At 72.4% G+C, this 55,179-nt stretch carries 56 protein-coding genes and 2 riboswitches (2 of these 58 only partly in view); of the genes, 27 read left to right on the top strand and 29 right to left on the bottom strand.

Going from position 1 to position 55,179, the window contains the following annotated elements:
* Window positions 1-941: the final stretch of an AfsR/SARP family transcriptional regulator gene (locus OOJ91_RS30170; RefSeq protein ID WP_266250285.1), read on the top strand. The gene continues 2,539 nt to the left of window position 1, outside the view; 941 of the gene's 3,480 nt are visible here — the last part of the coding sequence; its start codon lies off the left edge, out of view; it ends in the stop codon at window positions 939-941.
* Between the two features lie 18 nt (window positions 942-959).
* Here OOJ91_RS30170 and OOJ91_RS30165 read toward each other — a convergent pair whose 3' ends face one another.
* Window positions 960-1,232, bottom strand: a complete 273-nt coding sequence (locus OOJ91_RS30165) for a hypothetical protein (protein WP_266250283.1) — start codon at window positions 1,230-1,232, stop codon at window positions 960-962.
* Window positions 1,229-1,441 (bottom strand): hypothetical protein, encoded by a 213-nt coding sequence (locus tag OOJ91_RS30160; protein WP_266250281.1) that lies wholly within the window; start codon window positions 1,439-1,441, stop codon window positions 1,229-1,231. The genes OOJ91_RS30165 and OOJ91_RS30160 overlap by 4 nt, the downstream gene beginning before the upstream one ends.
* A gap of 180 nt (window positions 1,442-1,621) precedes the next feature.
* Here OOJ91_RS30160 and OOJ91_RS30155 point away from each other — a divergent pair, with 180 nt between their 5' ends.
* The 5 genes from OOJ91_RS30155 (at window position 1,622) to OOJ91_RS30135 (ending at window position 6,238) form a co-directional block, all read left to right on the top strand.
* The gene (locus OOJ91_RS30155) at window positions 1,622-2,605 is read left to right on the top strand and encodes a helix-turn-helix domain-containing protein (RefSeq protein ID WP_266250279.1); all 984 of its coding nucleotides are present in this window, start codon (window positions 1,622-1,624) and stop codon (window positions 2,603-2,605) included.
* Window positions 2,602-2,796 carry a DUF397 domain-containing protein gene (locus OOJ91_RS30150; RefSeq protein ID WP_266250277.1) on the top strand — a complete coding sequence of 65 codons (195 nt, stop codon included), beginning with the start codon at window positions 2,602-2,604 and terminating at the stop codon, window positions 2,794-2,796. The genes OOJ91_RS30155 and OOJ91_RS30150 overlap by 4 nt, the downstream gene beginning before the upstream one ends.
* Before the next feature lie 426 nt (window positions 2,797-3,222).
* Window positions 3,223-4,797 carry a Na+/H+ antiporter gene (locus OOJ91_RS30145; RefSeq protein ID WP_266250275.1) on the top strand — a complete coding sequence of 525 codons (1,575 nt, stop codon included), beginning with the start codon at window positions 3,223-3,225 and terminating at the stop codon, window positions 4,795-4,797.
* Between the two features lie 145 nt (window positions 4,798-4,942).
* Window positions 4,943-5,938, top strand: a complete 996-nt coding sequence (locus OOJ91_RS30140; protein ID WP_266250273.1) for a hypothetical protein — start codon at window positions 4,943-4,945, stop codon at window positions 5,936-5,938.
* An 18-nt stretch (window positions 5,939-5,956) separates the two neighbouring features.
* Window positions 5,957-6,238, top strand: coding sequence for a hypothetical protein (locus OOJ91_RS30135; protein WP_266250270.1), 282 nt, complete (start codon window positions 5,957-5,959; stop codon window positions 6,236-6,238).
* 9 nt (window positions 6,239-6,247) lie between these two features.
* On the opposite strand, the gene OOJ91_RS30130 is transcribed toward OOJ91_RS30135, so the two are convergent.
* The 5 genes from OOJ91_RS30130 to OOJ91_RS30110 all read right to left on the bottom strand — a co-directional run bounded on the left by OOJ91_RS30130 (window position 6,248) and on the right by OOJ91_RS30110 (window position 11,103).
* On the bottom strand, window positions 6,248-6,994 hold the full coding sequence (locus OOJ91_RS30130; protein ID WP_266250268.1) for an amino acid ABC transporter ATP-binding protein: 747 nt from the start codon (window positions 6,992-6,994) through the stop codon (window positions 6,248-6,250).
* Window positions 6,991-7,776 (bottom strand): amino acid ABC transporter permease, encoded by a 786-nt coding sequence (locus OOJ91_RS30125; RefSeq protein ID WP_266250266.1) that lies wholly within the window; start codon window positions 7,774-7,776, stop codon window positions 6,991-6,993. Before OOJ91_RS30125 ends, OOJ91_RS30130 begins: the two co-directional genes overlap by 4 nt.
* Window positions 7,777-7,815: 39 nt before the next feature.
* Window positions 7,816-8,691, bottom strand: coding sequence for an ABC transporter substrate-binding protein (locus tag OOJ91_RS30120; protein WP_266250264.1), 876 nt, complete (start codon window positions 8,689-8,691; stop codon window positions 7,816-7,818).
* Window positions 8,692-8,792: 101 nt separating this feature from the next.
* Window positions 8,793-8,933: a hypothetical protein gene (locus OOJ91_RS30115; protein WP_266250262.1), complete on the bottom strand. Its 141-nt coding sequence runs from the start codon at window positions 8,931-8,933 to the stop codon at window positions 8,793-8,795.
* A 34-nt stretch (window positions 8,934-8,967) separates the two neighbouring features.
* Window positions 8,968-9,079, bottom strand: a riboswitch (SAM riboswitch).
* A gap of 83 nt (window positions 9,080-9,162) precedes the next feature.
* The gene (locus OOJ91_RS30110) at window positions 9,163-11,103 is read right to left on the bottom strand and encodes an amino acid transporter (protein WP_266250260.1); all 1,941 of its coding nucleotides are present in this window, start codon (window positions 11,101-11,103) and stop codon (window positions 9,163-9,165) included.
* 215 nt (window positions 11,104-11,318) lie between these two features.
* Between OOJ91_RS30110 and corA the strand changes: the two genes are divergently transcribed.
* Entirely contained in the window at window positions 11,319-12,446 is a 1,128-nt protein-coding gene (gene corA, locus OOJ91_RS30105) for a magnesium/cobalt transporter CorA (protein ID WP_266250257.1), read from the top strand.
* A gap of 16 nt (window positions 12,447-12,462) precedes the next feature.
* Here the strand turns inward: corA and OOJ91_RS30100 are convergent, their stop codons facing one another.
* The gene (locus OOJ91_RS30100; protein ID WP_266250256.1) at window positions 12,463-12,648 is read right to left on the bottom strand and encodes a hypothetical protein; all 186 of its coding nucleotides are present in this window, start codon (window positions 12,646-12,648) and stop codon (window positions 12,463-12,465) included.
* Between the two features lie 229 nt (window positions 12,649-12,877).
* Between OOJ91_RS30100 and OOJ91_RS30095 the strand changes: the two genes are divergently transcribed.
* Complete coding sequence (locus OOJ91_RS30095; protein WP_266250253.1) at window positions 12,878-14,101, top strand: MFS transporter; 1,224 nt, start codon at window positions 12,878-12,880, stop codon at window positions 14,099-14,101.
* Between the two features lie 229 nt (window positions 14,102-14,330).
* Here OOJ91_RS30095 and OOJ91_RS30090 read toward each other — a convergent pair whose 3' ends face one another.
* The gene (locus tag OOJ91_RS30090; RefSeq protein WP_266250251.1) at window positions 14,331-14,846 is read right to left on the bottom strand and encodes a 2'-5' RNA ligase family protein; all 516 of its coding nucleotides are present in this window, start codon (window positions 14,844-14,846) and stop codon (window positions 14,331-14,333) included.
* A gap of 79 nt (window positions 14,847-14,925) precedes the next feature.
* Between OOJ91_RS30090 and OOJ91_RS30085 the strand changes: the two genes are divergently transcribed.
* The 3 genes from OOJ91_RS30085 to OOJ91_RS30075 all read left to right on the top strand — a co-directional run bounded on the left by OOJ91_RS30085 (window position 14,926) and on the right by OOJ91_RS30075 (window position 17,973).
* Window positions 14,926-15,432, top strand: coding sequence for a mycothiol transferase (locus tag OOJ91_RS30085; RefSeq protein ID WP_266250249.1), 507 nt, complete (start codon window positions 14,926-14,928; stop codon window positions 15,430-15,432).
* 85 nt (window positions 15,433-15,517) lie between these two features.
* Window positions 15,518-15,907, top strand: coding sequence for an SCP2 sterol-binding domain-containing protein (locus tag OOJ91_RS30080; protein WP_266250247.1), 390 nt, complete (start codon window positions 15,518-15,520; stop codon window positions 15,905-15,907).
* Window positions 15,904-17,973: an amylo-alpha-1,6-glucosidase gene (locus OOJ91_RS30075; RefSeq protein WP_266250244.1), complete on the top strand. Its 2,070-nt coding sequence runs from the start codon at window positions 15,904-15,906 to the stop codon at window positions 17,971-17,973. Before OOJ91_RS30080 ends, OOJ91_RS30075 begins: the two co-directional genes overlap by 4 nt.
* A 1-nt stretch (window position 17,974) precedes the next feature.
* Here OOJ91_RS30075 and OOJ91_RS30070 read toward each other — a convergent pair whose 3' ends face one another.
* Complete coding sequence (locus OOJ91_RS30070; protein ID WP_266250241.1) at window positions 17,975-18,235, bottom strand: hypothetical protein; 261 nt, start codon at window positions 18,233-18,235, stop codon at window positions 17,975-17,977.
* A 102-nt stretch (window positions 18,236-18,337) separates the two neighbouring features.
* Window positions 18,338-18,841 carry a DinB family protein gene (locus tag OOJ91_RS30065; protein ID WP_266250239.1) on the bottom strand — a complete coding sequence of 168 codons (504 nt, stop codon included), beginning with the start codon at window positions 18,839-18,841 and terminating at the stop codon, window positions 18,338-18,340.
* Between the two features lie 131 nt (window positions 18,842-18,972).
* Between OOJ91_RS30065 and OOJ91_RS30060 the strand changes: the two genes are divergently transcribed.
* Window positions 18,973-19,929: a DUF72 domain-containing protein gene (locus OOJ91_RS30060; RefSeq protein WP_266250237.1), complete on the top strand. Its 957-nt coding sequence runs from the start codon at window positions 18,973-18,975 to the stop codon at window positions 19,927-19,929.
* Between the two features lie 56 nt (window positions 19,930-19,985).
* Here the strand turns inward: OOJ91_RS30060 and OOJ91_RS30055 are convergent, their stop codons facing one another.
* Both OOJ91_RS30055 and OOJ91_RS30050 read right to left on the bottom strand, forming a co-directional pair.
* A complete protein-coding gene (locus OOJ91_RS30055) occupies window positions 19,986-20,360 on the bottom strand; it encodes a hypothetical protein (RefSeq protein WP_266250235.1) in 375 nt (124 codons plus the stop codon).
* A 156-nt stretch (window positions 20,361-20,516) separates the two neighbouring features.
* The gene (locus OOJ91_RS30050) at window positions 20,517-21,143 is read right to left on the bottom strand and encodes a hypothetical protein (RefSeq protein ID WP_266250233.1); all 627 of its coding nucleotides are present in this window, start codon (window positions 21,141-21,143) and stop codon (window positions 20,517-20,519) included.
* A 195-nt stretch (window positions 21,144-21,338) separates the two neighbouring features.
* Here OOJ91_RS30050 and OOJ91_RS30045 point away from each other — a divergent pair, with 195 nt between their 5' ends.
* Window positions 21,339-21,509 (top strand): hypothetical protein, encoded by a 171-nt coding sequence (locus OOJ91_RS30045; RefSeq protein WP_007457769.1) that lies wholly within the window; start codon window positions 21,339-21,341, stop codon window positions 21,507-21,509.
* A gap of 31 nt (window positions 21,510-21,540) precedes the next feature.
* On the opposite strand, the gene OOJ91_RS30040 is transcribed toward OOJ91_RS30045, so the two are convergent.
* Window positions 21,541-22,404, bottom strand: a complete 864-nt coding sequence (locus tag OOJ91_RS30040; protein ID WP_266250231.1) for an alpha/beta hydrolase family protein — start codon at window positions 22,402-22,404, stop codon at window positions 21,541-21,543.
* Window positions 22,405-22,495: 91 nt separating this feature from the next.
* Window positions 22,496-23,752, bottom strand: a complete 1,257-nt coding sequence (locus tag OOJ91_RS30035; protein WP_266250229.1) for a hypothetical protein — start codon at window positions 23,750-23,752, stop codon at window positions 22,496-22,498.
* A 354-nt stretch (window positions 23,753-24,106) separates the two neighbouring features.
* On the opposite strand from OOJ91_RS30035, the gene OOJ91_RS30030 reads away from it, so the two are divergent.
* The 3 genes from OOJ91_RS30030 to OOJ91_RS30020 all read left to right on the top strand — a co-directional run bounded on the left by OOJ91_RS30030 (window position 24,107) and on the right by OOJ91_RS30020 (window position 29,197).
* Window positions 24,107-26,164, top strand: coding sequence for a DNA gyrase/topoisomerase IV subunit B (locus OOJ91_RS30030; RefSeq protein WP_266250227.1), 2,058 nt, complete (start codon window positions 24,107-24,109; stop codon window positions 26,162-26,164).
* A 32-nt stretch (window positions 26,165-26,196) separates the two neighbouring features.
* Window positions 26,197-28,680 carry a DNA gyrase/topoisomerase IV subunit A gene (locus tag OOJ91_RS30025; protein ID WP_266250226.1) on the top strand — a complete coding sequence of 828 codons (2,484 nt, stop codon included), beginning with the start codon at window positions 26,197-26,199 and terminating at the stop codon, window positions 28,678-28,680.
* A 355-nt stretch (window positions 28,681-29,035) separates the two neighbouring features.
* Complete coding sequence (locus tag OOJ91_RS30020; RefSeq protein WP_266250225.1) at window positions 29,036-29,197, top strand: TrmH family RNA methyltransferase; 162 nt, start codon at window positions 29,036-29,038, stop codon at window positions 29,195-29,197.
* Between the two features lie 240 nt (window positions 29,198-29,437).
* Here OOJ91_RS30020 and OOJ91_RS30015 read toward each other — a convergent pair whose 3' ends face one another.
* The 8 genes from OOJ91_RS30015 to pseB all read right to left on the bottom strand — a co-directional run bounded on the left by OOJ91_RS30015 (window position 29,438) and on the right by pseB (window position 37,494).
* Entirely contained in the window at window positions 29,438-30,073 is a 636-nt protein-coding gene (locus OOJ91_RS30015; protein ID WP_266250223.1) for an alpha-ketoglutarate-dependent dioxygenase AlkB, read from the bottom strand.
* A 34-nt stretch (window positions 30,074-30,107) separates the two neighbouring features.
* Window positions 30,108-30,767, bottom strand: coding sequence for an HAD family hydrolase (locus OOJ91_RS30010; protein ID WP_266250221.1), 660 nt, complete (start codon window positions 30,765-30,767; stop codon window positions 30,108-30,110).
* Window positions 30,768-30,820: 53 nt separating this feature from the next.
* Window positions 30,821-31,879: a PseG/SpsG family protein gene (locus tag OOJ91_RS30005; protein WP_266251489.1), complete on the bottom strand. Its 1,059-nt coding sequence runs from the start codon at window positions 31,877-31,879 to the stop codon at window positions 30,821-30,823.
* Window positions 31,876-32,598, bottom strand: coding sequence for a glycosyltransferase family protein (locus tag OOJ91_RS30000; RefSeq protein WP_266251487.1), 723 nt, complete (start codon window positions 32,596-32,598; stop codon window positions 31,876-31,878). Before OOJ91_RS30000 ends, OOJ91_RS30005 begins: the two co-directional genes overlap by 4 nt.
* Window positions 32,599-32,675: 77 nt before the next feature.
* Window positions 32,676-34,505, bottom strand: coding sequence for a class I SAM-dependent methyltransferase (locus OOJ91_RS29995; RefSeq protein WP_266250219.1), 1,830 nt, complete (start codon window positions 34,503-34,505; stop codon window positions 32,676-32,678).
* The gene (locus tag OOJ91_RS29990) at window positions 34,495-35,346 is read right to left on the bottom strand and encodes a hypothetical protein (RefSeq protein ID WP_266250217.1); all 852 of its coding nucleotides are present in this window, start codon (window positions 35,344-35,346) and stop codon (window positions 34,495-34,497) included. The genes OOJ91_RS29995 and OOJ91_RS29990 overlap by 11 nt, the downstream gene beginning before the upstream one ends.
* A gap of 10 nt (window positions 35,347-35,356) precedes the next feature.
* On the bottom strand, window positions 35,357-36,514 hold the full coding sequence (locus OOJ91_RS29985) for a DegT/DnrJ/EryC1/StrS family aminotransferase (RefSeq protein WP_266250216.1): 1,158 nt from the start codon (window positions 36,512-36,514) through the stop codon (window positions 35,357-35,359).
* A complete protein-coding gene (gene pseB, locus OOJ91_RS29980) occupies window positions 36,511-37,494 on the bottom strand; it encodes a UDP-N-acetylglucosamine 4,6-dehydratase (inverting) (RefSeq protein WP_007457791.1) in 984 nt (327 codons plus the stop codon). The genes OOJ91_RS29985 and pseB overlap by 4 nt, the downstream gene beginning before the upstream one ends.
* 366 nt (window positions 37,495-37,860) lie before the next feature.
* On the opposite strand from pseB, the gene OOJ91_RS29975 reads away from it, so the two are divergent.
* The gene (locus OOJ91_RS29975) at window positions 37,861-39,594 is read left to right on the top strand and encodes a hypothetical protein (protein WP_266250213.1); all 1,734 of its coding nucleotides are present in this window, start codon (window positions 37,861-37,863) and stop codon (window positions 39,592-39,594) included.
* Between the two features lie 110 nt (window positions 39,595-39,704).
* Here the strand turns inward: OOJ91_RS29975 and OOJ91_RS29970 are convergent, their stop codons facing one another.
* Entirely contained in the window at window positions 39,705-40,214 is a 510-nt protein-coding gene (locus OOJ91_RS29970) for a GNAT family N-acetyltransferase (protein WP_266250211.1), read from the bottom strand.
* 99 nt (window positions 40,215-40,313) lie between these two features.
* Here OOJ91_RS29970 and OOJ91_RS29965 point away from each other — a divergent pair, with 99 nt between their 5' ends.
* Genes OOJ91_RS29965 through OOJ91_RS29950 form a run of 4 tightly spaced genes read left to right on the top strand, consistent with a single transcriptional unit; the run spans window position 40,314 to window position 43,053 of the window.
* Complete coding sequence (locus OOJ91_RS29965; protein ID WP_266250209.1) at window positions 40,314-40,565, top strand: acyl carrier protein; 252 nt, start codon at window positions 40,314-40,316, stop codon at window positions 40,563-40,565.
* On the top strand, window positions 40,562-41,854 hold the full coding sequence (locus tag OOJ91_RS29960; RefSeq protein WP_266250207.1) for an AMP-binding protein: 1,293 nt from the start codon (window positions 40,562-40,564) through the stop codon (window positions 41,852-41,854). The genes OOJ91_RS29965 and OOJ91_RS29960 overlap by 4 nt, the downstream gene beginning before the upstream one ends.
* Window positions 41,847-42,602, top strand: coding sequence for an SDR family NAD(P)-dependent oxidoreductase (locus OOJ91_RS29955; RefSeq protein ID WP_266250205.1), 756 nt, complete (start codon window positions 41,847-41,849; stop codon window positions 42,600-42,602). Before OOJ91_RS29960 ends, OOJ91_RS29955 begins: the two co-directional genes overlap by 8 nt.
* Window positions 42,586-43,053 (top strand): hypothetical protein, encoded by a 468-nt coding sequence (locus OOJ91_RS29950; protein WP_266250203.1) that lies wholly within the window; start codon window positions 42,586-42,588, stop codon window positions 43,051-43,053. Before OOJ91_RS29955 ends, OOJ91_RS29950 begins: the two co-directional genes overlap by 17 nt.
* Before the next feature lie 51 nt (window positions 43,054-43,104).
* On the opposite strand, the gene pseI is transcribed toward OOJ91_RS29950, so the two are convergent.
* A complete protein-coding gene (gene pseI, locus OOJ91_RS29945; protein ID WP_266250201.1) occupies window positions 43,105-44,157 on the bottom strand; it encodes a pseudaminic acid synthase in 1,053 nt (350 codons plus the stop codon).
* A gap of 133 nt (window positions 44,158-44,290) precedes the next feature.
* Window positions 44,291-45,478 carry a glycosyltransferase family 2 protein gene (locus tag OOJ91_RS29940; protein WP_266250199.1) on the bottom strand — a complete coding sequence of 396 codons (1,188 nt, stop codon included), beginning with the start codon at window positions 45,476-45,478 and terminating at the stop codon, window positions 44,291-44,293.
* A 247-nt stretch (window positions 45,479-45,725) separates the two neighbouring features.
* Here OOJ91_RS29940 and OOJ91_RS29935 point away from each other — a divergent pair, with 247 nt between their 5' ends.
* The 6 genes from OOJ91_RS29935 to OOJ91_RS29910 all read left to right on the top strand — a co-directional run bounded on the left by OOJ91_RS29935 (window position 45,726) and on the right by OOJ91_RS29910 (window position 51,735).
* Window positions 45,726-47,024, top strand: coding sequence for an acyltransferase family protein (locus OOJ91_RS29935; protein ID WP_266250197.1), 1,299 nt, complete (start codon window positions 45,726-45,728; stop codon window positions 47,022-47,024).
* Window positions 47,025-47,116: 92 nt separating this feature from the next.
* Window positions 47,117-47,617 (top strand): hypothetical protein, encoded by a 501-nt coding sequence (locus tag OOJ91_RS29930; RefSeq protein ID WP_266250196.1) that lies wholly within the window; start codon window positions 47,117-47,119, stop codon window positions 47,615-47,617.
* A gap of 228 nt (window positions 47,618-47,845) precedes the next feature.
* Window positions 47,846-48,616, top strand: coding sequence for a hypothetical protein (locus tag OOJ91_RS29925; RefSeq protein ID WP_266250194.1), 771 nt, complete (start codon window positions 47,846-47,848; stop codon window positions 48,614-48,616).
* Window positions 48,617-48,901: 285 nt separating this feature from the next.
* Window positions 48,902-49,042: riboswitch (cyclic di-AMP (ydaO/yuaA leader) on the top strand.
* Window positions 49,043-49,274: 232 nt separating this feature from the next.
* Window positions 49,275-50,117: a C39 family peptidase gene (locus OOJ91_RS29920; protein ID WP_266250192.1), complete on the top strand. Its 843-nt coding sequence runs from the start codon at window positions 49,275-49,277 to the stop codon at window positions 50,115-50,117.
* 117 nt (window positions 50,118-50,234) lie between these two features.
* Window positions 50,235-50,981 carry an alpha/beta fold hydrolase gene (locus OOJ91_RS29915; RefSeq protein ID WP_266250190.1) on the top strand — a complete coding sequence of 249 codons (747 nt, stop codon included), beginning with the start codon at window positions 50,235-50,237 and terminating at the stop codon, window positions 50,979-50,981.
* A gap of 73 nt (window positions 50,982-51,054) precedes the next feature.
* The gene (locus OOJ91_RS29910; protein ID WP_266250189.1) at window positions 51,055-51,735 is read left to right on the top strand and encodes a hypothetical protein; all 681 of its coding nucleotides are present in this window, start codon (window positions 51,055-51,057) and stop codon (window positions 51,733-51,735) included.
* Here OOJ91_RS29910 and OOJ91_RS29905 read toward each other — a convergent pair.
* The 3 genes from OOJ91_RS29905 to OOJ91_RS29895 all read right to left on the bottom strand — a co-directional run.
* Window positions 51,732-53,417 (bottom strand): CDP-glycerol glycerophosphotransferase family protein, encoded by a 1,686-nt coding sequence (locus tag OOJ91_RS29905; protein WP_266250188.1) that lies wholly within the window; start codon window positions 53,415-53,417, stop codon window positions 51,732-51,734. The genes OOJ91_RS29910 and OOJ91_RS29905 overlap by 4 nt on opposite strands.
* 39 nt (window positions 53,418-53,456) lie before the next feature.
* Window positions 53,457-54,962 (bottom strand): bifunctional cytidylyltransferase/SDR family oxidoreductase, encoded by a 1,506-nt coding sequence (locus OOJ91_RS29900; protein ID WP_266250186.1) that lies wholly within the window; start codon window positions 54,960-54,962, stop codon window positions 53,457-53,459.
* Window positions 54,963-55,107: 145 nt separating this feature from the next.
* Window positions 55,108-55,179 carry the final stretch of an ABC transporter ATP-binding protein gene (locus OOJ91_RS29895; protein WP_266251486.1) on the bottom strand. 738 nt of this gene lie beyond the right edge of the window, so the window shows 72 of its 810 coding nt (coding positions 739-810); the start codon falls outside the window, past its right edge; the stop codon is at window positions 55,108-55,110.

The raw sequence follows: 55,179 nt of genomic DNA, 5'->3' as shown, positions 1-55,179 counted from the left end.
TGGAGCTGCGCGGCACCACAGGTGACCGAGGTCGCCGGGCCGCCGCCGAGGCCGAGCGGGTCGCCCGAACCGTCGCGGATCCCGGGTTGCTGGCCTTCGCGCTGAACGCGCGCTTCATGCACGCGTTCGACAGCGTCGGGCTTGCCGCCGAGAGGGCCCGGATCGGCGCGGAGCTTGTCGACCTGGCCACCGCGCGCCAGTTGGTGACCTTCGAGGTGCTGGGTCACCTCATCCTGGTGCAGTCGTGCTGCGCGCGGGCCGAACGTGCCGACGCGGACGCGCACGCCCGCGCCGCCGACCGCCTCGCGCAGCGCTACGAGCTGCCGCTGGTCGGCGTCTTCACCGGCTGGTACGCGGCGCTGCGCCGCGCGTTGGACGGCGACCGGGAGGCGGCGGCGGACGCGTACCGGGCTGCTGCCGACCGGCTGCCCGCCGACGCCATGCCGGGGCTGGCCCACGGCCTGCTGCCCCTCGCCCTGCTCGGCCTGCGCCTGGCCGAAGCGGTCGACGATCGTCCGGCCCACGACGACAGGCCGATTCCCGGGCCGGACGACGAGGACTGGGCGCGGCTGGACTGGGGCCCGCACGAGCCCTGGGTCCGCCCCATGCTGCTCGCCGTCGACGGCGACCGGCGCGCTGCCCGAGCGGCGCTCCACGCCGTGCCGGACGGGCCGCACGACCTGCTGCGGGAGGTGCGGCTGTGCCTCACCGCCCGCGCGGCGCTCGCCGTAAACGACCGGGACACCATGGAGTACGTCGCCGCCGCGCTCCGACCAGCCGCGGACGAGCTGGCCGCCGGCAGTGGAGTGCTCACCGTCGGTCCGGTGGCCGGGCACCTCGCCGACCTGGCCGCCGCCCTCGGCCGCGACGCCGAAGCGGCCGAGCATCGCCGTACCGCCCGGGTGGTCATCGCGCGCGGTCGCGCCGCCAACCAAACCTGAGAGTATTCATCTAGCCTTCTACGCTCGTACGCGCCGAGGGGCACGCTCCTTATGCCCCGGTTTGTTGACTACTGTTCGTGCCGGGGCGACGCGCAGCCCGGCTTTGATCACGTACAGCTCACGCTTGGCCGTGGCCGTCCCTCGCGCGTCGAGGACGTACCCCGCAACCCACACCCATCCGTTGTAGGGGTCGACCTCGCCGATGGACGCCACCCGCATGATCAGCGACCGGTCCCCCGTGAACTGCACCGAGCAGTCGAGGCCGATGAACACGACGTCTCCGACCCTCACGGCAACCAACCGATGAACCTGCGGCGGAGCGCATCCCGGGGTGCCCAGCTCATGTCCTGTCCGGCGGAGATCAGGCACAGGCTCATGTAGTACGCCAGCGGCACCCGCTCGTGTTCGGTCAGCAGTTCCGCGCGGCGTGTGACACAGGGCCACGGCCTGTCGCATCCCTCGCACAGCCAGAGCGGCAGGACCGGTCCGTGTGTTGTCATCAGCTCTCACCTGGCCAGTGACCCCGGTTGATCGGGACCTTGTGCCTGGCACGACAGGGCAGCTCGTTGCCGCACTTGCAGACGTTGCGCCACCTGACCCACGACCAGACGGGCTCATGCCTGCGAGCGAGGGTCATGGCTACTGCCGCGATGTACTCCCCGTAGGGCACATGCCGGGACATGTTCGCTCCCTCGCGTTTGCGTGACGTGGCTCACGGCGTCATTTTGCGCGCGCATTTTGAAGGGGTCAATACCTTGGGGTTGTCGATGGCGTACGGCGTGTGGCCGCACAAAAGTGAGGAAGCTGAGGGCATGATGACGACCATGGAGAGCCCGACGTTCCTGCGATTCCAGCTCGGCGCACAGCTCAAGCGAGCACGCGAAGAAGCAGGCGTGACCGTCGAACAAGCCGCCGCGTTGATCGAGGTTTCACCGAGCACCTTGCGCCGGATCGAGCAGGGCCGGGTCGGCTTGAAGGGGCCCGCACTCAACGCGCTGCTTGATCTTTACAGCGTCACCGATGCCGAGCTGCGGGAGACGTTGTTGTCCATGGCTCGCAGTGGCAAGCAGCGCGGCTGGTGGGCAAAGTACGGCGACCTGCCGAACTCCTACCGGCAGTACATCGGCCTGGAATCCGCAGCGTCGGAGATCCACAACTTCGAAACGCTTGTAGTGCCCGGCCTACTCCAGACCGCCGAATATGCCCAAGCGATCATCGGCGCCGACGCGTCGCAACCAACCCCGGATGGCGTGGCCCAGCGAGTAGCCGCACGAACGGAACGACAGAAGCTACTGACCGGCGGTCAACTGAAGCTCGTTGCGGTCATCGACGAGGCGGTACTCCACCGGCAGATCGGTGGACCGGAGGTCATGGCGGAGCAGCTCGTGACTCTGCTCGAAGCACAGAAGCGCTGGAACATCACCATCCAGGTCATCCCGTTCCGAGAGGGCGCCTACGCCTCGATGGTGTCCAGCTTCCACATCCTCGGCTTCGAGGAAGGACCCGGAGTGGTCTACATCGAGGGACTGACTGGCGACCTCTACGCTGAGGGCGAGGACGTCGACCGCTGCGCACGAGTGTTCAGCAACCTGCGGGCAGCCGCACTGTCACCCACGGCCTCGACCACATTGATCAAGAAGCTTCGTGACAAGGAGACGCCATGAAGGCGCTCGATAACCAGTGGCATACCAGCACCCGCAGCGGCGGCAACGGCGCGTGCGTCGAAGCTCGGTACACGGACCACACCGCCCAGGTTCGAGACTCCAAGGACCGGCAGGGGCCGGCGCTGGCGTTCAGCGCGGGTCAATGGGTCGACTTCGTCCAGGGAATCAAGTCCGGCCAGTTCAACGCGTGAGTAAGGGTGCCGGGTGCGGTCACTTGGAAGTAACCCACGTGAGTGGCGTGAATCTCCCGTTAGCTGGCTAAGGCCCACGGCCTAACCAGGACCGATACGGAGAAGCGGCCTGTGGCCAGGTCCGCTCGTGTCGCTTGGTCGGTCGACTCACATTGGTACGGCAGCCCTGGATCCAGCGGGTAATCGGGAATCTCGCTGCTCGGCCTCGACCGCACAGGCAGCTCGGGACTGCCCAGGTCACCTTCTCGGCAGCCTGCTTCGGCGTAAGTCCAGAGTCGATCATGAGCGGCAACCCCGGTTGGTCCCCATAGCCGCGCTCGGGCTACCCGGCGACTTGCCGGTTCCCGTGGAACCGATCGGCGAGGTGCGGTCAGATGGAACCACAGGCGTCCGTCGTCGGCCGGGGATCGAGGGAGGGGGTACGCCGTGGAGGTGCTCATCCTGATCGTGGTGCTGGGCGTCACCGTCCTGGTCGGCACCACCCTCGGCGGTCGGTACCGGGTGGCGCCGCCGGTGCTGCTCATCGGGCTCGGGGTGCTGCTCGGGCTGGTGCCACCGCTGTCCGAGGTGACCCTGGAGCCGGACCTGGTGCTGCTGATCTTCCTGCCCGCGATCCTCTACCGGGAGAGCCTCACCATCAGCTTGCGCGAGATCCGGGCCAACCTGCCGGTGATCGGGCTGCTCGCCGTGGTGCTCGTGGTGCTCACCATGGTCACGGTGTCCCTGACCGCGCAGGCGTTCGGCGTGAACCCGGCGGCAGCCTGGGTGCTCGGCGCGGTCCTCGCGCCGACCGACGCCGCGGCGGTCACCGGCCTGGCCAAGCGCCTGCCCCGGAAGCTGCTCACCACCCTGCACGCGGAGAGTCTGATCAACGACGGCAGCGCCCTGGTGATCTTCGCGGTGACCGTGGGTCTGCTCACCCACAGCGACAAGCCGGGGGTGCTGGGCATCGGTGAGGAGTTCGTCGGGGCCGGCGTCGGTGGGGTGGTCGCCGGTCTGCTGGTGGGCGCCGCCGTGGTCCTCATCCGCAAGCGGCTCGACGACCCGCTGCGGGAGGGGGCGCTGAGCGTGCTGACGCCGTTCGCCGCGTTCCTGCTCGCCGACGCGGTGCACGCCAGCGGTGTGCTGGCCGTCGTGGTCGCCGGCCTGATGCTGGCCTACGCCGGTCCCCGAGTGATCCGCGCCCGGTCCCGGGTGCTGGCGTACGCGTTCTGGGACCTGTCCACGTTCCTGATCAACGGCGGGCTGTTCGTGCTGCTCGGCACGCAGATCCCCCGAGCGGTGAAGGGCATCTCCAGCACCTCGCCGGGTCGGGCCCTGGCGATCGTGCTGGTGGTCACCCCGGTCGTCGTCGCCACCCGGCTGCTGTTCGTCTACCTGACGGCGGAGTCGGCGAAGCTGCTGCGCCGCCGGATGCTGGACCAGGACCCGTCGGCGTCCGACTGGCGGGTGGGGACCGTGGCCGGCTGGTCCGGTTTCCGGGGCGCCGTGTCGCTCGCCGCCGCGCTTGCCGTCCCGACGATGACTGCCGCCGGCACACCGGTGACCGAACGCGACCTGATCATCTTCGTCACCGCGCTGGTGATCGTCCTGATCATGCTGGTGCAGGGCACCACCCTGCCGCTCGTGGTGCGCTGGGCGGCGCTGACCGGCGACCCCGAACGCGTCGACGAGGCCCGGCAGGCACGCCTGCGTGCCACCCAGGCCGGCCTGGACGCGCTGCCCCGGGTCGCTGCCGAGGTCGGCGTCGAGGGGGAGTCGGTACGTCGGCTGCAGGCCGAGTACCAGCGGCACCTGGCGGACTTCAACGAGACCGGTGGGCGTACCGCCGAGGAACGCCGGCTGGACCGTCGACTGCGCCTCGGCGTCCTCGCACACAAGCGGCGGGAGCTGACCCGGCTGCGCGACAACCGGGAGATCGACGACCTGGTGCTCCAGGAGCTTCAGGCCGCCCTGGACAACGAGGAGATCCGGCTGCTGGGGCGGGGACCCAACGACTGAGCACCCGCCGAGACCGGCCGGTCCGGTCCTGACGGATTGGTGACACCGCCCCCCGTACGAGCGGGGCGTTCGGCCACGTCCTCGGCGGGTACGGTGAGAGGCGGTTCGGCTTCCGTCGATGTGTTCGGTCCGCGAGGGGGTGCCCGTGACGGCCGGAGCGAGCGAGGCCGACCCGCGGGCGGTCACCGAGCGCGAGTTCCTCGACGAGCTGGTGGCGGTCACCCGCGAGCGTGTCGCCACCGAGTTCCTCTACCTGATGGCGTCCGACGGCGCCGTCATCGGGGTCCAGTGGGAGCAGCCCGGCATGGACCACAGGCGCCGCTACCGGGTGCGCGACGCCTGCCCGCACTGCGTCGTCCTCGAGGGGGTGCTGGCGCTGGCGCCGATGCTGCCGCTGGACGTCATGCGTGCCGGTCGCGCCCGACCCCAGTACGAGACGGTGCTGCGCACCGGCCGGCTGCCTCACCTGGCGTTCGCCCGGCCGGCGGGTCCGCCCGGCGCGAGCTGGCTGGGGGACTGCCACGCGGTCGACGGTGACCCGCACTCCACCGCCGACTGTCCCCGCCACGCCGTGCCCCCACCCACAGGTGACCCGCTGGAGCTGCGCCTCGGGTCGCTGCCCCGGGCCGTCCGTGAGCTGTATCCGCACGACGGCGCCGCGACCGCCGACCTCCAACAGCGGCTGCGGGTCGCCCAGGACTGGCGGGCCGACGCGCAGGCGGTGGCGAGCGGCATCCGGGAGGCGGCGGCGACCTGGGCGTTCCTGCGCAACTCCTGCGTGCTGGGCGTGCCGGTGCCCGGCGTCAACGGTCTCGTGCTCACCCTGCCGCCGGGCCGGGCCCCGGACGACCGGCCCCTGGCCGAGCTGCACGCCGCGACGGCGCGCGCCGTGCCCACCGGCGGCCCGCTGCCCTACCAGGAGCGGGCCTGCCTGCTGCCGGAGCCGGCGTCGGGAACGCACCGCATGCCGACGTACGCCGGAGCTGTGGACCTGACCGCCGCGGCGCCGGTGCGCACGCTGCGTCTGCCGGCGCCCCGCCGGCCGCTGAGCACCACCGGCCGGGGCGTGCTGCTGCTCTACGAGGCCCGACACGCCATGGGCCGGCACGTGGCGAGCGCTCCCGTGCGTGACAGCGCGTAATGGGATTCCGAGGCGGCGTTGCAGGTCTTCGAGTTCACCCTGCTGGAGCGGGTCGCCGGGCGGCACTACCAGGAGGCGGTGGCCGCCTACCTCCAGGCGCTGCGCCGCGAGGGCGACCTGCTCGCCCGCCCGCACAGGGTGCTCGACCGGCGCCGACGCAAGGCGCTGTCAGTGGCGTTCGGCGGGCTGGACGACGAGGAGCTGCACCTGTGGGCATCTGTCGCGTACCGCAACGCCATCCTGGAGCTGCTCGGCGACCTGAAGGCGTTCGCCGGGCACCTGCGCCGCCAGGCGGGCTGAGCGCCCGGCTCAGAGCACCTGTGCGAGGAAGCGGCGGAGCCGGGGATGCTCGGCCCCCTCGAAGATCCTCTCCGGTGGGCCGGCCTCCAGCACCACACCCCGGTCCATGAAGGCGACGGTGTCGGCGACGTGCCGGGCGAAGCCCATCTCGTGGGTGACCACCACCATTGTCATTCCGGCGGTGGACAGGTCGGCCATCACCCCGAGCACCCCCTTGACCAGCTCCGGGTCGAGCGCCGAGGTGGCCTCGTCGAAGAGCATCACCTCGGGCCGCAGCGCCAGCGCCCGGGCGATCGCCACCCGCTGCTGCTGACCACCGGAGAGCTGCGTCGGCCGCGCGTCGGCCTTTCCGGCGAGCCCCACCAGCTCCAGTTGGGCGCGGGCGACCGCGACCGCCTCGTCCTCGCCGAGCTTGCGCAGCCGACGCAGCGCCAGGGTGATGTTGCGCAGCACGCTCAGGTGCGGGAACAGGTTGAACTGCTGGAAGACCATGCCCACCCGCTGGCGCAGCGCGTCCGGGTCGTCGCGCAGGACGCTGCGCCCGTCCAGCAGCACGTCGCCGCGGTCGGGCTCGATGAGCCGGTTGAGCGTACGCAGCAGAGTGGACTTGCCCGACCCGGACGGCCCGATCACACAGGCCGTCGCGCCGCGCCGCACGGTCAGGTCGACGCCGCGCAGCACGCGGTTCGGCCCGAAGGCCAGGTGGACGTCGCGCGCCTCGACGCTTACCGAGGTGGTGGTCGTGCTGGTGGTCATCGCCGGTCTCCCTCCGGTGCCCCGGCCAGCGCCGGGTCGGTGTCGTCCTCGTCCTCGTCGTCGGCCGGCGCGGTGGCCGGTCGGCCGTGCCGCAGCCGCCTGTCGATCGCGTTCACGACGTGCGTCAGGGGGACGGTCAGCGCCAGGTAGAACAGGCCCGCCAGCAGCAACGCGGACTCGTTGCCGGTGGTGGCCGCGTAGTCCTGCCCGATGCGGAACAGCTCCCGCTGGCTGGCCACCAGGCCGAGGAAGTAGACCAGGCTGGAGTCCTTGATCAGCGCGATGAGCTGGTTGACCCAGGCGGGCAGCACCCGCCGGATGCCCTGCGGAATGATCACCAGCCGCATGGCGTCGGCCCAGGAGAACCCGAGCGCCCGGGCGCCCTCCAACTGGGCGGCCTCCACCGACTGGATGCCGGAGCGGAAGATCTCCCCGATGTACGCCGCCGCGATCAGCGACAGCGCGAGGATGCCCAGCGGGTACGGGTCCGGCCCCCAGACCCGCATGCCGAGCGGCGCCAGCCCGACGCCGATCAGGAGGATCGTCGCCGCGGCCGGAAGCCCCCGGAACACGTCGGTGTAGGCGCGGGCCGGCCAGCGCAGCCACCGACTGCGGGAGATGCCGGCCACGGCCAGCAGCAGGCCGAACACCGTGCCGAGCAGGGCGGCGGAGACCGCCAGGATCAGCGTGTTGGGCAGCCCGACGGTAAGCATCTCGGGCAGCGCCTCGCGCATCGCGTCGGCGTCGAAGAAGGTCTCCCACAGGGTGCTCAACGGATCCATCTGTCGCCTCTCCTACCGCCCCGCTCGCTCGTCACCGGTTCAGGACGCGGCCGACGCGGATGGCACGGTGGACGCGGACGGCGCCGCCACGGTGCCGCTGCCCGGCGTGAAGTCCGCCGGGATCGGCCGGCCCGGGTAGTACTGGGCCTGCAGCCGGCTCCAGGTGCCGTCGGCGATCACCTCGTCGAGGCCCTTGTTCAGCGCCTCGCGCAGCTTGTCGCTGCCCTTGGCCACGGCGTACGCGGTCGGCGCCGGGCTGAGCTGCTTGGCCGCCACGGTGATCTTGCCGTTGCTGTCGGCGGCCGACTTCTCGCCGATCTCCGCGGGAGCGATCCACGCGTCGGCGGTGCCCGCCTTGAGCTGGTTGATCGCGCCGTTGTAGTCGGGCACCCGCACCGGGTCGAGCTGCTTACCGGTGGCGTAGTCGTCCTGGACGGTGCCCTGCACCACGACTACCCGCTTGCCGGCGAGTTGGTCGAACCCGTGGATCGACGAGCCGGCCGGCACGTCCAGGCCGAAGTAGCCGAAGTCGTAGCCGTTGCCGAAGTCGACTGTCTTCTTGCGCGCCTCGGTGATCGTGATCGAGGAGCTGCCGACGTCGAACTTGTGGTTGTTGACCTGGCTGAGCAGCGCGGAGAAGTCGGTGCCGACGAACTCGACAGTGAGGCCGAGCTTGCCGGCGACAGCGGTCAGCAGGTCGTTGTCGAATCCGGTGAATGTGCCGTCCTTGAGGTACACGTTCGGCGGGGCGTCGGTAAGCGTGCCGGCGCGCAGCACGCCCGCCTGCGCCAGGCCGTACGGGTTGCCGGCGGTGTCGGTCGACGCGTCGTCGCCGCAGGCGGTCAGCGCGGTGGTGGCCAGGACGGCGGCCGCGCCCAGGGCGGCGACGCGGGTGAGGGCAGGAAGAAAACGCACAGGTGTCTCCGAAAGGGGTGTCTCGGCGCGCACGGACGTGCGCCACCGACGGTGCGCCCGATGGGCGTACCGCTGGAAATGGGTGTGGGAAGAGGGACGCGTCAGTGCGCGGTGCGGCGGCGACACGCCGCGCTGCACATTCGCATCATGTCCACGTGCCGTCGCCGGGTCAGTGCCGGCGCGAGCCGGCCGGCGCGCAGATCCGCGACGTCTGCCGGTGGGGTGGGGCTGAGGATGCGCATACGGTCTCCCGGGTCTGGTGCTGACCTGGGTGCCAGGCCACGCTTGCGCCGACGTCGTGTCGGTGCCTGGTCTTCACCCGGGGCACCCCACCGCGGAGGAGGGTTGCCGGCCAGCGAGCCGGGGCTTCGCGCTGGCGCTCATGACCTGCGCCGAGGCTAGCAGCTCCGACCGGTGAACCGTCCAGCCGTTATGACCACGCTCACCGTCGGCGACGGTTCGACCCGCAGGTCAACCGGCGTGCACGTGCGGCCGACGGCGCGGGTCGGGCTCCTGGCGACGCAGGATCTCCCGGGTGACCGAAGCGATGGCGCCCTGCCCGAACGCCAGGTAGCGAAGGATGTTGCGACCCGGGCCGCCCTCGCTCCAGTCGAAGTAGATGTGGGGGCGTCGCCGGCTCCGGTCGCGGATCTCCAGCAGCAGGGCGGCGAGCGCGGTGGGCACCGAGGAGCCGGTCAGGCTGAGCACCGGGTAGCTGTCGTGCGCCACGCTGCCGCGCACCAGCAGGTCGGTCTCGAAGTCCGACGGGTCGCCGACGTGGACCTCGACGAAGATGACGTCGCTGTCGTCGGGGAATTCGTTGTCCGCCATGGTCTGCGCCAGCTTGGCGCGGTACTCGGCCGGGTCGTGGCGCTGCGGCTCGTGCGCGATGAGGCGGATCCGACGGGTGGCGCGCTCGTCGATCATCCGGGCGGCGACCGGGTCCAGCTCGACGTGGTCGACCCGCAGCTCGTAGGCCCGCATGATCCGGGACAGCACCGACACCAGGATCATCCCGCCGATGAAACAGGCGGCGATCTTGACGCCGTCGGGGCGTTCCACGACGTTCGCCACTGTGGTGTAGACGAAGATCAGCGCGATGGTGCCGAACGCCCACGTCCGCCCCCGCTGCCGCCGTCGCCGCGCCGCGAGGGTCACGGCCGTCGCCGCCGAGGTGATCAACACCAGGACCCCTGTGGCGTACGCCCCGCCCTGCGCGTCCACGCTTGCGGAGAAGACCACAGTGATCAGGAACGCCACCGCGGTGAAGACCAGCACCAGCGGCCGGACCGCCCGCGCCCAGGCAGGGGCCATGCCGTAACGCGGCAGATACCGGGGTACGAGGTTGAGTAGACCGGCCATCGCCGACGCCCCCGCGAACCACAGGATCGCGATCGTGGACAGGTCGTAGACGGTGCCGAACACCCCGCCGAGGTGTTGGTGCGCCAGGTAGGCCAGTGCCCGGCCGTTCGCCGGACCGCCGGGCTGGAACGCCTCCGGTGGGATCAGCACGGTGGTGGTCACGCTGCTGGTGATCAGGAAGACGCTCATCGTCGCGGCGGCGGTCGTGAGCAACCGCCGCGCGCCCCGGATCCGGCCCAGCGGGCGGTCCTCCGAGTCCTGGCGGTCCCCCTGGATGTGCGGCATCACGGCCACCCCGGTCTCGAAACCGGACAGGCCCAACGCCAGCTTCGGGAACACCAGCAGGGACAGCCCGACCACCAGCAGGGGATCGCCGTGCCCGGTGCTCAGGGCTGTCGTCCAGTCCCCGACCGCGCTCGGGTGGGTCACCACCCGCCACAGCGCGTCGGCGATGACCACCGCGTTCAGCGCCAGGTAGACAGCGACCAGGACGACCGCGATCCCGATGGCCTCGCCGAATCCCTTGAGGAACACCGCGCCCAGCAGTGCCACAAGCAGCAGCGTGAGGAGCACCTCGTGTCCCTTGAGCCCGCTGGGCCAGAACGGGTTCTCGTCGAGGTGGGCTGTCGCGTCCGCCGCCGAGAGGGTGATGGTGATGATGAAGTCGGTGGCCGCGAAACCGAGCAGCACCAGCACGAACAGCTTCCCCGGCCAGTAGCTCAGCAGGCGTACGAGCATCGCTATCGAGCCCTCACCGTGCGGGCTCTCCACCGCCACCCGCCGATACACAGGCAGCGCGCCCAGCAGCGTCACCAGCACCAGCACAAGCGTCGCCACCGGCGACAGCGCCCCGGCGGCCAGCGCCGCGATGCCCGGCTGGTAGCCCAGCGTCGAGAAGTAGTCGACGCCGGTCAGGCACATCACCTTCCACCACGGGTGGTGCCGATCCTCGGGCGGGCGGCCGCCCGGGCCGGAATGCCGCGCGGCCCGCTCCGTACCGCCGTCGAGCAGCCAGCCGCGCAGCCGCCCGCCGCGCCTGTCGCCCTGCACCGGCGTTTCCTCCGTCCTCCGCCCATGGTCACCGCGAGTATCCGCCCCGCCGCGCGCGCCCGTCCCGGGTACGCCGAACCCGCCCGTCGGCCGGCCCGTCGGAGGGTTTCGGTCCGGGGGCAGGGGGGATGCAGCGCCTCCGGCGCCCCCGCGCCGAACCGTCCGGTCGGGCCGGGAGGCCGCCGGATGGGATGTCACCGGGGAAGGAGCGGGTCATGGTCGGCGGCCGTCGCTTCCGCCCGGGTGGTGGCTTCGGCCGCCAGCTCGACGAACACGAGAGCCACGTCGGCGGGCCGCCACCGCCGGAGCCGCCCCCGCCCTGCGGCGGCATGGTGGACAGTGCCGTCTACATCCGGGGGCACCGGTTCGCCTCACCGGCTGGCCTCGCGGAGACGTACTCCTGCCTGCAGGAGCAGGACGACGCGATGGCCTGGATCGGGTTGTACCGGCCCGACATCGACCAGATCTCCTCGCTGGCGCGCGAGTTTCGCCTGCACGACCTGGCGGTGGAGGACGCGATCAACGCCCACCAGCGACCCAAGCTGGAGCGGTACGGGCACACGCTCTTCGTGGTGCTGCGTGCCGCCCGTTACGACGACCTGCGGGAGGAGGTGGAGTTCTCCGAGCTGCACCTGTTCATCGGGCCCGGCTTCGTGGTGACGGTCCGCCACGGCGAAGTCCCCGACCTGGCAGCGGTCCGGCGGCGCATGGAGGCCGACGCGCCGATGCTCGCCCGGGGCCCCGAGGCGGTCCTGTACGCGATCCTCGACCAGGTCGTCGACGGGTACGCGCCGGTGGTCGCCGGCCTGGAGAACGACATCGACGAGATCGAGACCCAGGTCTTCGGCGGCGACCCGAACGCCAGCCGGCGCATCTACGGGCTCAGCCGGGAGGTCATCGAGTTCCAGCGGGCCGCCCGCCCACTGCTCGGCATGCTCGACGCGTTGGCCAGCGGCGCCGGCAGCTACGGCACCGACGAGGAGCTGCGCCGCTACCTGCGCGACGTGACCGACCACCTCACCCAGGTGGTGGAGCGGGTGGACGGCTTCCGGCACCTGCTGCAGAACATCCTCACCGTCAACGCCACCCTCGTCTCGCAGCAGCAGAACGAGGAGATGCGCAGCCTGACCGCGGCCAGCTACGCGCAGAACGAGGAGCTGAAGAAGGTCTCCTCGTGGGCCGCGATCCTGTTCGCCCCCACGCTCATCGGCACCGTGTACGGGATGAACTTCGTCCACATGCCGGAGCTGAACTGGCACTTCGGCTACCTGTTCGCGCTGCTGTTGATGCTGCTGGTCTGCGGCACCCTCTACCTGGTCTTCAAGCGGCGCGGCTGGCTCTAGGAGCGGGGCGCGAGGCTCACTCGATGCCGCGCAGGATGTGCCGCTCGTCCTCGCTGTCGTCGTCACCGGCGCCGATGCGACCGAGCAGCACGGCGGCGGCCCAGATGGTCAGCGGGGTGGCCGCCCCGGTCATCCCGCCACCGGTCCGGTCGTGGTTGGTCTGGCTCCGCTCCGTGCGCGGTGGCCTGCGCTGAGCCTGCATGGGCCCTGCCTCTCCTCGTCGAAGCCGCCGCGGGCGGCGCGGTGTGCGCCCGCGCCCCCGGCCGGGCGGCCCGCTTGCGCGGGTCGCCACCGGTACGGCATCCACGTCGAACCATCCCACGCCCGGCCGCATCCGCACCCCCTGTTTTCGGTTTCCCGACTGTCGCCCGCCAAACCGGACATATCGCCTCGATGGTGTGTCGACCGGCCGACTGGGTAGCGACGCACGGGTGAGTGAATCTCTCGACGCGGCCGCACCCGTCGTTCACGGGCGCCGAGCGTTGCCCCACTACCTCGTCGCGGCGACGCTCGCCCGGGGCGCGGACGCGGGCGCCGCGGTGGGCGTGGTCCTGTTGGCCACCCTGCCGGAGGTCGGGGCCAGTCGCCCGACGCTGCTGGGCGGTCTGCTGGCCACCTGCCTGACCGCACCGCACCTGCTGGGACCGTTCCTCGCCCGTCCGCTGGACCGGGCACCGGACGGTCGGGGCCTGCTGGCCGCCGCCTTCGCCACGTACGCCGGAGCTGTCGCGCTGGCCGCGCTGCTGCTCGGCCGGGTGCCGGTCGGTGTGCCTGCCGCCCTGCTGATCGTGGCCGGTGCCTGTGGGCCGCTGCTGACGGGGGGACTGAGCAGCCGGCTGGCCGCGCTCCTCGCCCCGGACGAGCGGGCGCAGCGCCGTGGTCAGGGCTGGGACGCGGTGACGTACGGGGTGGGCGGCAGCGCCGGCCCGGCCCTCGTGGCAGTGCTCGCCGCCGTGGCCGGACCCCGGATGTCCCTGCTCGGGCTGGCCGCCGCCACAGTGGTCGCGGCGGCCCTGGTGGGCACACTGCCGGCCCGCGTCCCCGGACGGCACGGTCCGGCGCGGGCCCGGCCCGCCGCGCGCGGCGGGCTGCGAGCGCTGCTCGGGCCCGGGCCGCTGCGCCGGGTCACCGGGGTCACCATGGTCGGCGCGCTCACCGGTGGGGCGATCTCGGTGCTCGCCATCATGCTGGCGGCGGACCTCGGTCGGGAGGCGGTCTCCGGCGCGGTGCTCGCCGCCGCCTACGGGGGCGGAAACCTCGTCGCCGCGCTCCTGGTCACGGCGTTCCCGCTCACCGGCGAGCCGGAGCGGCTCACCGTCGGATGGGCGGCGCTCGGCGCGGTGGCGGTCGCGCTCTGCGCGGCCGTGCCCGGCTTCCCGGTGGCCGTCGCCGCGTTCGCGCTGGCCGGGGCGGCGACCGCGCCGCTCTTCGCGGCCACCCTGGCCGCCCGGTCGGCGTACGCGCCGGACGACGTACGGGCACAGGTGTTCGTGTCCACGGCGGCGCTGAAGGTGGCCGCCGCCTCGCTCGGCACCGGGCTGGCCGGGGTGCTCGCCCCACTGGGCCCGCGCCTGCTGCTTGTCGCCGGGGCGTCGGTCACGCTCGCCGCGGCGGCCGGGGCGACGGTCTCGCGGCGGCGACGCGACGCGGCCTAGACGAGTAATTCCCAACCCGGCCGGGGGCAGTGGGCGCAGCCGGCGGCCGGCGGTGACCGTCGGTCACCTCTCTGAGGGCGGATATGGTCGTGAGCGGTATACCTCAGAGTCATATTCATACCTCTGAGGTATACCGCTCACCAGCACATCGACACGGCGGGCAGCCACAGCGGACGGCCGGCGTCCTTCGCCGCAACCCCAGCCCGGTCTTGAGTAAGGACGTACTCGCCTAGGGCAGCGGGTGGGCGATGCCGCGGGCGTGGTCGGTGAGCGCCGCGCCGACAACTGTCGCCGCCAGCGGCAGCACCTCCAGGCAGCGGCGCACCGCCGTCGCCATCAGCGCGTTCGGCACCCGCATGGACAGCGTGCAGTGCGGCACCCAGCGCCCCGGCTGGTAGTGCCCGGCCAGGGTGATGCCGGCGTCGGCGAGCCGACCGTGCACCAACCGCTGGTGGGCCAGCAACTCCGGTGTGGGCGTCGGACCGAGCCAGAGCACCCGTCCGACGAACTGCCCGGCGTGCTGGAAGTCGAGGTGCAGTGGGGCCGCCACGACAGTTTCGCGCAGCGCCTCGGCGACCTGCTCGGGGTCGAAGCGGGGTGCCACCGCGAGCGAGATGTGCGGACGGTGCCGCTGCTCAAGCAACGAGCGCATGCTCTGCACGCCCTCGGCCTCCAGCGCGTCCCACAGCACCCGGATCCGCCGGGTGGCATCCGGGTCCAGATACAACTCCAGCGCCGCGACCACGTGATCACCGTAGCGGCCGAGGTTTGGCCGTCGGTGTCCGGCGGTACCGTGATCCGAAACAGATCAGGAGGCGTGCCCCGTGGACGTGAGTGAGCTGCTGACCGAGACGTACAACCGGCTGCCCGACCTCGTCCGCGCGGCGGTCGACGGCCTCACCCCGCAAGAGCTGCGCTGGGCGCCCGGCGAGGGCGCCAACCCGGTCGGGTGGCTGGTCTGGCACCTGACCCGCGTCCAGGACCACCACGTCGCCGACCTGCTCGACACCGAGCAGGTCTGGGTGAGCGGGGACTGGGCGGGGCGGTTCGGGCTCACCGCCGACCCGGACAACACCGGCTACGGCCACAAGCCCGAGCAGGTGGCTGAGGTGCGGCCGGAGAGCGCACAGGCGCTTCTCGACTACTTCGAGGCGGTCGCGGCACGTACCGGATCGTTCCTGGCGGGGCTGCGACCGGCGGACCTGGACCGCGTCGTCGACGAGTCGTGGGACCCGCCTGTCACCCTCGGCGTGCGGCTGGTCAGCATCGCCGACGACGACCTGCAACACGCCGGGCAGGCCGCCTACGTCCGCGGCCTCATCAGGCCCTAACCCCCGTCCTCCCGGTTCACCCGGATCGGGTGACTTCCGCTCACCCCGCGCCGGGTGATCCTGTCGGGATGCGGGAGGTGACCTGATGGGCACGACGGCGGCGCGGTTCCTGCAGGACCTCGACCCGGGCCGGCGCGCCGACCTGCCCGCGACCACCGCCGGGACGCTGCGCCTGGACATGCGCGGCGACGGCTGCACCGATCACTGGTACCTGACAGTCGCCGACCAGCACGTGCGGGTGAACCGGTCGGCCGACGACGCCGACCTGCTGGTCCGCGCCGACCGGGCGGTCTTCGACCAGCTCGCCAACGGCCGGTTGCACCTCGCCGAGGCGTTGCTGCGCAACGAGCTGACCGTGCGCGGCGACATGGCGCTGCTGATGCTGTTGCGCCGGATCTTCCCCGGCCCGGCCGGTGCCCGGCATCCCCGTGAGCTGGGCCGAGCGGCCCTCGCGACACAGGAGGGGTCGCGATGAGGCAGGAGCAGGTGCACGTGATCGCCGGGAACGTGTTCGCGATCAGCGACGCCCAGGGCGACATGGAGGTCGATCCGCAGGCGCCCGTCGGTCTCTTCTCGTTCGACACCCGCTTCCTGTCCCGGTGGGTGCTCAGCATCGACGGGGAACGCCTCAACGCGCTCTCCCGCGACGACATGACGTACTACGAGACCCGGTTCTTCCTGGTGCCGGGCGCGGCGAGTCACTACGTGGACGCCGACGTGTCGATCATCCGCCACCGCTCGGTGCACGACTGCCTGCACGAGCGGATCACCGTGCTCAACCACTCGGCGGAGCCCGCCGACTTCACCGTGCGGATGGAGGTGAGCGCGGACTTCACCGACATCGCCGAGATCGCCGACGTCGCACAGCCCCGACCGCGGGTCGTCCACGTCACGACCGACGACCACCGTGCGGCGCTCGTGCTGCGCTACGAGCGGGAGCGGTTCGGCCGCGTCACCACGGTGCGCAGCACCGCCCCCGCCGAGATCGACGAGGAGGGGCTCACGTTCCGGATCCGGGTCCCGCCCGAGGGGACGTGGGAGACCACCCTGCACGTCAGCATGACCATGCAGGGCGAGGGTGACCGGGACATGCGCACCGAAGTGGAGTCACACCAGCAGATCGTGCGGGACGGAATGGGCGACGACCTGGCCGCGTGGCTGAGCCGGGCCCCGCAGTTGGTGGCCGAACGGGACGGCCTGGAGGAGACGTACCAGGGCGCTCTGGCCGCCCTGGCGGCGCTGCGATACCAGCCGCTCGCGCTCAGCGACCGGGTGCCGGTCGGCGGCCTGCCGTGGGCGATGGGAATGTGCGGGCGGGACGCCATCATCGCCTGCCTGCAGAGCCTGGCGTTCACCCCCGAGCTGGCCCGCGCGACGCTGCGGATGCTGGCGCTGCTGCAGGGTGGCCAGCTCGACGACGACCACGACGAGGAGCCGGGCAAGATCCTGGTCCAGTTGCGCTACGGCGAGCTGGCCGCGTTCGGCGAGCGGCCGAACGCGCTGTACTACGGCGCGGCCGACACCACACCGCTGTTCGTGGTCCTGCTCGACGAGTACGAGCGGTGGTCCGGCGACGCGGACCTGGTTCGCGAGCTGCGCCACCCGGCACGGCTGGCGCTGGACTGGATCGACGAGTACGGCGATCTGACCGGTGACGGCTACCTGCGCTACCAGCGCCGCAACGAGCGGCACGGCATCGTGAACCAGTCCTGGAAGGACTCCACCGACGCGATAGTCGACGCGCACGGTCGGCTGCCCGCGCTTCCCCGCGCCACCTGCGAGTTGCAGGGCTACGCGTACGACGCGAAGCGGCGCGGCGCCCGGCTGGCCCGCGAGTTCTGGGGCGAGCCCGCGTACGCCGACCGGCTCGATCGGGAGGCGGCGGCGCTCAAGGAGCGGTTCAACAGGGACTTCTGGCTGCCGCACCGGGAGTACTACGCGTTGGCGCTGGACCCGTACGGCGAGCCGGTGGACGCGCTGGCGTCCAACATCGGGCACCTGCTGTGGAGCGGGATCGTCGCGGACGATCGCGCCGAGGCGGTCGCCGAGCACCTGCTCGGGCCGCGGCTGTTCAACGGGTGGGGCGTGCGGACGTACGCCGCCGGGCAGCGCCCGTACAACCCGGTGGGCTCGCACCTGGGGGCGGTGTGGCCGTCGGACAACGCGCTTGTCGCCGCCGGCCTGCGGCACTACCGTTTCGACGCGCACGCGGCCCGGATCGCGGCAGGCATCTTCGACATGGCGCAGACGCTCGGCGGGGCGGTGCCGGAGCTGATCGCCGGCTACGAGCGGGGCCTGACGAAGTATCCGGTCCAGTTGCCCTCGGCCGGTCGTCCCCAGTCGTGGTCCTCGGGCGCGCTGCTGATGTTGCTGGGCACCGTGCTGGGGCTGCGACCCACAGGCGAGGACCTGCTGGTGAATCCGGCCCTGCCCACCGGCTTCGGCGGTGTCGAGCTGCTCGACATCCCCGGCCGTTGGGGGCACACCGACGCGTACGCCGGTGACCGCTCCACCCAGCCGGGGGCCCGACGGCGATCCTGAGTCAGGGGCTCCGGCCCGTCGCGCCGTCGGCGTCCTGATCGAGGGACGGGAACACCTGGGCCGGGGAAGGGTGTCGGCGGTGCGCCTGGGCGCTGCGGAAGCCCTGCACGGCGAGGCCCAGGCCGGCCAGTTCGTCGGGGCGCGGCGCGGCGCGCACCGCCGTCAGGAGCAGCACGACCGGACGCGTGCCGCTCGTCGGGTCGACGGGGAAACCGCCGAGCAGCCGCTCGACGGTTTCGTGGTCCATCCGGTGGGCGCTCATCTCTGTCCCTCAGCGCCGACCCTGCGGGCGATGTCACATCCGCGCCCGGGGCGGGAACCGTGGTGACGGCACGAGGCGAAGCGCCCGCGGGCCGGCCGCGGCTCAGCCCATGGTCTTCGACCCGTCGATCGCCTCGCGCAGGATGTCGGCGTGCCCCGCGTGCTGGGACGTCTCGGCGATGAGGTGCAGCAGCACCCGACGGACCGTCCAACTCGCACCCGGCTCGAACCACGGCGCCTGCGGCAGCGGGTGGGCCGCGTCCAGGTCGAGAGTGGCGATCAGCTCGTCGGTGTGGTCGGCCACCGCGCGGAACCGCTCGACCAACCCGGCCAGGGTCTCGCCCGGCGCCATCCGGAACTGACCGACCCAGTCGATCTCCTCGCGCTGCATCGCCTCCGCGCCACCCACGGCGAACAGCATCCACCGCTCCTCGGTGCCGGCGACGTGCTTGATGAGCCCGCCGGGGCAGAGCTCGCTGACGGTGCTGCGCGCGGCGGCCTGCTCGTCGGTCAGCCCGTCGACGGTCTGCAGGAGGAAACCCCGGTGCCGGCGCAGCGTCTGCAGCAGGTCGGCCCGTTCCCCGGTGAGCTGCGCGGTGCTGGTCATGTGGTGCCCTTTCGTCGAGGTCCGATCGAGCGTCAGCCTAGGACCGGGCACCGACACTTCGGGGTGGACACGACGAGGCCGCCGGCCGTCAGCGGTTGCCGATCGGGGCGCGGGACTGTCCACTGAACGACATGGGTGTGATCAAGGTGGGCACGTCGTCCTGGGCGGACCAGACGTTGCTGCGCTCCGGCTGGTATCCGCGCTCGGCCAACACGCCGGCCGGCCGGTTGGCCTTCTACGCCGGCCGGTTCCCGCTTGTCGAGGTGGACACGTCCTACTACGCCGTTCCGGTGCCGGAGACCACGCACGGCTGGGTCGACGCGACGCCTGACGACTTCACCTTCGACGTCAAGGCGTTCAGCCTCTTCACCGGTCACCCGACGCCTGTCGCCGCGCTGCCCCGGGATCTGCGGCCGGCCGCCGGCCCGAGCCGGGTCCGCCGTCGCGACCTGCCCGAGCAGGCGTACGACGAGCTGTGGGCCCGTTTCCGGGCGGCGCTGGACCCGATCGCGGCCGCCGGCAAGCTGGGTGTGGTGCTGTTGCAGTTTCCGCCGTGGTTGGCGCGCGGCGCCGCCGCCGAACGCCGCATCGTCGAGCTGGCGCAGCGGTGCCGGCCGTGGCGGGTGGCGGTGGAGCTGCGGCACGGCTCCTGGTTCGACGGAGCCGCGACGGCCGCGACCCTGGATCTGCTGCGCGCGCACGACCTCTCCCTGGTCTGCGTCGACATGCCGCAGGGGCATCCGTCGTCGGTGCCGCCGATCCTGACCCGTACGGCGGAGCCGGCGATCATCCGCTTCCACGGCCACAGCGACGCGTGGCGTGACGGCGACAAGCAGGACAAGTTCCGCTACGCGTACGACGAGTCGGAGTTGCGGGACTGGGCCGGCCGGCTGGCGGAGCTGGCCGCGGACGTCGACGACCTGCACGTGCTGTTCAACAACTGCTGCGCCGGGCAGGCCCAGCGCGACGCCACACGGTTGGCGCAGGTGCTCGCCGAGACGATGTTCGCGAAGCCGCGGGCGCCCGCCGGGCCGCGTCGACCGGCCGACGGTGCGACGGTCGCGGCGCGGGCCGGGTCGACCGGCTGACGGCCTGCTGCCCGCGTACCCCCCGTTCGGGCGGGGCACGCGGGCAGCGCGGCTGATCAGGAGCGTCGACCCCGGCTGCGCAGCGCGTCCTGGGTCGACTCGTTGACGTCCGCGTCGTCGGGGAAGCTCCGACCGCTGGGCGCCGGGTCCGGTGGCGCGCCAGGCCCGGCCATCGTGGTGCGGGTGGGCTCGACCGAGCCGAAGCCGTGTCGACCGGCCGGACCGCTGCGGCCGGACGGAGCGCCCGCGCGTCGTTCACCGCGCCGCCCCTCGGGCACCGCCGTCTCCTCGCTGCCCTCGTCCATCGGCGAGTCGTCGTCGGCGCCCCAGGGCGCGTCGGCGTCGAAACCGTCGCCGGTGCCCCACGGGTTGACCGCCTCCGGTTCCGGCCGGTCACCGCCGCCACTGGCGCGTCCCTCGTGTGCCGTCATGGCCACCTCGCTCGTCGGTCCGCCGCTACCGACGGACGGATTGCCCGTCACCGGGCCGGTCCTGCCCGCTCGGAACGCCGTGCGGCGTGGCGGGCGCGCAGGGCCGGCCGGTGCCCCGTCGTCGACGGTCCGGCGGGACGCCGGCCGGCCCGACGCTCAACGTCCGGCCATGGCCATCTGCCGCTTGCCGACGCCCATGCCCATCTTGGCGATGCCCATCGGGGCGTTGCGCATCCCGCCGGTGCGGCTGAGGATCCCGCGCAGCACCTGCCCGGGCTTCTGCTGCTCACCCATGTACGCGGTGACCACGACGAGCGATCCGGTCAACGCCGGAATCGCCCACTGGAGCAGCTTCATCTGCCGCTGCGAGGAGGCGACGCTCGCCGGCGTCTGGTGGTTGGGCTCGGTGGCGCCGTTCACCGGCGGGCCGCCTGCCTTCTCCAACCGCATGCCGACCAACCGGCTGTAGCCGGTGACCGCGAGCGCGCCGATCGTCAGCGCCGTCTTGAGGGCGCTGGCCCGGCCCACTCCGCGCTGGGCCGCCACCCGAGGACTCTCCGTGACCAGTTCGCCGACCGCCCCGGCCAGGTGCGCGCCGATCGCCGCCGCGTTGACCGGGGTCCACCTCGACCATCCGGCCGAGGCGACGGGCAGCCGCTGGGTGGAGTCGTTGATTTTCGCCGCTGCGCCGTTGACGCCGAAGGCACCCATGAGGGAGCCGCCGAACCAGGCCGCCAGACCCAGATCGTGCATCGAGCGCAGTGCGGTGTGTCGTTCGGACATGTGATCCCCTTCCGCCGTGTCGGGCGACGCGGCTTACCCGCCGCCCGAGCGGCTAACCCCGTCGCCCGCCGGCCGATCCCCGCCGCACCGCCACGACCGGGACATTCGCGCGTCGAGGTCCGCTTTCCCCGCCGGGAGGAGTCGTCGGCGCGGTGGCGGGTAGATCCCCCCGACGCTTACGGAGAGGGGAACGACATGTCGCAGCCGGACGAGGTCCGCGAGAAGACCCCCAAGACCGATGCGGTGCTCATGCACCCGGACAACGATCCGCACCGGAACACCGCGGAGGTCGCGCCGCGCAAGGATCACGCGCAGATCCAGGTGGAACGCGACGACGAGCTGGTGCCGCTGGACCAGGAGGAGTGAGTCGGGCGCCGCCCCGAGCACCCGGTACGGCTCAGCGGGGCGGCAGGTCGGCGGCGAAACGGGCGATCCGCCCGGCCAGCGGCGCGCCGGCGCGGACCCACGTGAAATGGTCCAGCGGCGCCCCGGCCTCCACCACCGTGTAGCGCTCGCGGGTCACCGGGGCCGCGGTGAGCTTCGCGCAGAGGTGATCCATTGTCTCGTGCGGGGTGTACTGGTCGTCGTCCACGCTGATCGCCAGCACCGGTGTGCGCACCGCGCGTACCGCCGCTTCGGTGTCCGTGCCGTCGAGCCGCGGAAAGCGGCCGGTACGCGCGGTGTGTGCCCAGTCGCGGACGACCCCGCGCGCCTGCCGGCCGCCGAAGCCCCAGCCCGGCCAGACGCCGAGCAGCGCCGCGGTGGCGGCGATGCCCTGGGTGTACGGCAGCACGCCGAGCCCTCGGGGACCCGGATAGGTGCGCCAGTAGGGGATGCCCACCGCGATCAGCGCCAGAGCGTCCACGGTGTCGCGGCCGTGGCGGGCGAGGTGCAGCAACGCTGCCTGCCCGCCGAGGGAGTGGCCGAGCAGCACCCGGGTACGCCCGTCCAGTCGCGACTTGAGCGCCGCCAGGACTGCGCCGATGTCGCTGGCCAGCTCGGCGTAGCCGTGCCGGTCGGCGCGGCTCGGTGCGGGCGTGCTCGCTCCGGTGCCCCGCAGGTCCGCGACGACCACGGCCAGGCCGGCCGCACGCAGCGCCGCGGCGAACGGCCGGTAGTAGCGGGCGCGGACGCCCATCGCGGGCCAGATCACCACCACGGGAGCGCCGGGCGGCCCGGCCGGCTCGGGATAGACCTGCACGCCGAGGCGAGCGCCGTCGACGTCGACGAACTCCTGCGTGTACTCCGGGTCCCCGTTCACCGGCCCAGCCTACGTACCGAGGGGTAGCCGAGGCGGCCCGGACGTGACGGAGGCCCCGCCGGGGTGGCGGGGCCTCCGGTGGCGCTACCGGTCAGGAGACGGAGATCGTCCCGTCGCCGGCGCGGACACACGACACGGCGCGGGAGGCGGTGACGGCGGCGCCGGCGAGGCACCTGCCGAGCACCTGGTGCCCGGTGGCGTTCGGGTGCCACGACTCCTGGCAGGTCTGGAAGTAGCTGACGCAGGTGTTGGCGATCCGCTGAATGGCGATCTTGTCCTTGCCGGCGAGGCTGGTCACGAAGGTGCCGGTCGCGCCGTCCTGCAGCCGGATTGGCGTGGCCAGCGCGCCGGTCGGGCTGGACGTCGACTCGCACAGCCGCGCGCCGTCGAAGGCCCGCTGCACGTTGAGGTAGACGAGGTCGTCGGCGGGGAACTCGGCGGCCAGGGTGTCCCGGGTGGACTTCACGATGCCGCCCAGGCCCTGCGAGAAGCGGTGCCCGGGGGCGAGGCTGGCCCGGTGGATCGGGCAGCCGGCCGCGTACCGCTCGGCGCCGAGGTCACGGAACTTGTCCCGGGTGTCGTCCCGGCCGTCCTCCTCGTAGTACGCCGGGTTCAGGTCAAGCGGCAGCGGGTTGGTGTAGTCCTGGAACACCACCCGGTGCTGGCCGTCCGCGTCCACCTGGTCGAGGGTGGTCAGGATCTGGCGTACGGCGACCGTGGTCTCCGCGGTCGCGTCGCTGATCTGTGCGGCGGTGGCCAGGTCGGCGTCACTGCACGGCTTCTGCTCCACCGGCCCGTTCAGGTACGCCCAGAACTCCCACCAGCCCGTCCAGGCGTCGGCGATGAACCGGTTGGCGCACTTCTCCGCCACGCTGCCGAAGGTGAACGAGCTGTTGTTGGAACCCAGGCCGATCAGCACCAGGTCGATGTCCTGGGTCTGCGCGACGGCGCGCAGCTGGTCGAGCTGGGCGGTCACCGTACGGCCCTTCTCCCGTGCTGCCGAGGCGGTGGCGATGTCGCGCGGCTGGCCGCCGGAGCAGGCCAGGTTGAACCGGTTCTGGATGCCCGGCAGGTCCGCCTGGTTGAGCGAGGCGTTCGCCGACCGGTGGCAGAAGTACGCGTTGTTGTTCGGCGCCGACCAGCCGGGGAAGCCCTGGCTGACCCCGTTGGCGTCGACCACCGGGGTGTACGCCCCCGCGCCCTCGCCGCTGATGAAGCTGTCGCCGAGCGCCACTGCGGCGGTGGGCAGCGCGGCGGTCGCGGGGGCGGGCAGCGCGACGGCGGTCGACAGGGCTGCCGTGACGATCGTGAGTGCCGCGGCGAGCGCGGTACGCCGGAACCTGGGCATGGGGCTCCCAACCATCGAAAGATGAAAGATTCTCTGAGAGCGCGATCAGATCACCCCTGTGCAACGGGCGTCAATGGCCCGTAACAGAATCGTTCGATGAAAGACACGCACCCCTGGTGCGCGGGGCTGTCGGTCGGTCAGGGCTGTTAACGACGCCGGAGCACGGCCGCGCCGGCCGCGTGCAGACCCCGGTTCGGTTGTTCGGTTTCTCACGTCCGGCGGCGCGGGCGCGGCGGGTCGCGTAGGTCCTCCGGGAGTTGTCTCAGCCTCGGGCTAGGCTCGCTGCGGCGCGCCACGCCGGCTGACATCGCCGGTGACGGGCAGCACACCGCCGAGACCGGGGAGTACGACCAGTTGACCGCAGAGCCTGACACCCTGTACGGGGCCGATGACCTCACCCACCTTGAGGGGCTGGACGCCGTCCGCAAGCGGCCCGGCATGTACATCGGTTCCACCGACAGCCGTGGCGTGGGTCACCTCGTCAACGAGATCCTCGACAACTCCACCGACGAGGGTGTCGCCGGTCACGCCACCACAGTCGAGGTGATCCTGCACGCCGACGGCTCTGTCCAGGTCGACGACGACGGCCGCGGCATCCCCACCGACGTGCACGCCAAGTCCGGCATCTCCGGCGTCGAGCTGGTGCTGACCCGGCTGCACGCCGGCGGCAAGTTCGGCGGCTCCGGCTACAAGACCTCCGGCGGCCTGCACGGCGTCGGCGCCTCGGCGGTCAACGCGCTGTCCCGCCGCTTCGACGTGACCGTCCGCCGGGCCGGCAAGGTGCACGCCATGTCGTTCCGGCACGGCGTCCCGGGGATCTTCGACGGCGACGGGCCGGAAGCGCCCTTCACCGCCGGCCCCGGCCTCCAGGTGATCGGCGCGATGAAGCGCGGCCAGCGCACCGGCACCTCGATCCGCTGGTGGCACGACGCCCGCTACTTCGAGACCGGCGCGGCGCTCGACGTCGACGCCGTCCGGATGAAGCTGCGCAACACCGCGTTCCTGGTCCCCGGCGTGACCTACCTGCTGCGCGACCTGACCGGCGAGGCCCCCGCCGAGGAGCGGTTCCACTACCCCGACGGGCTCAGCGACATGGTCGAGTTCCTCGCGCCGGCGGGCGACCGGCCGGTCTCCGGCATGCTGCTGGTCAACGGCGAGGGGACGTACCGGGAGAACGCCGCCGACGCCAACGGCGTCATGCAGTCGAACGTGCAGCGCCGCGCCGAGGTCGAGGTGGCGTTCCGGTGGGGCACCGGCTACGAGCGCACCGTCGAGTGCTTCACCAACACCATCCGCAACGCGCACGGCGGCACCCACCGCAAGGGCTTCGAGCGGGCCCTCGTCCGCACCCTCGCCGACGCCGTCCGCAACACCCGCGGCCTGCTCAAGGCCAAGGAGGAGCCGCCCACCCTGGACGACGTCCTGGAGGGGATGACAGCCGTGGTGCACGTGCGGATCCCCGAGCCGCAGTTCACCTCGCAGACCAAGGACGAGCTGTCCACCACAGGCATCACCAAGGTCATCCAGACCCTTGTCGACGCGCACGTCAAGGCCTGGCTGGACGACCGGCGCACCAAGGCCGAGGCGCGCGTCGTCCTGCAGAAGATCGTCGACGCGGCCCGGGTGCGGCTCACCCAGAAGCAGCAGAAGGACGCTGCCCGGCGCAAGACCGCCCTGGAGGGCGCGTCCATGCCGCCGAAGCTCGTCGACTGCCGGGCGACAGGCATCGACCGCAGCGAGCTGTTCATCGTGGAGGGCGACAGCGCCCTCGGGACGAGCAGAATGGCACGGTCGTCCGAATATCAGGCGCTCTTGCCGATCCGAGGCAAGATCCTCAACGTGCAGAAGGCCAACCTCCAGCAGGTTCTGGACAATGCCGAGTGCGCGGCAATCGTCCAGGTGCTCGGGGCCGGCTCGGGGCGGACGTTCGACCTCGCGGCGCTGCGCTACGGCCGCGTGCTGATCATGGCCGACGCCGATGTGGACGGCGCCCACATCCGTACGCTGCTTATCACCCTCTTCGCCAGGTACATGCGGCCGTTGATCGAGGCTGGTCGGCTCTACGCCGCCATGCCACCCCTGCACAAGATCACCACCAGGGGGCGCAACCCGCAGACCGTCTACACCTACACCCAGGCCGAGATGGAGGCGACGGTCCGCAAGCTGGAGAAGGCCGGCAAGCAGATCGTCACGCCCATTCCGCGCTTCAAGGGCCTCGGTGAGATGGACGCCGACGAGCTGTGGGACACCACGATGAACCCCGCCACCCGCGCCGTCCGCCGCATCACCATCGAGGACGTCGACGCCGCCGAGCGCATCCTCGAACTGCTGATGGGCGAGAAGGTCGAGCCGCGCCGCAACTGGCTCATCGACTCCGCGGACCGGGTCGACCGGGATGCGATCGACGCATGAGCACCGCTGCCGTTCAAGGGGAAAGCTGAGTCATGGCACGCCGCAAGGAAAACAAGGTCGACCTCTCCTCGTTCGACCAGGCCGGCGCGCGGGTCTTCGACAACCCGCTGGTCACCGAGGTCTCCGACTCCTACCTGGAGTACGCGTTCTCGGTCATCCACTCCCGCGCGCTGCCCGACGCCCGCGACGGCCTCAAGCCCGTGCACCGCCGCATCCTCTGGTCCATGTACGAGCAGGGCTACCGGCCTGACCGTGGGCACGTGAAGTCTGCCCGAATTGTCGGCGACACCATGGGTAAGTACCATCCGCACGGCGACACGGCGATCTACGACGCGATGGTCCGCCTCGCGCAGGACTTCTCGCTCAACGTGCCGCTCATCGACGGGCATGGAAACTTCGGCAGCCCCGACGATGGTCCGGCAGCCTCGCGCTACACCGAAGCGCGGATGTCGCGCGAGGCCATGCTGCTCGTCGGTGAGCTGGGCGAGGACACCGTCGACGTCGAGCCCAACTACGACGGCTCACTGACCCAGCCGACAGTGCTGCCGGCGGCCTTCCCTAACCTGCTTGTCAACGGCGCGTCCGGGATCGCGGTCGGGATGGCCACCAACATGATCCCGCACAACCTCGCCGAGGTCGTCTCCGCGGCCCGTTGGCTGATCAACCACCCGGACGCCACTCTGGACCGGCTCATGGAGTTCGTCCCCGGCCCCGACCTGCCCACCGGCGGCGTGCTGCTCGGTCTGGACGAGGTGCGCCGCGCGTACGAGACGGGGCGCGGCGTCGTGCGCATGCGCGGCAAGGTGGAGATCGGCCCGATCGAGGGCAGCCGGGGCCGCCAGGCGATCACAGTTGTCGAGTTGCCCTACGGTGTCGGCGCGGAGAAGGTCATCGCGGCGATCACCAACGAGGTCACCAAGACCAAGCGGCTGACCGGCATCGCGGACGTCAAGGACCTCACCGACCGGGAGAGCGGCACCCGGCTGGTCGTCGAGTGCAAGGTGGGGGTCAACCCGCAGGCGCTGCTCGCCGACCTCTACCGGTTGACCCCGTTGGAGCAGTCGTTCGGCGTCAACAACCTCGTGCTCGTCGACGGGCAGCCCCGTACCCTCGGGTTGAAGGCGCTGCTGGAGGTCTTCCTGGCCCACCGGTACGAGGTGGTCACCCGGCGCAGCGCGTACCGCCGCCGTAAGCGTCAGGAGCGACTGCACCTGGTCGATGGCCTGCTGATCGCCCTGCTGGACATCGACCGGGTGGTGCGCCTGATCAGGGGCAGCGACGACGCGCAGGCGGCCAAGGACGGGCTGATGAGCCAGTTCGGCCTCTCCGACATCCAGGCCACCTACATCCTGGACACTCCGCTGCGTCGGTTGACCAAGTACGACCGGATCGAGCTGGAGGCCGAGCAGGAGCGACTGCGCGGCGAGATCACCGAGTTGTCCACGATCCTCGACGACGAGCGGGTGCTCAAGAAGCTGGTCTCCGACGAGCTGGCGGCCGTGGTCAAGCAGTTCGGCAGCGAACGGCGGACGACCCTTGTCGACGGCGACCTCAAGGAGGTGCTCGCGGCATCCGTGCCGGCCGGCCCGCTGGAGGTCGCGGACGATCCGTGCCAGGTCATCCTCTCCGCGACCGGGCTCGTCGCCCGCACCGCGGCCGAGTCGGAGGAGAGCGCCGAGGGGCGCCGGCGCAACGGCCGGGTCAAGCACGACACGGTACGCGCGATCGTGCACTCCACCGCCCGTGGTCGGGTGCTGCTGGTCACCAGCGCGGGTCGCGCCTTCAAGATCGACGTCCTGCCGCTGCCGGTGCTGCCCGAGCAGGCAGGCACGGTGTCGCTGCGTGGTGGCATGTCCGCCGCCGAGCTGGTGCCGCTGGAGGCGGGGGAGACAGTTGTCGGTCTGGCGCCGCTCGGCGGTGCGGCGGACTCCTCGCCCGGGCTGGCGCTGGGCACCCGGCAGGGTGTGGTGAAGGTGTGCGCGCCGGAGTGGCCGGTGCGGTCCGACGAGTTCGACGTGATCGGTCTGCGCGACGGTGACGAGGTGGTCGGGGCGACCTGGCTGACCGACGGCGAGGAGATGCTCACCTTCGTCACCTCGGAGGCGTCGCTGTTGCGTTTCGCCGCCGGGTTGGTGCGCCCGCAGGGCCTCAAGGGCGGTGGCATGGCCGGCATCAACCTGCCGGCCGGGGCTCGGGTGGTGTTCTTCGGCGCGGTACGCACCGACGATGCGGGGCACGGTGAGCCGATGGTGGTCACGTCCACCGGGGCGACGGTCAAGGTGACGCCGTTCAAGGCGTACCCCGCGAAGGGCCGGGCGACCGGCGGCGTCCGCGCGCACCGTTTCCTCAAGGACGAGACCGACGTGGCCGTGGCCTGGGTGGGGCCGCGCCCGGTCGGCGCGACAGGCACCGGCGAGCCGGTGGAGCTGCCTGCGGCCGATCCCCGGCGCGACGGCAGCGGCTTCGCCGTGATGCTCGGCCCCACTGTGGTAGGCCACCTGATCGAACGCGACTAGGGCCTGTTTCATAAGGACTGGTCGGCCTGCGGCGGGCCCGGACGACGACCGGCGGCGTTGCGGTTTCGTCCGGATACAACACCGGTATCCGAACGAAACCGCGCCTTGCCGGATCGCCGCCCGGACTCCGCCTCGGCTCGACCGCCCTTATGAAACAGGCCCTAACCCCTACCCACCTCGGGGTACCGCGCCGTCCCCGGGCGCGCCCCGGGTGTCCGGGGGGCGCCCTGCGCGTCCGGCCCCAAGAACCACACAACTTCGGGGAAGTTGCTGCTTCCGGCGTGCCGCAAGCAGCACTTTCCCCGAAATTGCGCGGATCTTGGCGCTCGGCGCGAATCTGGGCCTCGGGGTGGAGTTGGCTGACGAGGCCGTCCGGCCCGGGGCGACCGGCATTCCACCCGAGGCGCTCGACCATCTGGACGCGGCGGTGGAGATTCCCATGGTCGGCCACGGTCACAGCCTGAACGTCGCGGTAGCCGGCTCCCTGGTCCTCTACAAACTCGCCGGCCTCCTCTAGATGAGTGAGTCCATACTCAAGATGGTGCTGGGGTTGCGGCGAAGGGCGCCTGCCATCCGCTGTGACTGCCCGTCGTGTCGACGTGCTGGTGAGCGGTATACCTCACAGGTATGAATATGACTCTGAGGTATACCGCTGGCGACCGCGCCCGCCCCCAGGGAGGTGACCGAGGGTCACCGGCGGCCGCCGGCTGCGCCCACCGCCCCAGTCAACGTTGGGAACTCCTCGTCCGGCTGCGGATCAGGCGACGTTTATCGGGCGGAACTGGACGCTTACCCGGGGGCCCACCGGGCGGGCGGTCTTGGGGATGGCATGTTCCCAGGTGCGCTGGCAGGAGCCGCCCATCACGATCAGGTCGCCGTGGCCCACCGGGAACCGCAGGCTGTCGCCGCCGCCGCGCGGCCGCAGCAGCAGCGGCCGAGGTGACCCGAACGAGACGATCGCGACGATGGTGTCGCTGTGCGCGGAGCGGCCGATGGTGTCGCCGTGCCAGGCGACGCTGTCGCGGCCGGAGCGGTAGAGGCACATGCCGGCGGTGACGAACGGCTCGCCCAGCTCGGGGGCGTAGTGCCGGGTCAGCGCCGCCCGCGCCGAGGTGAGCACGGGGTGCGGGAGCTGACTGTCGGCGCCGTACCAGCAGAGCAGGCGGGGCACGTCGACCTCGCTGTCGTACATGTGGCGTCGCTCCGCGCGCCACGGCACCTCGGTCAGCAGGGTGTCGAGGACCGCGTCGGACCCGCGCACCCAGCCGGGAAGGTGGTCGACCCAGGCGCCCCGACTGAGCTGGTGCCGTCGGAGCGGGCCGGGCAGCGGCCCCAGGGTCGGCTCCGCGTCGGTCAGGTCGAGCATCGACGGCTGGTAGGCGGCCTGCGTCATGCGGCCACCCTAGCAGCACTTTCGTACACCCGTGCTAGGCGGTGGCCGTCGTGTTGTGCTTCGCCACCAGGTCGGGGAGGTCGTCAAGCGTGTCGATGCGGAACAGGCACCGCTCGGCCACGGCCGGCAGGTCGAGGATGTGCCCCCAGGGGCCGCGCCGGATCAGGCACGTCTGCATGCCGGCCTCGACGGCCGGGCGTACGTCGTTGTCGGGCCGGTCGCCGACGTACAGGATCGACGACGCGTCGCCACCGCCGGCCTCGACGACCCGGTCGAAGAATGCCGGTGCCGGTTTCGCCACGCCCCACCCGGTCGACGTGCCGATCATGTCCACGGGAAGGTCGAGGGCGTGCAGGAGCGCCTCGGCGTGGGCGGGTTGGTTGCCGGCCAGGCCGACGAACAGGCCCTGCTTCTTGAGCGAGGTGAGGCAGCCGCGGGCGTCGGGGTAGAGATCCTCCTCGCCGAACCACTCGGGTTTGCCGGCGGCGGCGCGACGTTCCAGCTCGGTGGCGAGGTCGAAGTCGGGCCGGAAGGTCCGGAACGTCTCCTGGTAGTCCTGGCCACGGGCGATCACGGCGCCGAGGACCGCCGAGAGCGTGTGCCGTGGAACGCCGAACCAGTCCGCCCAGGCCGCGAACTCGCGGGACTCGTCGAGGATCGTCCCGCCGACGTCGAAAAAGACAGCTCTGATCACGTGCGTTCCCCGTTCGCCTGGTCGACGGATCATAAGCGGGAGAACGCGCGTCGTCAGCCCGCGACGGAGGCCGGGCGTACGGCGTCGAACACCGCGTCCACGACGCGCGCCCGGCCTCGGCCATCCACAGTGGACCACGCCCGCGCGGCCAGCGCCGCGCGACGCTGCGGCGAGCCGAGCAGCCCGTTGAGGGTCCGCGCCGCCGTCGCGCGGGCGGCCCGCCCGGGCACCCCGACGCCGGTCAGGTCCGCGAGTTCGCCGAGGCCGGCGGCCAGGCCGTGCCGCACCACCCGGGTGTACGACTCGCGTTGGTTGTCGACGACGCAGACCAGCGCGGCGGGCGCACCGAGGCAGCACAGTTCCCAGGTGGAGGTGCCGGCGGCGCTGACCACCAGGTCCGCCTCGGTGATCAGGGCCGGCAGCGAGCCGGTGGGCGGGACGGGACGGACGATCTGTCCCCGCCCGGGGGTGATGGTCTCCAGCTCGGCCTCGATCTCGGGTCGGCCGACGACGACCGTCAGGTCCATCGGGTGTCCGGTGGCCAGCAGCACCCGGGTCAGCACCGGGGCCGCGCCGACCGCGTCGGTGCCGCCGAAGAAGGCAAGCACCCGGGGCCTGCTGACCGCCGTGGCGGGTCGGGGCGCCGTCGGGCGGGCGGTCACTACCGAGTCGCGCAGCAGGGCGTACCCGCTGCCGGCGAGCAGTCGCCCGGGCAGCGCCGGAAGCTGCGCTCCGAAGTTCTGGTCGAGGTAGAGGTCGGCGTCCTGCCCCCGGCTGTCCCCGTCGATCACGGCGAGGGTGAACACGCCGGCCGCGCGCAGGGCGCCCGCGCCGTCCGGGTCCAGTTCGTAGGAGTCGAGGACCACCACGTCGAGGTCGTGTCGTCGGGCCGTCTCGACCAGGTCGGCCGGCGACTCGGGGCCGGGGTGCCTGTCGATGCCGCGCGCGGCCAGTTCGGCGGTGGCCCAGCCGAGTCGCTCCACAGTGCCGAACACCGCGACATGGGCGCCCCGGGCCAGGAACTCCTCGGCGAGCGCCAGGCAGCGGACGAGGTGCCCGACGCCGCGCCGCGGCCCGGCGTCGCAGCGCAGCCCGACCCGTAGCGTGCTCAGGACTCCTCCAGCCGCTTCTGGCGTACGTCGGCGTTGAGCGCGCGCAGCCGGGGTTGCCCGTCGAGCCAGTCGGCGAGCTTGGCCAGCGGCACGCTGACGTCGCCGAAGTGGTCGGCGACGGCGCTCACCAGCGCCCAGTCCTGCTCGGTGTCGAGGGTCAGGCGCAGCGCCGAACGGTCCGGGGTGAGGGTCACCCCGAGCACCCGGAACAGGTCCGGATGGGTGTACGCGTACGAGGTGACGTGCACCCGGTGGTGCCCGGTGGCGAGCCGGTCGAGGGTACGCAGGGTCTCCGCACGGATGATCTCGACGTCCAGGCCGCGGGGCAGGGTCCGGGCGATCGACGTGCTCGCGTAGTCCAGGCCGGGCACGGCCCGGTACACCGAGGCGACAAGCGTGATGATCTCCGGGTCGAGCAGCGGGCAGTCGGCGGTGAACCGCATGACCGCGTCGCCGGGGTGCGCGGCGAGCGCGCCCACGAACCGGCCCAGCACGTCGTCGACAGGCCCGCGATGGCACGGCACGCCGAGCCGCCGGCACTCGTCGACCACCGCGTCGTCGACGGTGTCCGTGCTCGTCGCGACCACCAGATCGGCGAGGACGCCGCTGTCGCGGGCGGCGCGGACGACGCGGCCCAGCACGGACCGCCCGGCCAGCGGGCGGAGCACCTTGCCGGGTAGCCGCGACGAGCCCATCCGGGCCTGCACGATCCCGACGATCCGGGGCCCGACGGCCGCTCCCGTGTCGGCCGTCGGGTCCGGTCGGCTCGCCGTCGCGGACGCGTTGTCGTCGCCTGTCACTGCTGCTCCTCCTGCCTCGGCGCGAGCGCCGCCCGGGCTCGCCGCTTCGCGGCACGCGCACCCCGCTTGGCCAGCCGGGCCGGGGTGATGGCGAGCCGGCCGACGCGGTAGCTGATGGACCCGCTGAGCAGGCCGATCTTCGCCTCGGCGCGGCGTAGCGCCCGCTCCCGGGAGGTGAGCAGCTCGTCGGTCCACCGGGTCAGGGCGGCGAGTCGGCTGATCTCCTCGCGTTGCCGCAGCCACGCCTCGCGCAGCTGCTGGTAGCTGTGCGCGCCGACCGGAGGGTCGGTCGGCTCGACGGCCTGGAGTTCGGTGGCGAGGGTCGCGCGCCGCTCGGCGTCCAACCCGTGCAGGGTGGCCGCGACCGCCGCCTCGGTCCGCACCGCCTCGGCGACAGTCGCCCGGTCCAGGTCGTGGCCGGCGAGCCCGCCGAGTACCACGGTCAGGCCCGCGACGTCGAGAGTGGACGACCACGGGTGGGCGTATCCGCCGGTGAGCAGGGCCGCCGCGAAACGCCACAGGCCGCGGGCCAGCGCCACGTCGCCGGGCAGCGTGTCGGTGGCCCGCCAGCTCGGGTCGAGCACCGCGTAGCGGTCCCCGTCGACCACCATGTTGTCCGTGCTGGCCAGCGCCGCCGCGCCGGCGAGTCGGCCGTCGGCGTTGGCCTGGCCGGCGAGCCAGCCCGCGTACCCGTGCAGGAGTGTGCGCAGCGTCGCCAGGTCGCGGCGCAGCGCGGCGTCGAGCAGCAGGGTGTGCAGCAGCCGCCCGGTCGGCACCGGCCCGGACAGCGCGGCCGGGTCCCGGTAGGCGGCTTCGCGGCTGGCGAACGGCGCGGCCGCCGTGGTCGTGCCGGCGTCAGCGCCGGCGTGGTGGCCCCACCGCCAGCCCGACGGGCCGTCGAGCACCTCCAGCACGCAGGTCCCGGGCTGGCCGGACTGCCCGGTCTGCGCCAGCGCCACCGGCAGGTCCGCGTCGGCGCCCGGGTCGGTGGGTCCGCCCGGTCGGCGGGCCAGCATCAGCCAGGCCGGTGCGAGATCGGCGGCACGTCCGGCGTGCAGGGCGTCCACCGCCAGCCGGGCCGGATCCTGGAGCACTGTGGCGGTGCCGAACGCCGCGGCACAGGCGCCGTGCAGCACCGCGTCGAACAGCCCGGAGCCCGCGCCGCGGTCGAGCTGGTCGGCGTCGAGCAGCGCCGTCGCGGTCGCGCCGTCGGGGTACGCGGCCCAGCAGGCCCTCAGGTGCAGCCCGGCGGCGGTGAGCCGCTCGCGCAGCTGGTCCCGGTTGGCGGGGTGCGCCTGGTCCAGCACGCCGCCGATGACCCAGGCCGAGTCGTCGCGGGCGGCGTACCAGGGGGTGGTGGCGACCAGCCGGTGCAGACCGAGCGGGTTGTCCAGGCGCAGCAGCAGCGCGCCGCCGGGGCGGACCGCAGCGACAAGCCGTGCCAGCACGCCGTTCCAGCCCAGCCGGGTGCCCTCCACCGACTCCACCGGATCGAGCCCGGCGGCGGCGATCACCACGTCGTACGTCTCGTCGTCGGGCAGCCCGGCCGGGCCGCCCACCACCACGCGGGCGGCCCGCTGGGCAAGCGCCACCGCGTCCGGGTGGCTGCGCAGCAGGCAGGTCACCTCGGCGTGGGCGAGCCGGTCGAGCAGCGCCGGGTCGTGCGGGCCGGCCAGCAGGACCCGGGCGCCGGGCGGCACGATCCGGACGGCCAGCGCGGCGAGGGGACCCCCGTCGGCCAACCGCTCCTTCGGCAGGTCGGACCAGGCCAGCATCTCGCCGCCCGGCAGGGTGATCCGGCCGGCGGGTGCCGTCTCAGTCGTCACTGTCGTCCTCTTCTTCTTCCGGAAGGTTCGCCCAACCGAGCAGCTCCCGCAGCTCGGCCGGGGTGCAGCGGTGGTCGGTGCCCAGCTCCGCGCGGGCGATCCCGACCGCGGTGGGCAGGTCGACCGCGGCGCCGTGCAGCTCCGGCCACTGCCGACGGATGCGGGCCGTTCCGCCGAAGGTCGGGTCCTCGTTGGACAGGATCATCGGGTCGCCGTAGACGGCCGGTTCGCAGCCGGCCGCGATGCCGTAGAAGATCGCGCTGGTCAGCCGGTTGGATGCTACCCGCTTGTGCCGACGCAGCTCGGTCAACTGCTTGTCGAGGAACTCCGGGTCGGTGTCCTTCCACCAGTGCCCCCGGTAGCCGTGGCAGATCACCCGGAACCCGGCGCGCTCGTAGAGCCGGCGGACGTGGCGCATGCCGTACTCGTGCCAGTAGAGGCAGACCGTCACCGGGCCGGGCTCGGTGTCGCGGATGCGGGCGATCAGCTCCCGGTGGTCGCCCTTGACGTGCTGGCCCTCCCAGCCGTGGAACGGGTACCAGATGGTGCCCTCCCGCTCCTGCGCCGGCGGGTCCTCCGGCCGCAGGGCCAGCAGGTAGGTGAACGGTGCGCCGATCACCACCACGTTGCGCCGCCCCACCGACCAGGCCCGCCGGCGGGTCTGCTCGGACCAGAGCAGGCTCGGGGTGCGGTCGGCGTACGGGTGACCGGGGGCCAGGCCGTCGCCGATGTTCCAGCCGTGCTGCACGTACCCGTTGATCCGCGGGGGATGCCTGTCGCCGAGGCCGGCGTAGCGGGCCAGCACGTGGGCGTGGCCGTAGAAGTGGTTCGCGTGGTGCATCAGGTTCCCATCAGGCGGCGGAACGCACCGCGCTGCCGCGCAGGACCGCGGTCAACGCGTCGATGACGCGTTCCTGGTCGGCGTCGCTGAGTCCCGGGTACAGCGGCAGCGACAGCTGCTGGGAGTAGAACGACTCGGCCACCGGGCAGGATCCGCGGCGGTAGCCCAGGTCGGCGAAGGCGGGGTGCCAGTGCACAGGCAGGTAGTTGACCTGGACGCCGATGCCGGCGGCGCGCAGCCGGTCGTACACCTCGCGGCGACGCCCGTCGAGCACCCGGATCGGGTAGAGGTGCCAGGCCGGGTCGGCCCACGACCTGCGGGTCGGCGGCAGTACGCCGTCCAGGTCGGCCAGCGCCTCGTCGTAGCGGGCGACAAGCGCGCTGCGGCGGGCCTTGAACGCGGCGAGCCGGCGGAGCTGGCTGCGGCCCAGGGCGCACAGCACATCGGGCAGGCGGTAGTTCAGCCCGAACTCGTGCACCTCCTGGTGCCAGCCACCCTCGTCGGGGAACCGCAGCTCGGCACGGTCGCGGACCACACCGACGCCGCGGAACCGGCGGGCCCGCTCCAGGATCTCCGGGTCGAGCGCGGCGACGGCGCCGCCCTCGGCGGTGGTCAGGTTCTTCGTGGGGAAGAACGAGAACGTGGTCAGGTCGGCGAGCGACCCGACCGGGCGGCCGTGGTACGTCCCGCCGATCGAGTGCGCCGCGTCGGCGAGCAGCAACGCGTCCGAGCCCACGAGCGCCGTGCGGAGGGCGTCGTAGTCGGCCGGGTGGCCGGCGTAGTCGACAGCGGCGACGACAGCGGTCCGCGAGGTGACCGCGTCGGCCGCCGCGGCCGGGTCGAGGCAGAACGTCTCGTCCTCGACGTCGGCGAACACGATGGTCGCGCCGAGGGCGACGGCGCTGCTGGCAGTGGCCACGAACGTCATCGGCGGGACCACCACCTCGTCGCCCGGTCCCACCCCGGCGGCCGCGTACGCCACGTGCAGCGCCGCGGTGCCGTTGGAGACGCTTGCGACGCCCACCCCGCCGGTCCACCGCGCGAGGTCGGCCTCGAACGCGTCGACCTGCGGCCCGGTGGTGAGCCAGTCGCCGCGCAGCACGTCGGCGACTGCCGCGATGTCGTCCTCGGTGATCGACTGCCGGCCGTACGGGAGCATCCCCGTCATGCGGTGAGGCCGAGCATCACGCGCAGCTGCTCCACGCTGAGCCACTCGTCGTTGGTGTCCGACTGGTACGCGAAGCCGTCCGGCACCGGCTCGCAGTCGACGGGCGGCTGGTAGCCCCAGCCGGCGATCGTCGGCTGGACGATGTAGCGGTCCTTGGCGCGCAGCGTCCGCCGGCTGTCGTCCGGGGCGATCATCTCCTCGTGCAGCTTCTCGCCGGGCCGGATGCCGATCTCGTGGGTGGTGGCGTCCGGGGCGACGGCCTCGACCAGGTCCAGGATGCGCATGCTGGGAATGCGCGGCACGAACAGCTCGCCGCCCTGCATCTGGTCGAACGAGTCCATGACGAACTGGACGGCCTGCTCCAGGGTGATCCAGAACCGGGTCATTCGCTTGTCGGTGATCGGCAGGCTCTTGCCCTCGGCGGCCAGCCGGTGGAACAGCGGGACGACCGAACCGCGGCTGCCGACCACGTTGCCGTAGCGGACGACCGAGAACCGGGTCGGGTGGTGCGCGGCGTAGTGGTTGGCCGAGACGAACAGCTTGTCGCCGACGAGCTTGGTGGCGCCGTACAGGTTGATCGGGCTGGACGCCTTGTCCGTGGAGAGCGCGATGACCTTCTTGACGCCGGCCTCGATCGCGGCGTCGACCACGTGCTGCGAGCCGGTGATGTTGGTGGCGATGAACTCGGAGGGGTTGTACTCCGCCGTGTCCACCTGCTTGAGGGCGGCGGCGTGCACCACGTGGTCCACGCCGTGCATCGCCCGGGTGAGGCGGTGCCGGTCCCGGATGTCGCCGATGAACCAGCGCAGGCGCGGGTCGTCGCCGAGCTGCTGGCGCAGCTCGTACTGCTTGAGCTCGTCGCGGGAGAAGACCACCACCCGGGCGGGGTCGGCCTCGGTGAGGATGTGCCGGAGGAAGGTCCTGCCGAAGGAACCCGTTCCCCCGGTGATCAGAATGGACGATCCATTCAACTCACTCAATTTGGTGCTCCCGTGATCGTGGATGAACCGGCGGCCCTCGGCCGGCCGACCGGGGTGAGACGCTAACCGCGTCGGGTTAACGCCTCGGCGCTCGCGGGTTAACCGCTTCCCCTGCCGTCGTGAATGGCGGGCACCGCGCAGGCGAACACTTCCGACCGTCTTCGAAGCGGGCTGACCAGGCCCGATCCGGCCGCTACAGTGGCCGCGCGAGCGACCGGCAGCCTCTGCGCGCCGTCGTTTCCCCGCGTTCACCCGACATCCGCACCGCCTCGGTGCGAGCGGGTCTTCCCCGAGCGTCACCGGCCGGTCGGCGTGCCCACCGGCGGGCACGCCCGCCCGGCCCGGCCGGCAGTTCAGGAGGCGTTGATGACATCCGGCAGCGACGTGATGGAACGGCCGGCGGTCCCGGCCGGGACACCGCCCGCGGCACCCGCGCGACGGTGGCTCGTGCCGCTGCTGCTGTGCGTCGGCTGGGTGCTCGGCGTCGCCTGGCGGATGTGGCTGTCGCGGCACATCGCGCTGCCGATCGCCCACACCGACGAGGACAGCTACCTGAACACCGCCCGCGCCCTCGCTGGCGGGCCGGGCGGGTTCAGCAGCGAGAACGACCTGCTCCGCCGCGTCGGCTACCCGATGCTGATCTCGCCGGCGTTCCTCGGCCACCACGACTTCGCCGACAGCTACCGCCTCGTTCAGCTGATCAACGCGATGGTCAACTCGGCGCTGCTGCCGCTGGCGTACCTGCTCGCCCGGCGGGTGCTCCGACTGCCGCGCGCGTCCGCGCTGCTCGCGGCCGTGGTGGCGGCGACGCTGCCGGCCACCGCCTTCTACTCCGGCGTCGCCATGATCGACACGGTGATGGCGCCGCTGGTGGTCGCCTGGCTGCTCGCCGTACACCTGTGGATCGAGCGTCCCGGCCCCCTCGCCGCGGCCACCGTCGGCCTGCTGGTGGGCGCGTTCCACCTGCTGCACTCGCGCGGCCTGGTGATCGTGGCGGTGCACGCCGGACTGGTCCTGTTGCTGTTCGTCCGCCGCCGGATCACTCCCGTCGCGGTGCTCGCGGCGCTGCTGCCGGTGCTGGCCATGGCGCTTGTCAACGAGGCAGGCATCCACGTCCTCGGGAACAAGGTCTACCTGCTGGGCAGCACTCCCGGCGGCGGCACTGTCGCCGCGGTCGCCTCCGGCCAGGGTGTGGTCCGCGTCGCGGCGGCCGTCACCACCCAACTCTGGTACCTCGTGGTGATCACCTTCGGGCTGGCCGGGGTCGCCTGGGCCGCCGCCGTCCGGGAACTGTGGCGCCCACGCCAGGGCGACGCCACCCGCTGGACGATGGGTGTGGCGCTCGTCGTCAGTGTCGGGGTGGCCAGCGGCGCGTCGGTGATCCTCGCCGGGATCACCGGCAAGCCGTTGGACGCGATCTACGGCCGCTACGTGCAGATGCTGGCCCCGTTCTGGCTCCTGATCGGCCTCGGGGTGCTGCTCACCGCCCAGCGCCGGGTGGTGCTGCGCCGGGCGGCGGTCGCGGTGGGCCTGCTGGTCGCCGGCGGCGCGCTGGTCGCCGTCCGGCTCGCGTACGTGGCCAGCCGGGGGCACTCGCTGCGCTACGGCGGCTTCGGTGCGCCGGACCTGATGGCGTTGACAGGCGGCTGGCGGGAGATGCGCCCGGTGGTCGGGTCGCTGCTCGGCATCGGCGCGTGCGTGCTGCTCGTGGCCGCCGTCCGGGTGCCCCGGCTGCGGCTGCCGGTGCTCGGCGCTCTGGTCGTCGTCAACCTCATCACCATGCAGGTGATCGACAAGCGCCTGGTGCGGCCGATGGCGGCGAGCACCGCGCCGACCCCCCGGGTCGCCGACGTCGGGGTACGCCCCGGCGAGCGTGTCTGGGCCTCCACAGGCGTGCACTACATCCTGCGGTTCAACCTCAGCCACCAGGTGACCTGGACCGACGTGCGGTGGTTCAGCGAGCAGCCGCCCGCCGCCGCGCAGGTGGTGTTCACCCGCTGGGCGCCCGGCGAGCCGGACGACTGGGACGGCGCACGGTACGGCTTCGTCCGGCTCGGCGGCAACGAGCGGCAGCACTGGGCGGCCTGGCGCCGAGCCTGACCGGTGGACCCGGTTCCGCCCGGTGGACATCGTGTTTCGTGAACGGCGGATGTCCACCGGGCGCACGGGCAGTTAATAGCGTCGAACCAGTGCGGGAATTGCGACGGCGATCAGCGTTGGCGGCGGTCGTCGCGGGCCAGTGAAATCGGGATGACGGTGATTTCCCGACCGTCGGACAGTTCCTGTAGCGGCGTGCCCTCGACGAATCGGAAACGCCTGTTCATCTGCCGCACGACGGTGTTGTGTTCCAACACCTCCCCGTCGAGCCGCTCCAGGTGCAGCCCGTCGAAGGCGTACTCCACGGCCTCGCGCATCACCGCGAGCCAGGCCGGCAGCGTCTCGTCCCGCTCGGCCAGCCCGTCGGCGTCCAGGTAGAAGCCCCACGCGCCGGTCCGTGGGCCGTCGAACCGCAGGTCGAAGAAGGTGACCACGCCGCAGGGCGTGTCGTCGCGGACGTACACCAGCACCCGCCGCGTCGGGTCGTCGCGCACCGCCGACCACCACCTGGCGTGCTCCTCGGCGGTGATTTCGTGGCTGGTCTTGCTGACCTGACGGTTGGTTTCCTGATTACGCCAGGACAACATCAGATGAACGTCGTCCGCCGTCGCTTCGCGCAGCACGTGCTCTCGCTTTCCTGTCTGTTCACGTCCGGTCGGAGCACCTTACCCGGGCCCACCGGGAAAGCAGTTATCCAATTGCTGGGTTGTACACTTCCGCGCATGAACGAATTGAGTCGCGCGCAGATCCGCGACCTCATGGCTCAGGTGTTGAAGAACCAGGACAAGGAGCTGCCCGCCGACGACGCGGCGCAGCTGCGCGACATCGGCTTCCGCTCTCTGGACTTCTCCGAGCTGGCCCTGCGGGTGGAGGACGAGACGGGGGAGGAGCTCAACTTCGACGCCCCCGGCCTGCGCCGCATCGCCACCGTCTCCGACGTCCTCGACTTCCTCGTCGAGTTGCAGCGGCAGTGACCGTCGCGACACCCCGCCCTGCCGCCGCCGGCCCGGAGCCGGCCGGTGTGGACAACCGGCTGGTCGTGGGCGGCGCCCCGCTGACCTGGCGGACGTTGCCGACGCCGACGCTGCCCGACCCCGCCGCCGTGCTGGCGCACTCCGCCGGGCACGCGCTCGCCGCCGCGCGGCAGCACGCCGTGCACGGCACCGAGCTGCTGCTCAGCACCGCGAGCCGCGTCGACGCGACGATGCGCGCCGAGCTGCTGGACGCCGGGTTCACCGTCACAGTCCTCGACGACGACGGCGTACGCCCCAGCGCGCCGGCCCGACCGCGTGCCGCCGAGCGGGGCCGGCTGTGGCTGCTCACCTCCGGCTCCACGGGGCGTCCCAAGCGGGTCGGCCACACCCTCGACACGCTGACCACGGTGCGGGCCGACCAGCCCGACCGGACGTGGCTGTGCCCCTACGCCCCCGGCACGTACGCCTGGTGGCAGGTCGTGACCCTGTCGCTGACCCAGCCCGGTCAGCACCTCGTGGTCGTCGAGCCGGACGAGCTTGACGACTGGCCCGTTGTCGCCGCCGCGCACGGGGTCGACGCCGCGTCCGGCACGCCCACCTTCTGGCGGCGCACCCTCTACCGGGACGCCGAGGCGCTGGCCCGGGTGCCGCTGCGCCAGCTCACCCTGGGCGGGGAGCCTGTGGACCAGGCGATCCTGGACCAGCTGCGGGAGGTCTTTCCCGCCGCGCGGATCTCCTGGATCTACGCGTCCTCGGAGGTGGGAGCGTCAATCGTGGTGCACGACGGACGGGCCGGGTTCCCGGTCGAGTGGCTGGACCGGGACACCCCGGGCCGGCCCACCCTCTCCGTCCACGACGACGAGTTGGTCGTCACCTCCCCGTACCACGGGGCCGGGCTGGCCGGCCCGGTCCGCACCGGGGACCGGGTGCAGGTCGTCGACGGTCGGGTGCTGATCACCGGCCGGCTCGACTCCGACGAGATCAACGTCGGCGGGAGCAAGGTCTCCGCCGGTGTGGTCCGCGGCGTGCTGACCGGGCACCCCGGCGTTGCCTGGGCCCGGGTCACCGGCCGACGGGCCCCGGTGCTCGGCCGGATGGTGGTCGCCGACGTGGTCCTCACGCCTACCGCCGGTCCCGCCGACCCGACCGACCGTCCGGCCGCCCACGTGCCGGACGAGGCGGCGCTGGTCCGGTGGTGTGCCGACCGGCTGCCCGAGCACGCGGTGCCCCGCCGGATCCGCGTGCTGACCGAGATCCCCGTCAAGGAGACCCTGAAGAGCGATGTCTGACCCCGCCGACACCCAGCTCGTACCCCCCAGCTCCGTGGTCCTCGTCTCCGGCGGTTCCCGAGGGCTGGGCCTGGCCATCGTCACCGACCTGCTCGACGCGGGCGTACGGGTGGCCGCGTTCGCCCGTACCGTCACCCCGGAGTTGGAGAAGCTCGCCGCCGAGCACCCCGACCGGGTGCACGTCGGCGCTGTCGACGTCACCGACCTGCGTGCCGCCCAGGGCTTCGTCCGGGAGGTGGAGCAGCGTCTCGGCCCCATCGACGGCCTCGTCAACAACGCCGCCGTCGGGCAGGACTCCCTGCACGTGCACACCGCCACCGACGACATCGCCCGGATCATCGAGACCAACCTGACCGCGCCACTGCAACTGACCCGGCTGGTGATCCGCCGGATGCTCGGCAAGGGGCTGCGCGGGCGGATCGTCAACATCACCTCGATCTGTGCGCAACGTGGCTTCCCGGGCCTGGTCGCGTACTCGGCCACCAAGGGCGGAATGGACGCCGCGACCCGCTCGCTCGCCCGGGAACTCGGCGGGCGGATGCTTGTCAACGCGGTCGCGCCAGGCTTCTTCGCCTCGGAGATGTCCGCCGTGCTCGGCCCGACCCAGCTCGACCAGATCGTGCGGCGCACCCCCACCGGCCATCTGACCGAGCCGGTGGAGGTCGTGCCTGTGGTGCGGATGCTGCTGCGCGACCAGACCAACATCAACGGCCAGGTCATCGTGGTGGACGGTGCCGCCTCCATCTGACCCGTACCGGCCGGGCCGGCCTCGCCCGGTGCCGGGGCTGCTCGTCGCCGCCGAGCGGCACCTGCGCGTCGGCCTCCCCGCCGACCTGGCCGATGCGGTGACCCGCAGCCACCTCGCCGACGGCCGCTGTGTCGGGTGGTACGGACCGCCGACGCCCGGATGGCGGGTGGCGATCGATGCGGAACGCGCCGACGCCCCGGTGCCCCCGGCCCTGGCCCGCCGCTTCGGCACGGCGGACTTCTGGGCACGATGGACCCGGGCCGAGTGCTGGTGCAAGTTGGCCGACGTGCCGGTCGCGGCCTGGTGGCGTCGCTACGGCCTGGGGACGCCCACCGACGGAACGGCCGTCTGGCGAACGCTACGGATGGCCGAGCTGGTGGTCACCGTCGGCTTCGCCGCCGCGCCCCACTTCGTGCCGGCGGCGCGACGCGCCTACGAGGTGGCGGGGTAGCCGCGCCGGCGGTCGGGCTGCGTCCGTGTGGCGGCGCAGCCCGACCGGCGCTCAGATCAGGTCCCAGCTCAGCGGGGTGCCGCGCGGGACGTCGGTGGTGAAGGTGCGGCCCAGCACCCGGTCGATCTCCACCGGGGCCAGCCCGCCGGCCGGCCGGATCGACCGGACGTTGCGCGCGGTCACCGGGTCGCCGGCCCGCACGTCCTCGACCACGAACAGCGAACGGCGGAACCGCAGCCCCTCGCGCTCGGCAGGTGTCGGGCCGATCGCGGTGCCGCCCAGCGCCGCGTACGCCCGACCCGACTCGGCGACAAGCGCCGTCAGCTCCGCCGGGTTCAGCGAGAAGTCCGAGTCCACGCCGCCGTCGGCCCGGTCCAGGGTCACGTGCTTCTCGATGAAGCACGCGCCCAGCGCCACCGAGGCCACCGCCACGCCGATGCCGGGCGTGTGGTCGGAGAGCCCGACCGCGACGTCGAACGCGCCGGCAAGCACGGGCAGGCGGCGCAGGTTGCTGTCGGCGGGCGGCGCCGGGTAGGACGCGGTGCAGGCCAGCAACACGATGCCCGCCGCGCCACCGTCGCGGGCGGTCCGCACGGCGGCGTCGATCTCGGCCACCGTCGCCATCCCGGTCGAGATCACCATCGGCTTGCCGGTGCTGGCCACCAACCGGATCAACGGAAGGTCCACCAGCTCCGACGAAGCGATCTTGTACGCCGGCGCGTCCAGCGACTCCAGCAGCTCCACAGCTGTCGCGTCGAACGGTGACGAGAAGACAGTCAGTCCGCGCTCACGGGCCCGCGCGAAGATCGGTGCGTGCCACTCGTACGGGGTGTGCGCCCGCTCGTAGAGGCGGTACAGGTTCTCCCCGCCCCACAGCTCGTGACCGCTGGAGATGCGGAAGGCCGGGGTGTCGACGTCGATCGTGATCGTGTCCGGCCGGTACGTCTGGAGTTTGAGCGCGTGCGCCCCGCTCTCGGCCACCGCGTCGACGATGGCAAGCGCCCGGTCCAGGTCGCCGTTGTGGTTACCGGACATCTCGGCGACCACGAAGGGTCGCTCCCCGGCACCGACCGCGTGCGGTCCGATCTTGATTGTCGCCGTCATTCCGACCTCTGCTCAGGTACGCCCGCACCGGGGTGCGGTGGTGCTGTCGTCGTCCACCCGACGGGCGGACGACCTGGAAAACTCCGACGCCGGGAGCCACGGCGGCTCCCGGCGTGCTGTGCGGTGCGACGGGTCACGGCACGCGACCGCCGGCCAGCGCGCCCGACCGCTCCGTCGTGACCGCTCCGTCGGCGTGCCCGGCGTCCGACCCGCTGGTGGGCGTCGCCGGTCGGGAAGGATCGTCGTCGGCCGACGGCGACCCCGCGCTCCGGTCGGCGCCGCCGGCCGGGTCGGGTCGGCGGAACCGCCCCGCGACCCGGTGGGCCTGCCGCAACGCCGAGTACGCCAGCCAGTCACCGCGCCCCACCAGGCGGTGCTTGAGCCCGGTCACGCCCGCGGGCATCGGATAGCCGTCGGCGGGCAGGTAACGGCGGTAGTGCTCGGCGACCCGGTGGAAGAAGGCCCGCCGCAGGTGCGGGTGCAGCCGGTCGTCGTTGCCGACCACCACCAGGTAGTGGCTGATCATCAACTGGAACAGCTCGGCGTGCAGGCCCCCGTCGTCCGGGTGCCGGCGGCGGACCCAGTCCATCAACCGTTCGTACTGGCTGAACGCGTCGAAGTGCCGGCCGCTGCGGGTGGAGGTGATCGCGCCCTGGCGGCCCTGCCGGTAGAGGTAGCAGACCCGGTCCAGCACGGAGATCTTCTCCGCGCCGATCAGCAGGGGATGGCTGAACGGGATGTCCTCGTACCAGCCGGGGTGGAAGCGCAGCTCCAACTCGTCGAGGAAGGCCCGGCGGACGACCTTGTTCCACGCGGTGTGCTGCACCCGCAGCAACTGCGGCTGGTCGGCCATCCGGACCACGCCCGGCACCCCACGCAGCAGGTGGCTGCTCGCGTCGACCTCGCGCCGCCCGTCCTCGTGCACCCGCAGGTGGTCCAGCATCAGCACGTCGGGTTGGTGCTCGCGCAGCCGGTCCAGCACCGCCGCGATGGTGCCCGGCGGCAACCAGTCGTCGCTGTCGACGAACCAGACGTACCGGCCGGTGGCCACGTCGAGGCCCGCGTTGCGGGCCAGGCCCAGACCCACGTTGCTGCTCAGGTGTACGACGCGGACGCCGTCGCGGCCGGCGGCGTACGAGCGCAGCATCGTTGCGCAGCCGTCGGGCGAGGCGTCGTCGACGGCGATCAGCTCGACCGCGTCCGACTCGCCCGCTGGGATGTCCGCCCGGATCGACTCGAGGCACTGGTACAGGTACGCCTCGACGCCGTAGACGGGCACGACGATGCTCAGCAGCGGCGCGTTCGTCGGCTCATTGACCACGTCGCCACCTTCGACGACGCGAATGGCCAGCCCCGGAACCACACGTGGCCGAGGACTGTGAAATCACTGAACTCCCGCGAAGCGGAAGGTTAACAACGGCCGCCCGGTTCACCCGGGAGTGACCCGGTAGGGTGCCTCGGTGCGGTCCTGCCGGGCCGTCGCGGGCGTCGTCGTCGCGCCGTCCGACGCCGCGCGCCGAGGAGGAGACGTACGTGCTGGTGACCCTGCGAAGCGTCGGGACCCCGGCATGACGAGCACCGCCGACGCGCCGGCCGCGCCGCCCGCCCCCGCCCGGCTGCCCTCACTGACCGGGCTGCGGTGGATCGCCGCGCTGCTGGTCTTCGGATTCCACGCCGGGACGATGCGGATCATCGCCGAACCGGACTACAAGGCGGTGATCGACGCGCTGTTCACCCTCGGCCTGTCCGGGGTGCAGTTCTTCTTCATCCTCAGCGGCTTCGTGCTTGTCTGGTCGGCCCGCCCGGGCGACTCGCGGCTGACCTTCTGGCGGCGGCGGGTCGCGAAGATCTACCCGAACCATCTGGTGCTGTGGGCCGCCGCGCTGCTGGCCGCCTGGTGGTTCGCCGACCCCGTCCTGCCGGCCGTCGCCGTGGAGAACCTGCTGCTGCTGCAGGCCTGGGACCCTCGGCTGGGCTGGTTCTACAGCGTCAACACGGTGAGCTGGTCGCTGTCCTGCGAGTTCTTCTTCTACCTGTGCCTGCCGCTGGCGCTTCCCCTGCTGCGCCGTGCCCGGCCGTCGGTGCTCTGGACGCTGATCATCGCGCTGCCGCTGCTGATCCTCGCGCTCTGGCCGGCGCAGCACCTGGTGCCCGAGGTCAGCCGCTGGTGGTTCACCCAGATCTTCCCGCCGGTGCGGTCGCTGGAGTTCTGGCTGGGCGCGGTGGCTGCGGAACTGATGCTGCGCGGCCTCTGGCGCGGGCCACGGCTCACGGCGGCCACCGCGATCTTCGTGGTCACCTGGGTGGTCGCCGCGCAGTGGGTCCCCGCCCAGTGGTGGACCACACTGCTCGCCGCCGCGTACCTGCTGGTGATCACCGCTGCCGCCGACGCGGACGTGCGCGGCCGGCGCTCGCCGTGGCGCTCCCGCCCGCTGGTCTGGCTCGGCGAGGTCTCCTTCGCCTTCTACCTGGTGCACGTGCTGGTCATGACGAGCGTGCTGCGACTCACCGGTGACTGGGGGACCGGCTTCCGGGGCTGGCGCGGCCCGGCGGTGGTGCTCGGGTTCCTGCTGGTGAACCTGGTCCTCGCCGGGTTGCTGCACCGCTTCGTCGAGACCCCGATGATGCGCCGGCTCGCGCCGCGCCGCCCGAGGCGACCACCTGTCGTCCCCCAGCAGCGAGCCGGCGACACCGACACCACCGACGCCGTGGCCGGCGGCGCTGCTGCCCCCGGCGCCGCTGCCCCCGGCGCCGCTGCCCAGGGCGCCGCTGCCCACGGCGCCGAAGCTGGCAGGGCCCCGGCCGACACCGCAGGCGGCGGCACCGGCCAGACCGACGAGCGATCGTCGTACGTCGACCTGCGCTGACAGGTCCACCCTGGTCAGAAGCGGTCGGCGCGGCGCGGGCCGACACGCCCGGCGTCGATGCGCGGGGTCGCGGTCGGCGGTAGCGTGGGAACGTGCTTCCGGTCGCGCTCACCTGTCCCCTGTGGTGGGTGGCGCGCTGGGCGACACGGGTGCTGACCAGCTTCGCTGTCATCGCCGCCCTGGCCATCGGCGCCGCCACGTCCCCTCCCGGGTCGCCCGCGCCGGCCGCCGCGGCGTCGACGCTCACAGTCGAGCCGCCCGTCGCGTCCGACCAGCCCGCCGTGACCGACACCCGGCCGGCGAGGCCCACCATCGACGGCACGGCCACCCGTGACAGCGCCACCCGCGCCGCCTGCGACAGCGCCACGGTCGACAGCCTGGCCGTCCGCGACAGCGCCACCGTGCGCGAAGCAGGCTCGGCGTGGTCGGCCGACCTGCCGCCTGCGCTGCACGGACGTCCGGGCGACCTGCCCTCCGCGCCAACAGGCGTGGCGTCCGTGCGTGCCACATCCGACTGGTCACCCCGCGTCGACACCTCGGCCAGCCGAGCGCCCCGGGCCCCACCGGAGCAGCGCAGCACACCGGGCGGCTGAGCCACCCGGGCCGCTGACCCCACCCGGGCCGCTGACCCACGCCGGCCACTGACGCCTCCGGGTCAATGCTCGACACGGAAGCGCCGAGCTGTCAGACCGGGGCACCGAGACGCCGGGCTGAGCGTCCCGCTACCGCACCTGTCGACACACCAACTCCGCACCAGCCGATCCGTGGGCCACGACCCTCGTTCGGCTTCCCCATCGCAACGTGCCTCCGAGGTGCCGACCATGAAAACCGTCGTGTTCTATCAGTTCCTGACCGAGGTGCCCCAGGCTGCCGCCATCTGGTCGGCCCTGTTCCTGCTGGCGCTTACCGTCCTCGCCGTGCTGGTGGCCCGTCCCGAGCGGGACTCGCCGGCAGCCGAGCCGCCGCCGCCGGCGCCCACCGCCCGCGAGGTGGCCGCCGCCGAGGTCGCCGACCTGCGCCGGTACGCCGAGGAGGTGGCCGTGGCCGCGTCCCGCGCCGCGCAGACCGCCCGACGACGACGCGCTGACTGGCTGATCACTCAGGAAGAGGCGCAGCGGGCCTGGTCCCGGTACGACGACGCGGACACCACCGCCCGCCGCCTCGCCACCGCCGGTGCGCTGCCGCCCCCGCGTACCCCGCACACCCCCGCCGAGTACGCCGCCCGGGAGCGCTACCTGCACCGTGCCGCGATGGCCGCGCACTGGCGTGGAGAGTTGACCATGGCTCAGCTCGCGGACGTGTTCGGGCACCGGCGCGGCTGGGATCCCCGCCGGCACCCGGTCGAGCAGGAGGTGCTTCTCACCCGGGTGATCCGTGACGCGCGGCTGGCCGACCACCGGGCAGCAGCCGAGCGGGAGCGGTCCGCCTGGCGGGACGCGGAGCTGGCCGCCGAGTCGGCGCGCACCCTCGCCGAGGAGGCGTACGCGGCGACGGCCCGGCTGTTGCCGACCCCGGTGCCGTCCCGTCGCGCGACGACCGGGGCGTCGCGTCCGGCCGTTGTGGCGCGCTGGCGTCCCGTCCGGGCGGGTTGAGCCCGATCTGTTATGTGAGGCCGGTCACCGCCAGCGAAAATCGGGCGACCGGCCCGATCGGTGGCCATTGTTCCCGCAATTGTCGAGGCGTTTCCGGCGACCTGTCCGGTTGTCACCCACGGACGCCTCGGTAACCGGTTGTCCCATCGAGTCACGTCAGCGGCAATACGCGCAGAAATTGTCGCACCAGACGATGTTTACGCAGGTGGGCACCGCTTGGCAGGGTGAGCGTCGGCCAGTACTGTCGTCCCGTCCGGTGCGGTAACCGATCGCAGGATGCGACGCCGCGCCGACCCGCTCAATCGTGATCAACGAACCGGGGACCCACAGTAAGTCCGGGGTGAATCCGCGAGCCACGGCCCGCGGTAGGGCGATCTTCCCGCCCGAATCCGTCAGCTAACCCGGTAGGCGGTGACGGAAGGAGTTCCATCCTCGTGCAGCACCTCTCCACCCCTCGGTTGGTCCCACGCCTCCACGGCGTCGCGGCACCCCCGCTCATCCGCCTCGTGACGGTGAGCTGACCCCCCGGGTCGCCGCCTCTCCCGCCCGGCCGCGCCGGGCGATCCCCTGAGCGGTTCACCACCCGCGGACCACGGTCCGCGCGCTGGCGCCTGCCCGGACACCGACCGCGCCCGGTGTGCCGCTCTCCCCCCGAACCGTGGAGGACCCCGTGAAGCACACCCTGCAGCGTCAGCTTCGTCGCCTCGCGACCGAGCGCCCGTACCAGATCGTCGCCGCCTCCGCCGCGGCCCTCGCGATCGCCACCACCACCGGCGTCCTGCTCGCCGGCACCGATGGGGCCCCGGCCAGCGGGCACACCTCGACCACAGTCGCCGAGATGCGCAGCGACACCATCGCGTCCCGCGGCCAGGCACGCGTCGCGCCCCCCTCGGCCGCGCCGAGCACCGCCGCCCCGGCCACGAGCGCCGCCTCTCCCGCTGCGAAGGCCACGAGCAACCCCGACCTCACCCGTAAGCCGACGCCGCCGAAGCCGCCCGCGACCAAGGTGCTCGACTACGACTACGAGGCGCAGAACACGTACTACAACTGCGGCCCGGCGGCGACCCGCAACGCCCTCAGCGCCAGCGGCATCGACCGCACGCAGGAGGAGCTCGGCGCCGAGCTGGGCACCACCGAGATGGGCACCAACTCGGCCGAGGACACCACCCGGGTGCTCAACGCCGAGGTGAAGGGCTCCCCGTACCGGACCCGGATGTTCGAGGGCGCGCCAAGCCGCGCGCAGATGGACCGCCTCCAGGCCGACGTCGTCAAGGCCATCACCGACGGCCGAGGCGTGGTCGCCAACGTCGTCGGCGACGCCACCGACACCGACGGCGGCTGGCACTCCTACGGCGGCGGGCACTACATCGCCGTCGTGGGCTACAAGGACAACGGCCGCACCGTGCGGATCGCCGACTCGGCGAACCCGGCCGACCCGTCCTACTGGATCACCACGATCGACCTGGCCAACTGGATCGCCAGCCGGGGCTACTCCGCCTGACCCAGGCGCTGACGCCGCGGGCGCCGTCCCCCACGAGGGGCCGGCGCCCGCGGCGTTGTCGCGTCGCTGCCGATCACGGCTCTCGTACCGGGCCGCCAACCGTGGGAGACTGCGGCCGTGGTGGACGATTCGGGTGGTCACGCCGGCCGTGGGCCGGTCCTGCTGCTGCTGCACGGCATGGGAGCGACGGGCGACGTGTGGCTGCCCTGGGCGTCACTGCTTGAGCAGCACTGGCCAGGGCGGTGGTTGGCGCCGGACCTCGCCGGCCACGGCTGGTCGGCCCCGCTGTCGTCGTACTCCTTCGAGGCTTTCGCGCAGCGGGTCGGGCAGGGCCTGGCCAGTGACGACCGCGTCGTCGTGCTCGGCCACTCGCTGGGTGGGGTGGTCGGCCTGACGCTGGCGGCCCGCGACGCCGGGCTGCCGGTGGACGCGGTGGTCGGGTTGGGCATCAAGGCGGTCTGGTCACCCGCCGAGCTGACCCGCGCCGCGGAACTCGCTGCCCGTCCGGTCGGCTGGTACGCCAGCCGCACCGAGGCCGCCCGCCGCTACCTGCGGGTCGCCGGCCTCACCGGCCTGGTCTCCCCGGACGCCCCGATGGTGGACGCCGGTCTGCGCCAGGTCGACGGCCGGTGGCGGCTCGCGATGGACACGACCGCGTTCGCCGTCGGCGAGCCCGATCTGGCCGCGTTGCTGGCGGCGACCGACGTGCCTGTGGTGCTGGCGCGCGGCGAGCACGACCCGATGGTCACCGACGCGCAGCTCAAGGAGTACGGCGTGCCTGTCGCCACGCTGCCGGGCCTCGGCCACAACGCGCACCTGGAGGACCCGGCCGCCGTGCTGGCGTTGCTGGACGCCTACCGCTGAGCCGCCGCGAGCGCCCACGGGGGCCGGAAATGTCGTCGTGCGACCGCGCTGCGCCACGTACGCTCCCGCATCGATGATTGATCGCGATTCGACACTGCTCGTCTGCGTGAGCCTGAACGTCGTCGACACCCGACTCGACGACGCGGTGCGTCGCTGCCAACCACTCGTGGCCGCGCTCGGCGCGGTGGGCCTGACGGCGGCCCGCGCCGATCCCGATGGCGGCCGCCGCGGGGTGAACGTCGACCTGACGCTCCAACCGCCCCCGCTGTCCGCCGCCGGGGAGAAGGCGGTGCGCCAACTGGCCGCGCCCCTGCTGAGCCGCTTCGGGTGGGGGCACGGCGATGTGGAGGTGGACGAGTCGGCGCGTGGCCACCCGACGCTCTTCGCGGCCGGCCGGGAGCGGACCAGGGACGGCATGACTCCGTTGTGCGTGTCCGTACTCACGGTGGCCGACAGCGCCGACGACGCTCTGGACCTGCGCGGAGGAGACCTCGCCGGGACCGCCTCGGTTGAGCGACTGCCCCTGGTGGCCGCCGAGGACGACGTCGTGGTGCGGGTGCTCGCCAGGTTGGAGGCCCCGAACCTCGACCGGGCACTGGCCCGCTGCCTCCCGCTGCTGGGGCGGACGGACGTGTGGTCCGTCGGGCGTCCAGCCGTGGGCGGCCGAGATGGACGGGGTCTGGGAACGGTCCAGGCCCTGTACGTGCGGACGGGCGCAGACCCGTTCGACAGGTACCCCGTGGAGACCTCTTAGGCAGAGGGGGAGAGGTGCGGCGTACGCGCGTCCGTAGGATCCTGCGCCGCCAACTCCCGGCGCGCGGCCGACAGGAACGCCTCGGCGTACGACTCGGCGGGGAAGTCACCCAGGTAGCGGCGGCGGGTGGCCCAGCGCTCCTCGGCCAGCGGGTCAGTGGCCAGCAGCGCGGTGAGCACGGCGTCAACGTTCGACATGTCGCGCCGCAGCACGTAGCCCGATGCGGCCAGCGGGAAACGCTCGGCGAACCGGTCGCCCTCGTCGCCCATGTCGGTCACGGCGTACGGCTTGCCGGAGTAGAGGTAGTCCGAGATCACGCCGGACACGTCGGAGACGAGCGCGTCCGAGCGGTTGACGCAGTCGGTCAAGCTCAGCTCCCGGGCGGCCGCGCCGAGAACGTGCTGGCGGCCGCTGCGGGCCCGGTCGGCGACGAGCAGCTCGGTCAGGCGGCCCAGCTGGCGTGCCGACGCCGGGTTCTGCGCCGTGTACGGGTGAGCCCGCAGGATCACCGTCGCACCGCGTTCCAACAGCCGTCGTAGCAGCTCCTCGGCCACCGGCAGCGAGCAGTAGTCGGCGTCGGCGTGGTGCCCCGTCCAGGTCGGGGTGTAGAGCACCGTCGGGCTGGTGAGGCCGCGCGCCGGCTCCCGGCGTACGTCGATCGACTCGACCTGCGGGCGGCCCACCACGACGAACTTGTCCGCCGGGATCCGCACTCCGGCGCGGGCGTACCTGTCGATCGCCGCCGGACCGGCCACGAAGATCCGGTCGAAGATCCCCGACACCGGGTTGGCGCTCGGCGCCTTGTCGCTGTCGCCGTGGTGCAGCTGGATGTGGGTGAGCTGGGTGAACCGGACGCAGTGGCTGTTCTTCGCCCCGTGGTTGACGTAGAACGCCACCCGCAGGCTCGGCACCAGCGCCTCGTCGATCGCCCGCAGGGTGGGGCAGTAGACCACCGGAGCGTCTGTCGCCGCCGCGATGGGCGCCAGGAACTCCGGCTCGCGTACCAGGACCAGGAACGGACTGCCGATCCGCTCCAGGTACGGCAGCCACATGGTGACCTGGTATTCCGAGCCGGGTGGCGCGGAGAAGTAGAGCAGGAACTCCGGCTGGTGCCGGCGCAGCGCGCGGGCCACCGCCCCACCGCCGACGGTGGGCCGGAACCGCCGCCGGGCCAGATCCAGCGCGACAGCCCCGGCACCGACGCCGACGAGCAGGCCGGCGGCCAGCGCCACGGCGGGCGGCAGGGCCAGCGCGGCGGCGAGGGCCACGGCGGCGAGCAGCCCGAGCAGGGCGACGCCGAGTTGGTCGGCGATCAGCGGGGTCCAACCGCGTACCGGCAGGTTGGCCGCCCGGACCTCCAGGTTGCCGGCGGTCCGCAGCGGCCCCACCAGGAGCACAAGCCCCAGCAGGACCAGCGCGGTGGCGGCCAGCGCCGGGTCGAATCCGTCGTCGAGCCGCCGGGAGTAGCCGACCAGGACCGCGGCGGCGATCAGCGCCGTCTCGGCGACGAGGTCAGCGCCGGGCCGGATCCGCTGCTCGGCGTACGCCGCGACAAGCGCGGCGACGGCGAGCGCCAGCCCCCAGCCGGTGGCGCCGGTCAGCGCCACCACGACGAACGCCAGCACGGCCAGACCGACGCTCAGGCACCGGGCGGCCAGCTTGCGGACCAGGTCACCACGCATGTCGTTCCGTTCGCCGCCGTCGGAGTTCCGTCGCCCGCGTCAGCTCGCGGAGGACACGGCCGCCGCGGCCCCGGCCCGCGCCGGCTGGGCCGGCACCGACGGACCGTCACCGGGCGCCCGGCGTACGTCGATGACCTGACCGGTCAGGTCGGAGATCAGCACGTCAAGCGAGGACTGGGCGACGGCCTCCGCCGCGAGCAGGGTGTGCTCCGGCTCCTCGCCGAACGCCTTGGTCCGCATCGGGGTGGCGGTCCGCTCCGGGTTGATGCAGTTGACGCGGACGCCGACGTCTGCCCACTCGTCGGCGAGGGCCTGGGTCAGGTTGACCAGGGCGGCCTTGGTGGCCGAGTAGAGCGCGTAGCGGGCCCGACCCCGGGTGTACGAGCTGGAGGTGTAGAGCAGCAACTGACCCTTGGTCTGTTGCAGGTACGGAAGGGCCTGCCGCGCGATGGTCACCGGGCCGACGAAGTTGACCTGGAGCACTCGGTCCATCGTCTCCTCGTCCATCTCGGCGAGGGCGCCCCTCTCCAGGATCCCGGCGGTGACCACCACGTGGTCGATCCGGCCGGTGGCCTCGAAGGCGGTCGTCAGCGCGGCCTCGACGTCCTCGGCGCGCTCCACGTGGGTGCCGGTGGTGGAGCGGCTGAACGGGAAGACCTGCGCGCCGTAGCGCTGGGCCAGCTCGGTCAGCTCGTGGCCGATGCCGTAGCTGCCGCCGAACACCACGATGGTGCGGCCGGTCAGCTCCTCCGAGTAGCTGCGGTGGTCGGTCAGCCGGGGCGCCTGGGCCGCGGCGAGCTGGAAGAGCTTGTCCGCCAGGTGCACGTCGACTGGGTGGGTGACCTTGATGTTCTCGTCCGAGCCGTCGATCACCTTGATCGGGGTGCCCGGCAGGTAGCGCAGCACCACGCCGCAGTCGTCGGTGGCGGCGAAGTTGGGGTCACCCTCGGCGATCCGGTACGCCTCACGGATGGTGGGGGAGCGGAACGCCTGCGGGGTCTGTCCCCGGCGCAACCGGGAGCGCACCGGGATGTCGGTGATGCAGTCGTCCTCGTCCACCTGGATGATCGTGTCGGCGGAGGGGATGGCGACGTCGACGGCGTTGTAGGTCCACAGCGCGTTCACGCACTCGCGGACGATCCGGCCGCTGAGCAGCGGGCGCACCGCGTCGTGGAAGAGGATGTTGCAGTCGGCCGGGCCGACGGCGTCAAGCGCGATCCGGGTGGTCGCGTTGCGGGTGTCGCCACCCTCGATCACCTTCGTGACCTTGCGGAGGCCGGCCTTCTCGACGATCTGCCGGGCGTCCTCGACGTGGCCGGTGGCCATCAGCACGATGATCTCGTCGATCTCCGGGGCGGCCTCGAAGACGGCCAGGGTGTGCTCGATGATCGGCTTGCCGGCGATCTTCAGCAGCTGCTTGGGGATGCCGAGACCCAGCCGGGTCCCGGTGCCTCCGGCCAGCACCACGGCCACTGTCCGCGAGGGCCGCCACGGTACGGGGGTCTCCGTCGCGGCGTCCGGGCCAGTGGTCTGGTCCTGCGTCATTGCCGGATCCTCACTCTCTGCAGATGCGTTAACGGAAGGTTCCGCCCGAGCGGCGACGGAATGAACCTTAACGCGCGGACCGCGCCGCCCCAACGCGGGCGACGCGGTCCTGGTGCCGTGTCGATGCCTGTGGTTCGCCGGCACTCTACTTGCTGTTCGCGTACGCCTCGTATGCCCGGATGACCTCGTCGGTGGGGCCGTCCATCCGCAGGACGCC

This window comes from Micromonospora lupini (assembly GCF_026342015.1).
Lineage (GTDB): Bacteria > Actinomycetota > Actinomycetes > Mycobacteriales > Micromonosporaceae > Micromonospora > Micromonospora lupini_B.
This window is presented reverse-complemented; position numbering and strand designations above follow the sequence as displayed.

What these genes read in the sequence shown, in the direction of transcription:
- OOJ91_RS30160 (WP_266250281.1), bottom strand. Translation starts at nt 1,441, where the DNA reads ATGACAACACACGGACCGGTCCTGCCGCTCTGGCTGTGCGAGGGATGC.
- OOJ91_RS30155 (WP_266250279.1), top strand. Translation starts at nt 1,622, where the DNA reads ATGTTCGCTCCCTCGCGTTTGCGTGACGTGGCTCACGGCGTCATTTTG.
- OOJ91_RS30150 (WP_266250277.1), top strand. Translation starts at nt 2,602, where the DNA reads ATGAAGGCGCTCGATAACCAGTGGCATACCAGCACCCGCAGCGGCGGC.
- OOJ91_RS30130 (WP_266250268.1), bottom strand. Translation starts at nt 6,994, where the DNA reads ATGACCACCAGCACGACCACCACCTCGGTAAGCGTCGAGGCGCGCGAC.
- OOJ91_RS30125 (WP_266250266.1), bottom strand. Translation starts at nt 7,776, where the DNA reads ATGGATCCGTTGAGCACCCTGTGGGAGACCTTCTTCGACGCCGACGCG.
- OOJ91_RS30115 (WP_266250262.1), bottom strand. Translation starts at nt 8,933, where the DNA reads ATGCGCATCCTCAGCCCCACCCCACCGGCAGACGTCGCGGATCTGCGC.
- corA (WP_266250257.1), top strand. Translation starts at nt 11,319, where the DNA reads ATGGTCGGCGGCCGTCGCTTCCGCCCGGGTGGTGGCTTCGGCCGCCAG.
- OOJ91_RS30100 (WP_266250256.1), bottom strand. Translation starts at nt 12,648, where the DNA reads ATGCAGGCTCAGCGCAGGCCACCGCGCACGGAGCGGAGCCAGACCAAC.
- OOJ91_RS30080 (WP_266250247.1), top strand. Translation starts at nt 15,518, where the DNA reads ATGGGCACGACGGCGGCGCGGTTCCTGCAGGACCTCGACCCGGGCCGG.
- OOJ91_RS30075 (WP_266250244.1), top strand. Translation starts at nt 15,904, where the DNA reads ATGAGGCAGGAGCAGGTGCACGTGATCGCCGGGAACGTGTTCGCGATC.
- OOJ91_RS30070 (WP_266250241.1), bottom strand. Translation starts at nt 18,235, where the DNA reads ATGAGCGCCCACCGGATGGACCACGAAACCGTCGAGCGGCTGCTCGGC.
- OOJ91_RS30065 (WP_266250239.1), bottom strand. Translation starts at nt 18,841, where the DNA reads ATGACCAGCACCGCGCAGCTCACCGGGGAACGGGCCGACCTGCTGCAG.
- OOJ91_RS30060 (WP_266250237.1), top strand. Translation starts at nt 18,973, where the DNA reads ATGGGTGTGATCAAGGTGGGCACGTCGTCCTGGGCGGACCAGACGTTG.
- OOJ91_RS30055 (WP_266250235.1), bottom strand. Translation starts at nt 20,360, where the DNA reads ATGACGGCACACGAGGGACGCGCCAGTGGCGGCGGTGACCGGCCGGAA.
- OOJ91_RS30050 (WP_266250233.1), bottom strand. Translation starts at nt 21,143, where the DNA reads ATGTCCGAACGACACACCGCACTGCGCTCGATGCACGATCTGGGTCTG.
- OOJ91_RS30045 (WP_007457769.1), top strand. Translation starts at nt 21,339, where the DNA reads ATGTCGCAGCCGGACGAGGTCCGCGAGAAGACCCCCAAGACCGATGCG.
- OOJ91_RS30035 (WP_266250229.1), bottom strand. Translation starts at nt 23,752, where the DNA reads ATGCCCAGGTTCCGGCGTACCGCGCTCGCCGCGGCACTCACGATCGTC.
- OOJ91_RS30025 (WP_266250226.1), top strand. Translation starts at nt 26,197, where the DNA reads ATGGCACGCCGCAAGGAAAACAAGGTCGACCTCTCCTCGTTCGACCAG.
- OOJ91_RS30015 (WP_266250223.1), bottom strand. Translation starts at nt 30,073, where the DNA reads ATGACGCAGGCCGCCTACCAGCCGTCGATGCTCGACCTGACCGACGCG.
- OOJ91_RS29990 (WP_266250217.1), bottom strand. Translation starts at nt 35,346, where the DNA reads ATGCACCACGCGAACCACTTCTACGGCCACGCCCACGTGCTGGCCCGC.
- OOJ91_RS29985 (WP_266250216.1), bottom strand. Translation starts at nt 36,514, where the DNA reads ATGACGGGGATGCTCCCGTACGGCCGGCAGTCGATCACCGAGGACGAC.
- OOJ91_RS29975 (WP_266250213.1), top strand. Translation starts at nt 37,861, where the DNA reads ATGACATCCGGCAGCGACGTGATGGAACGGCCGGCGGTCCCGGCCGGG.
- OOJ91_RS29965 (WP_266250209.1), top strand. Translation starts at nt 40,314, where the DNA reads ATGAACGAATTGAGTCGCGCGCAGATCCGCGACCTCATGGCTCAGGTG.
- OOJ91_RS29955 (WP_266250205.1), top strand. Translation starts at nt 41,847, where the DNA reads ATGTCTGACCCCGCCGACACCCAGCTCGTACCCCCCAGCTCCGTGGTC.
- pseI (WP_266250201.1), bottom strand. Translation starts at nt 44,157, where the DNA reads ATGACGGCGACAATCAAGATCGGACCGCACGCGGTCGGTGCCGGGGAG.
- OOJ91_RS29935 (WP_266250197.1), top strand. Translation starts at nt 45,726, where the DNA reads ATGACGAGCACCGCCGACGCGCCGGCCGCGCCGCCCGCCCCCGCCCGG.
- OOJ91_RS29925 (WP_266250194.1), top strand. Translation starts at nt 47,846, where the DNA reads ATGAAAACCGTCGTGTTCTATCAGTTCCTGACCGAGGTGCCCCAGGCT.
- OOJ91_RS29910 (WP_266250189.1), top strand. Translation starts at nt 51,055, where the DNA reads ATGATTGATCGCGATTCGACACTGCTCGTCTGCGTGAGCCTGAACGTC.
- OOJ91_RS29905 (WP_266250188.1), bottom strand. Translation starts at nt 53,417, where the DNA reads ATGCGTGGTGACCTGGTCCGCAAGCTGGCCGCCCGGTGCCTGAGCGTC.
- OOJ91_RS29900 (WP_266250186.1), bottom strand. Translation starts at nt 54,962, where the DNA reads ATGACGCAGGACCAGACCACTGGCCCGGACGCCGCGACGGAGACCCCC.